This is a genomic window from Sphingobium sp. L-44 (assembly GCF_056859495.1).
Map to the genome: position 1 here is coordinate 1 of NZ_JBSXOQ010000098.1, position 56,542 is coordinate 56,542.

44 protein-coding genes and 1 pseudogene are annotated in these 56,542 nt (G+C 62.0%); 16 read left to right on the top strand and 29 right to left on the bottom strand.

Annotated features, from left to right (window positions below):
• Nucleotides 1–309: 309 nt before the first annotated feature.
• Nucleotides 310–729 carry an HD domain-containing protein gene (locus AC13EK_RS15780; RefSeq protein ID WP_202968880.1) on the top strand — a complete coding sequence of 140 codons (420 nt, stop codon included), beginning with the start codon at nucleotides 310–312 and terminating at the stop codon, nucleotides 727–729.
• Between the two features lie 126 nt (nucleotides 730–855).
• Here AC13EK_RS15780 and AC13EK_RS15785 read toward each other — a convergent pair whose 3' ends face one another.
• The 12 genes from AC13EK_RS15785 to AC13EK_RS15840 all read right to left on the bottom strand — a co-directional run bounded on the left by AC13EK_RS15785 (nucleotide 856) and on the right by AC13EK_RS15840 (nucleotide 16,951).
• A complete protein-coding gene (locus AC13EK_RS15785) occupies nucleotides 856–2,868 on the bottom strand; it encodes a hybrid sensor histidine kinase/response regulator (RefSeq protein ID WP_483022269.1) in 2,013 nt (670 codons plus the stop codon).
• A gap of 67 nt (nucleotides 2,869–2,935) precedes the next feature.
• Nucleotides 2,936–4,438: an ATPase domain-containing protein gene (locus AC13EK_RS15790; protein ID WP_069335645.1), complete on the bottom strand. Its 1,503-nt coding sequence runs from the start codon at nucleotides 4,436–4,438 to the stop codon at nucleotides 2,936–2,938.
• Between the two features lie 411 nt (nucleotides 4,439–4,849).
• Nucleotides 4,850–5,596, bottom strand: coding sequence for an arsenical resistance protein ArsH (arsH, locus tag AC13EK_RS15795; protein WP_037523027.1), 747 nt, complete (start codon nucleotides 5,594–5,596; stop codon nucleotides 4,850–4,852).
• Entirely contained in the window at nucleotides 5,593–6,621 is a 1,029-nt protein-coding gene (gene arsB, locus AC13EK_RS15800) for an ACR3 family arsenite efflux transporter (protein WP_037523025.1), read from the bottom strand. The genes arsH and arsB overlap by 4 nt, the downstream gene beginning before the upstream one ends.
• 5 nt (nucleotides 6,622–6,626) lie before the next feature.
• Nucleotides 6,627–7,163, bottom strand: a complete 537-nt coding sequence (locus tag AC13EK_RS15805) for a GNAT family N-acetyltransferase (protein WP_037523024.1) — start codon at nucleotides 7,161–7,163, stop codon at nucleotides 6,627–6,629.
• Nucleotides 7,160–7,573 (bottom strand): arsenate reductase (glutaredoxin), encoded by a 414-nt coding sequence (gene arsC / locus AC13EK_RS15810; protein ID WP_069335646.1) that lies wholly within the window; start codon nucleotides 7,571–7,573, stop codon nucleotides 7,160–7,162. Before arsC ends, AC13EK_RS15805 begins: the two co-directional genes overlap by 4 nt.
• Nucleotides 7,574–7,583: 10 nt before the next feature.
• Nucleotides 7,584–7,913, bottom strand: coding sequence for an ArsR/SmtB family transcription factor (locus AC13EK_RS15815; RefSeq protein WP_048938527.1), 330 nt, complete (start codon nucleotides 7,911–7,913; stop codon nucleotides 7,584–7,586).
• A gap of 223 nt (nucleotides 7,914–8,136) precedes the next feature.
• Nucleotides 8,137–8,376 carry a helix-turn-helix domain-containing protein gene (locus AC13EK_RS15820; RefSeq protein WP_069335647.1) on the bottom strand — a complete coding sequence of 80 codons (240 nt, stop codon included), beginning with the start codon at nucleotides 8,374–8,376 and terminating at the stop codon, nucleotides 8,137–8,139.
• Between the two features lie 84 nt (nucleotides 8,377–8,460).
• A complete protein-coding gene (locus AC13EK_RS15825) occupies nucleotides 8,461–10,743 on the bottom strand; it encodes a heavy metal translocating P-type ATPase (RefSeq protein WP_268801821.1) in 2,283 nt (760 codons plus the stop codon).
• 333 nt (nucleotides 10,744–11,076) lie between these two features.
• Nucleotides 11,077–12,603: a S10 family peptidase gene (locus AC13EK_RS15830; protein WP_069335648.1), complete on the bottom strand. Its 1,527-nt coding sequence runs from the start codon at nucleotides 12,601–12,603 to the stop codon at nucleotides 11,077–11,079.
• Complete coding sequence (locus tag AC13EK_RS15835; RefSeq protein ID WP_026109422.1) at nucleotides 12,603–14,144, bottom strand: S10 family peptidase; 1,542 nt, start codon at nucleotides 14,142–14,144, stop codon at nucleotides 12,603–12,605. The genes AC13EK_RS15830 and AC13EK_RS15835 overlap by 1 nt, the downstream gene beginning before the upstream one ends.
• Nucleotides 14,145–14,155: 11 nt before the next feature.
• Entirely contained in the window at nucleotides 14,156–16,951 is a 2,796-nt protein-coding gene (locus AC13EK_RS15840) for a TonB-dependent receptor (RefSeq protein ID WP_069335649.1), read from the bottom strand.
• 104 nt (nucleotides 16,952–17,055) lie between these two features.
• On the opposite strand from AC13EK_RS15840, the gene AC13EK_RS15845 reads away from it, so the two are divergent.
• The 6 genes from AC13EK_RS15845 (at nucleotide 17,056) to AC13EK_RS15870 (ending at nucleotide 24,047) form a co-directional block, all read left to right on the top strand.
• Nucleotides 17,056–17,766 carry an RNA polymerase sigma factor gene (locus AC13EK_RS15845; RefSeq protein WP_081331577.1) on the top strand — a complete coding sequence of 237 codons (711 nt, stop codon included), beginning with the start codon at nucleotides 17,056–17,058 and terminating at the stop codon, nucleotides 17,764–17,766.
• Complete coding sequence (locus AC13EK_RS15850; RefSeq protein ID WP_069335650.1) at nucleotides 17,750–18,700, top strand: FecR family protein; 951 nt, start codon at nucleotides 17,750–17,752, stop codon at nucleotides 18,698–18,700. The genes AC13EK_RS15845 and AC13EK_RS15850 overlap by 17 nt, the downstream gene beginning before the upstream one ends.
• Nucleotides 18,701–19,292: 592 nt before the next feature.
• Complete coding sequence (locus AC13EK_RS15855; RefSeq protein ID WP_069335651.1) at nucleotides 19,293–20,813, top strand: TolC family protein; 1,521 nt, start codon at nucleotides 19,293–19,295, stop codon at nucleotides 20,811–20,813.
• Complete coding sequence (locus AC13EK_RS15860; protein ID WP_017502347.1) at nucleotides 20,810–21,814, top strand: HlyD family secretion protein; 1,005 nt, start codon at nucleotides 20,810–20,812, stop codon at nucleotides 21,812–21,814. Before AC13EK_RS15855 ends, AC13EK_RS15860 begins: the two co-directional genes overlap by 4 nt.
• The gene (locus AC13EK_RS15865) at nucleotides 21,811–22,938 is read left to right on the top strand and encodes an ABC transporter permease (RefSeq protein WP_017502348.1); all 1,128 of its coding nucleotides are present in this window, start codon (nucleotides 21,811–21,813) and stop codon (nucleotides 22,936–22,938) included. The genes AC13EK_RS15860 and AC13EK_RS15865 overlap by 4 nt, the downstream gene beginning before the upstream one ends.
• The gene (locus tag AC13EK_RS15870) at nucleotides 22,935–24,047 is read left to right on the top strand and encodes an ABC transporter permease (protein ID WP_017502349.1); all 1,113 of its coding nucleotides are present in this window, start codon (nucleotides 22,935–22,937) and stop codon (nucleotides 24,045–24,047) included. The genes AC13EK_RS15865 and AC13EK_RS15870 overlap by 4 nt, the downstream gene beginning before the upstream one ends.
• A 377-nt stretch (nucleotides 24,048–24,424) precedes the next feature.
• Here AC13EK_RS15870 and AC13EK_RS15875 read toward each other — a convergent pair whose 3' ends face one another.
• The 3 genes from AC13EK_RS15875 to AC13EK_RS15885 all read right to left on the bottom strand — a co-directional run bounded on the left by AC13EK_RS15875 (nucleotide 24,425) and on the right by AC13EK_RS15885 (nucleotide 28,880).
• Nucleotides 24,425–25,990, bottom strand: coding sequence for an IS630 family transposase (locus tag AC13EK_RS15875; RefSeq protein WP_125999167.1), 1,566 nt, complete (start codon nucleotides 25,988–25,990; stop codon nucleotides 24,425–24,427).
• Nucleotides 25,991–26,590: 600 nt separating this feature from the next.
• Nucleotides 26,591–27,664, bottom strand: a complete 1,074-nt coding sequence (locus tag AC13EK_RS15880) for an alpha/beta hydrolase (RefSeq protein ID WP_069335652.1) — start codon at nucleotides 27,662–27,664, stop codon at nucleotides 26,591–26,593.
• A gap of 16 nt (nucleotides 27,665–27,680) precedes the next feature.
• Nucleotides 27,681–28,880: an MFS transporter gene (locus AC13EK_RS15885; RefSeq protein WP_069335653.1), complete on the bottom strand. Its 1,200-nt coding sequence runs from the start codon at nucleotides 28,878–28,880 to the stop codon at nucleotides 27,681–27,683.
• A 107-nt stretch (nucleotides 28,881–28,987) separates the two neighbouring features.
• On the opposite strand from AC13EK_RS15885, the gene AC13EK_RS15890 reads away from it, so the two are divergent.
• Nucleotides 28,988–29,911, top strand: coding sequence for a LysR family transcriptional regulator (locus AC13EK_RS15890; RefSeq protein ID WP_017502354.1), 924 nt, complete (start codon nucleotides 28,988–28,990; stop codon nucleotides 29,909–29,911).
• Between the two features lie 198 nt (nucleotides 29,912–30,109).
• Here AC13EK_RS15890 and AC13EK_RS15895 read toward each other — a convergent pair whose 3' ends face one another.
• From AC13EK_RS15895 to AC13EK_RS15905, 3 genes are read right to left on the bottom strand one after another with little or no spacing between them, the layout of a single operon-like run.
• A complete protein-coding gene (locus AC13EK_RS15895; protein ID WP_069335654.1) occupies nucleotides 30,110–31,225 on the bottom strand; it encodes an NADH:flavin oxidoreductase/NADH oxidase in 1,116 nt (371 codons plus the stop codon).
• A gap of 29 nt (nucleotides 31,226–31,254) precedes the next feature.
• Nucleotides 31,255–31,938: a type 1 glutamine amidotransferase domain-containing protein gene (locus AC13EK_RS15900; protein ID WP_069335655.1), complete on the bottom strand. Its 684-nt coding sequence runs from the start codon at nucleotides 31,936–31,938 to the stop codon at nucleotides 31,255–31,257.
• A gap of 5 nt (nucleotides 31,939–31,943) precedes the next feature.
• On the bottom strand, nucleotides 31,944–32,456 hold the full coding sequence (locus AC13EK_RS15905; RefSeq protein WP_202968882.1) for an SRPBCC family protein: 513 nt from the start codon (nucleotides 32,454–32,456) through the stop codon (nucleotides 31,944–31,946).
• Nucleotides 32,457–32,554: 98 nt separating this feature from the next.
• On the opposite strand from AC13EK_RS15905, the gene AC13EK_RS15910 reads away from it, so the two are divergent.
• From AC13EK_RS15910 to AC13EK_RS15925, 4 genes are all read left to right on the top strand, one after another.
• Complete coding sequence (locus tag AC13EK_RS15910) at nucleotides 32,555–33,508, top strand: LysR family transcriptional regulator (RefSeq protein ID WP_017502358.1); 954 nt, start codon at nucleotides 32,555–32,557, stop codon at nucleotides 33,506–33,508.
• 448 nt (nucleotides 33,509–33,956) lie between these two features.
• Nucleotides 33,957–35,558, top strand: coding sequence for a glycoside hydrolase family 43 protein (locus AC13EK_RS15915; RefSeq protein ID WP_234791912.1), 1,602 nt, complete (start codon nucleotides 33,957–33,959; stop codon nucleotides 35,556–35,558).
• Between the two features lie 23 nt (nucleotides 35,559–35,581).
• Nucleotides 35,582–37,150 carry an MGH1-like glycoside hydrolase domain-containing protein gene (locus AC13EK_RS15920; protein ID WP_069335658.1) on the top strand — a complete coding sequence of 523 codons (1,569 nt, stop codon included), beginning with the start codon at nucleotides 35,582–35,584 and terminating at the stop codon, nucleotides 37,148–37,150.
• Nucleotides 37,147–38,268, top strand: a complete 1,122-nt coding sequence (locus AC13EK_RS15925; protein ID WP_069335659.1) for an endo-1,4-beta-xylanase — start codon at nucleotides 37,147–37,149, stop codon at nucleotides 38,266–38,268. The genes AC13EK_RS15920 and AC13EK_RS15925 overlap by 4 nt, the downstream gene beginning before the upstream one ends.
• Here AC13EK_RS15925 and AC13EK_RS15930 read toward each other — a convergent pair.
• Together AC13EK_RS15930 and AC13EK_RS15935 are read right to left on the bottom strand one after the other, a co-directional pair.
• Nucleotides 38,265–39,854: a rhamnogalacturonidase gene (locus AC13EK_RS15930; RefSeq protein ID WP_069335660.1), complete on the bottom strand. Its 1,590-nt coding sequence runs from the start codon at nucleotides 39,852–39,854 to the stop codon at nucleotides 38,265–38,267. The two genes, AC13EK_RS15925 and AC13EK_RS15930, sit on opposite strands and share 4 nt — an antisense overlap.
• A gap of 65 nt (nucleotides 39,855–39,919) precedes the next feature.
• Nucleotides 39,920–42,952 (bottom strand): TonB-dependent receptor domain-containing protein, encoded by a 3,033-nt coding sequence (locus tag AC13EK_RS15935; protein WP_125999171.1) that lies wholly within the window; start codon nucleotides 42,950–42,952, stop codon nucleotides 39,920–39,922.
• A 259-nt stretch (nucleotides 42,953–43,211) separates the two neighbouring features.
• Here AC13EK_RS15935 and AC13EK_RS15940 point away from each other — a divergent pair, with 259 nt between their 5' ends.
• The gene (locus AC13EK_RS15940) at nucleotides 43,212–44,276 is read left to right on the top strand and encodes a LacI family DNA-binding transcriptional regulator (RefSeq protein WP_069335662.1); all 1,065 of its coding nucleotides are present in this window, start codon (nucleotides 43,212–43,214) and stop codon (nucleotides 44,274–44,276) included.
• A gap of 100 nt (nucleotides 44,277–44,376) precedes the next feature.
• Here the strand turns inward: AC13EK_RS15940 and AC13EK_RS15945 are convergent, their stop codons facing one another.
• From AC13EK_RS15945 to AC13EK_RS15970, 6 genes are all read right to left on the bottom strand, one after another.
• The gene (locus tag AC13EK_RS15945) at nucleotides 44,377–45,495 is read right to left on the bottom strand and encodes a hypothetical protein (protein WP_081331581.1); all 1,119 of its coding nucleotides are present in this window, start codon (nucleotides 45,493–45,495) and stop codon (nucleotides 44,377–44,379) included.
• Between the two features lie 10 nt (nucleotides 45,496–45,505).
• The gene (locus tag AC13EK_RS15950; RefSeq protein WP_069335663.1) at nucleotides 45,506–47,137 is read right to left on the bottom strand and encodes an alkaline phosphatase D family protein; all 1,632 of its coding nucleotides are present in this window, start codon (nucleotides 47,135–47,137) and stop codon (nucleotides 45,506–45,508) included.
• 70 nt (nucleotides 47,138–47,207) lie between these two features.
• A complete protein-coding gene (locus AC13EK_RS15955) occupies nucleotides 47,208–50,375 on the bottom strand; it encodes a carboxypeptidase regulatory-like domain-containing protein (RefSeq protein ID WP_202968884.1) in 3,168 nt (1,055 codons plus the stop codon).
• Nucleotides 50,376–50,507: 132 nt separating this feature from the next.
• Complete coding sequence (locus tag AC13EK_RS15960) at nucleotides 50,508–51,530, bottom strand: FecR family protein (protein WP_069335665.1); 1,023 nt, start codon at nucleotides 51,528–51,530, stop codon at nucleotides 50,508–50,510.
• The gene (locus AC13EK_RS15965) at nucleotides 51,499–52,101 is read right to left on the bottom strand and encodes an RNA polymerase sigma factor (RefSeq protein ID WP_069335666.1); all 603 of its coding nucleotides are present in this window, start codon (nucleotides 52,099–52,101) and stop codon (nucleotides 51,499–51,501) included. Before AC13EK_RS15965 ends, AC13EK_RS15960 begins: the two co-directional genes overlap by 32 nt.
• A 504-nt stretch (nucleotides 52,102–52,605) precedes the next feature.
• The gene (locus AC13EK_RS15970) at nucleotides 52,606–53,280 is read right to left on the bottom strand and encodes a GNAT family N-acetyltransferase (RefSeq protein ID WP_069335667.1); all 675 of its coding nucleotides are present in this window, start codon (nucleotides 53,278–53,280) and stop codon (nucleotides 52,606–52,608) included.
• A 125-nt stretch (nucleotides 53,281–53,405) separates the two neighbouring features.
• On the opposite strand from AC13EK_RS15970, the gene AC13EK_RS15975 reads away from it, so the two are divergent.
• Complete coding sequence (locus AC13EK_RS15975; protein ID WP_037522378.1) at nucleotides 53,406–53,933, top strand: LysR family transcriptional regulator; 528 nt, start codon at nucleotides 53,406–53,408, stop codon at nucleotides 53,931–53,933.
• Here AC13EK_RS15975 and AC13EK_RS15980 read toward each other — a convergent pair.
• Both AC13EK_RS15980 and AC13EK_RS15985 read right to left on the bottom strand, forming a co-directional pair.
• Entirely contained in the window at nucleotides 53,896–54,249 is a 354-nt protein-coding gene (locus AC13EK_RS15980) for a LysR substrate-binding domain-containing protein (protein ID WP_234791909.1), read from the bottom strand. The genes AC13EK_RS15975 and AC13EK_RS15980 overlap by 38 nt on opposite strands.
• Nucleotides 54,241–54,324: pseudogene (locus AC13EK_RS15985) on the bottom strand (helix-turn-helix domain-containing protein); the annotation flags it as partial. The gene AC13EK_RS15980 and the pseudogene AC13EK_RS15985, both read right to left, overlap by 9 nt.
• Nucleotides 54,325–54,878: 554 nt before the next feature.
• Between AC13EK_RS15985 and AC13EK_RS15990 the strand changes: the two are divergent.
• Complete coding sequence (locus AC13EK_RS15990; RefSeq protein ID WP_017502885.1) at nucleotides 54,879–55,124, top strand: BrnT family toxin; 246 nt, start codon at nucleotides 54,879–54,881, stop codon at nucleotides 55,122–55,124.
• A complete protein-coding gene (locus AC13EK_RS15995) occupies nucleotides 55,121–55,408 on the top strand; it encodes a BrnA antitoxin family protein (RefSeq protein ID WP_017502886.1) in 288 nt (95 codons plus the stop codon). The genes AC13EK_RS15990 and AC13EK_RS15995 overlap by 4 nt, the downstream gene beginning before the upstream one ends.
• A gap of 290 nt (nucleotides 55,409–55,698) precedes the next feature.
• Here the strand turns inward: AC13EK_RS15995 and AC13EK_RS16000 are convergent, their stop codons facing one another.
• A complete protein-coding gene (locus AC13EK_RS16000) occupies nucleotides 55,699–56,205 on the bottom strand; it encodes a MarR family winged helix-turn-helix transcriptional regulator (RefSeq protein ID WP_483022270.1) in 507 nt (168 codons plus the stop codon).
• Between the last annotated feature and the right edge of the window lie 337 nt (nucleotides 56,206–56,542).

A 56,542-nucleotide genomic window follows, 5' to 3' on the forward strand; every position in this document is an offset into this window, starting at 1 on the left:
CGCCTCTGCTGTCGAGGCTCCCTGCGCCAGAACAATCTCAACTTCACGCAGCTTGCCGATAATTTCTTCCGGCTTGTGCTTCTTGCTCGGCATTCATCGTCCCTTTCGTGGTCCAGACTATCATAGTCTCTGGGCCACTCAACGGGGGGCAGATCACAAGCGCCCCAGAAAACCCATGACCCATCCCTTCAGAGTGTGTGGTCATGGCGTATCGAGGTTTATAGCGAGTTAAGTAATCTCGACATTACCGTAACATAGATCAATAAATGCCAATTTTGCGTAATTTTCTCGCGTAAATTTGGCCATATTATGATGGAGATTGTCCGAAGGATCCCGCACACCGACGAAATGTTGGCTGCGGCGTTGTTGCACGATACGATTGAGGATACTGCAACAACCCGAGAGGACATCGCGCGCGAGTTTGGAGAGCCTGTTGCTGCTCTGGTGATGGAACTGACCGATCAGTGCCATGACGGCAACCGCGCTACACGCAAAGCAGCGGAAGCAAAACGTCTCGGTACCATCTCGCCCAATGCGCAAACCGTAAAACTCGCCGATTTCATCAGCAACACGCAATCGATCGTTGCGGGAAGTCCTGGGTTCGCCAAGGTTTATCTACGCGAAAAGCTGCAGGTCTTCTCCGTCATGACCGGTGGGGATCCTAACCTGTATCGTCAGGCCATGGCACTGATTGAAGATGCAAAGACGAGCATAGGCTTCCGCGCTTAAATTGATCTGCTCTGCCTGCAGTGTTTCGAACTACGCAGCTACGCCAGACTTCCCACCGATTGTGAACGTCCTAAATATCGGCAGATGGGTCGATATGCCTTCAGCCACATCCCCGACTAGTGCCATTCAGTTAAGCATCTCGCGGATCTTTGCCGACAGGATCTCGATCTGGAACGGCTTGGTGATCATAGCCATGTTCGTGCCAAGGAATCCGGCACGCATGGCGGCATTCTCGGCATAGCCGGTGACAAACAGGATCGGCAGCAAGGGCAGATGGTCGCGAGCGACTTCCGCAAGCTGACGGCCGTTCATGCCAGGCAGGCCGACATCGGTGATCATAAGATCGAACGGCCGGCCGGCCTCCAGAAGTCGGATCGCCTCGCTGGGCTCGGCGGCCTCTGCAATCTTGTAGCCAAGCTCGCGCAGCACTTCGCCGATCAGCAAGCGCACCGAAGGATCGTCCTCGACCAGAAGGACCGTCTGACCATCGCCTTCGAAAACAGTGTCGATACCGCCTGTTTCATCGGCGGCGCTCGTGGGATCCGCTATCGGCAAATAGAGCGTGATGGACGTTCCAAGTCCGGGCGTCGAATGGATGCGAACCTGGCCATTCGATTGCTTGGCAAAACCATAGACCATCGAGAGCCCGAGCCCGGTTCCTTGTCCCACCGGCTTGGTGGTGAAGAAGGGCTCGAACACCTTTTCTATCGTGGCAGCGTCCATCCCGACGCCGGTATCGGACACTGCCACCGTAACATACTTTCCTACCCCAATATCAGGTCGGGTCGCGGCGTAGCTCTCATCAACCGTCGCGACGCCGCTTTCTATCGTAAGGCGGCCGCCGTCAGGCATGGCATCGCGTGCGTTGATGGCAAGGTTGAGAATAGCGTTTTCAAGCTGGTTGGCGTCTACGAGTCCAGGCGGTAGCCCTTCAACCGTCACGATTCCGACCTCGATATTCTCTCCCATTGTCCGCCGAAGCAAATCTTCGAGCGATAGGACGAGTGCGTTGACGTCTGTCGCCTTGCTGTCGAGTGACTGACGGCGTGAGAAGGCGAGGAGGCGGGCGGTCAGCCCGGCTGCGCGTTGCGCGGACGTGGACGCCGCATCCATGAAACGATCCAGATCATCGAGGCGGCCTGACGCCATGCGCCGCTTCATGATGTCGAGGGCACCGATGACGCCGGTCAGCATGTTATTGAAGTCGTGCGCGATCCCGCCGGTGAGTTGACCGACCGCCTCCATCTTCTGCGACTGCCGGAGTGCATTTTCGGCGCGCTCGCGCTCTGCGGCTTCCGCTTGCAGCCTGTCGAGCGCGTTCTGCAAGTCCTGTGTTCTAGCCTGCACTTCGCGCTCCAGCTTCTGGGCTGCCTCGGCCAGCTCAAGCTGTGCGCGCTTCTGCGCGTCTATGTCGACGATCACGGAAATCGAGCCAGTGACGGCGCCGTCGGGGCCTTTCAGCGGCACGCCACTGACTCGCGTCCAGACGTCATCCCCCTGCAGGGGATGGAAGAGAAACTCTGATCCCTCCACTGTTTCGCCGCGTAGTGCCCGGACGGTGACGAACTGGTCCCGTTTGATACGGTCGCCAGTATGGTCATAACCGATCCACCGTTCCTCGCCGTCTGGAAGCTGCGAAGGCACAGCACCAGTGGGCGTGAAGCGCCGAAAAGCAGGATTTGAAACAAGAGTTTTATGATCCGTATCGACGAAGGCCACGCCGACGGGGAGATGCTCGAGGAGGACGCGCATCTGCGCATGCTGGGCATCGAGTTCAAGGATCCGATCCCTGATCTCGAACTGCTTCTGTCGCGCACGCATTGCGGAGTCGATCGCGCTGACCAGCGACTCTGAACTCAAAGGCCGTTCAAGCAGGACGACATTGTTGACCCGGTCCGGCAGCCGCCGTCGGATGGTATCGCCCGAACGGGCGATGCCCGCCTGTCGGCCCGCAAGGAGCACAAGCGGGATGTCCGACCAAGTAGGTTGCGCCAGTAGCGCCTCGCTCAGCGGCGCGAGATCGGTCGCCAGCGCTTCTTCCGTCAGGAGAATGACGCCAACATGCTCGTCAAGACGACCGGCGACGTCAGTGAGCCTTTGACAGATATGGGCGTCATAGCCCTGTCGCTTCAAAAGCAATGCGACGCTGTCCGCATCCCTCCCGTAGGGCGCCGAAATGAGGACGCGGTGACCTTCTGATGCGTTTCTATGCACGGGTGCCGCGATCTTCCATCAGCGGCGACTGCGTCCCGACATATTCTGGCGTGCCGCTTAAAACCCCACGAAACTCGGCCAGTGGATTGCCGACGCGGATGCCCTGAGTGTCAATCCGTAGTTCGCGGATCGTGTCCTCATGCGCGCCGCTCCTGTTCTTGACGATCGAGATCGCTTTACGGATGCGGCCTTGCGCCTCGAAGAAGCGAAGCAGGATGACGACGTCCGCGACATAGGAGACGTCGAGACCATTGGTCTGCATCGATCCGAAAAAGCCCTGCTGGGGATTGATGAGAAAGGTGACGACACCTGCCTGGTTGAGATAGGACAAGAGCTCATGTAGCTGCAGGATGAGCTGCTGCTCCTGCGGCATCGCCGCGACGTAGCCGTTGAGGCTGTCGATGATGATGATCCGCGCTTCGCGTTTTTCGACCTCTTCACGAACCATCGAGGCGAACTCGCCAGGCGCAACTTCGGCGGCATCAAGCTGACGGATCACCAGGCAGCCACCTTCGATGAAGCTAGCCAGATCAATGCCCAGCGCTTTAGCGCGGGCAATAAGCGTGCCGATACGCTCGTCAAATTCATAAATGACGCAGTTCTCACCGCGACGGCAGGCCGCCGCCAGATATTGCAGGGCGAGCGTGCTCTTGCCCGCGCCCGATGGACCGGTAATGAGTGTGCAGGTGCCGCGGGCCGGTCCGCCGCCCAGTAGCGCATCAAGCTCGGGAATCTCGCTCGCCACTCCCTCGTCGTTGAAATCGCTATGGTGGTCGGCGGCGATCAACCGGGGGTAGACTTCAAGACCGCCCTTGCGGATCGTGAAGTCATGGTAGCCGGCAATGAAATTGACGCCGCGCAGCTTTTGAACCTGGAGTCGGCGCCGAGCTGCGCCGAAATCGAGGGTCAGCCGTTCGAGTGTGATGACCCCGTGGCAGAGGCTGTGAAGATGATTATCGCGTTCCCCACTGTAACTCGTAAGGTCGTCGACCAGGATGACCGTGGTATTCAGGCCAGCAAAGAACTGTTTGAGTAACAGGAGCTGACGCCGATAGCGAAGCGGATCCTGAGCCAGCAGGCGCATTTCGGACAGACTGTCGAACACCACACGCTTCGGCTTGATACGCTCGACCTCGGCCTTGATGAGGTTAATTGTCTCACCGAGCTCCATCTCGAAGCTATGGAGGATCGACTGGTCGCGACCAGCTCCGAGCACTTCATCGGCCGATGCCAGTTCAAACAGGGCAATGCCGTCGAGATCCCAGCCATGCGACTTCGCAACGACGGATAGTTCCTCGCTGGTTTCCGAGAGCGTGATGTAGAGCGCTGGCTCTCCCTTATCGCGACCATCCAGCAGGAACTTGAGCGCAAGGGTGGTTTTGCCCGATCCCGGCATGCCCTCACAGAGATAGAGGCGATTGGCCGGCAGGCCTCCGCGCAGGATGACGTCCAAGCCTGGATTCCCGACGGAAACCGTGGCGGGTTCTTCACTCATGGATCGACGCCCCTTGTTCTATTTATTGCGACAACGCATCGACATGCCCTGAGCCAAGGGCCGTTCGAAAAGACACTGGAAGCGGCCCCTCCATCAGACGTTCGATCGTTCCCAGGCTCTCGGCTCGGATGGCACTTTCGTCCTTAGCGGCTAACGGATGGCAGAACGAGACTAAAACCCAGCGCTTTGATCTTGATTAAGGCATTTTATGCTCGTGGAAGAAGGGCAAGTGGAAGAAGAGTTCGACTGACGTTTATTGGCTGGAAATGACCGACTGTGGACGACAGCCACCGAAAAAGTGGAATGTCCGCTGCTGAGGATCAAAATTTGGGCGCTAAGCGTCCGGCATGGGTCGACAGCGGAGATGGCCGCTACGCGCTCTTTCCAGTCATTCGATGGTCAGGGCGAAAATCAGGATTGAGGCATGATTGCAATTGCGGAGTGGTCCGCTGCGTTATCAACCGGGAGCCCAGCCTCCTTCCGTTCGGAGTATCGGTCAACGAGCTGCACCCCGTGCGGCCTCATCAGCACGGTGAAGCGGACCAGTTCCTCCATCACATCGACGATGCGCTCGTAGTAGCTCGATGCCCGCATCCGGCCGTCTTCGTCGAACTCCTTGTAGGCCATCGCCACTGACGACTGATTCGGAATCGTGAACATCCGCATCCAGCGGCCCAGCAAGCGCAGCGAATTGACGGCATTGAACGATTGCGAACCGCCGGACACCTGCATGACCGCAAGCGTTCTTCCCTGCGTCGGCCGCATCCCGCGCATCTGAAGTGGCAGATGATCGATCTGCGTCTTCATGATGCCGCTGATCTGGCCGTGCCGCTCAGGACTGCACCAGACCATGCCCTCCGACCATAGCGCGTGCTCCCGCAGTTCATGCACCGCCGGGTGATCATCTCCCGCTATCTGATCGGGCAGCGGCAGGTCGCTAGGATCGAAGATCCGCGTCTCGGCGCCGAAGAACTTTAGCAGGCGCGCCGCCTCTTCCACGGCGAGGCGCGAAAACGAGCGTTCCCGCAGAGAGCCGTAGAGCAGCAGAATACGCGGAGGCGGTTGATCCGGGCCAAGGCCGCTGGCGGGACGAGCCAACGCAAAAGCTTTGTCTAGCGCAGGAAGGTGATCGGGGGCGGCGAGTTCGCGCAGTCTCATGCGGAAATACCTTTCTCGTACCAGGGACGGGTCCGCTTCACCAAGGCGACGATCGATAGCATCACCGGCACTTCGACCAGCACGCCCACGACCGTTGCCAGCGCGGCGCCGGAACTGAGGCCAAAAAGGCTGATGGCGGCGGCCACAGCCAGTTCAAAGAAATTGGAGGCACCGATCAGCGCCGAAGGGCCAGCGACGCACCATGCCACGCCAAAACGGCGGCTGAGCCAATAGGCGATGCCGGCATTAAGATAGACCTGAAACAGGATCGGCACGGCAATCAGCGCGATTACCAGCGGTTGCCGGATGATCTGCTCGCCCTGAAAGCCGAACAGCAGCACCAGTGTCAGCAGCAGGCTGGCAAGGCTGATCGGGCCAATGGCGGACAGGAAATGCTGGAGCCGCTTCTCGCCCCCGCGAAGTAGGACTCGGCGGAGCAGTTGCGAGATGACCACCGGGACGACGATGTAGAGTCCCACCGACAGCGCCAACGTGCTCCACGGCACGGTAATCGATGCCACGCCCAGCAGCAATCCTACGAGCGGCGCGAAGGCAAGGACCATGATCAGGTCGTTCAGTGCCACCTGGCTCAAGGTGTAGTTCGGCTCACCATCGACGAGGTTGGACCAGACGAAGACCATCGCCGTGCAAGGCGCAGCAGCCAGCAGGATCAGCCCGGCAATGTAGGACGACGATACGCCTTCAGGCAGCATCGGCGCGAACAGGTGGCCGAGGAAGAAGGTGCCGAGCAATGCCATGGAGAATGGCTTGATCGCCCAGTTCACTACGAGGGTAATGCCGATACCACGCCAGTGCTGCCGAAGGCTATGGAGGGCGCCGAAATCGACCCGTAGCAGCATCGGGATGATCATGAGCCAGATCAGGCCCGCCACCACGAGGTTGACGTTGGCGATCTCCAGCGCTGCGATCGCCTCGAAGGCGCCGGGAAGCAAATGGCCGAGACCGATCCCGACTACGATGCACATGGCCACCCACAGCGAGAGATAGCGTTCGAACAGCGAAATGATCGTCAGTCCTTCCCGGAAGCGATAGGCGCGGTCGCGGTGCCGCCACCCAAGGCGATCTGCATGTAAACTGTGTCGAGCCAGCGACCGGCCTTCCAGCCCATGCCGGTCAGGCAGCCGACCTGCTCAAAGCCGCAAGAGCCGTGCAGTGCGACGGAGGCCGGTTCACCGCCACCGATGACAGCGACCATCTGCCGGAAGCCATAGGCATCGGCGGCCTCCAGCAAGGCCTTGAGCAACAGCTTGCCGATGCCGCCACCGCGCCGGTCGTGCGCTACGTAGATGCTGTTCTCGCAAGCATAGGCATAGGCCGGTCTATCCCGGAACTGCGTGGCGTAGGCATAGCCCACCAGCTCAGATCCATCGCAGGCGACAAGGAACGGCCAACTCCGCCCGGTGATCATCAAGATCTTCTCGACGGTCTCGTCCGCGGTCGGCGGCACGACTTCGTAGGTTGCCGTGCCGTGAAGAACATGATGCGCATAAATGGTGGCAATGGCGTCCGCGTCGTCGACCTCAGCCCGGCGAACCGAAAGACTCATCGCCGGGTCGCTTCCACGACTTCGCCGTCTTCCTTGACGAAAGTTCTGCGCTGCTCGGCCGGCAGCAGGTCTAGCACTGCTTCGGAAGGCCGGCAGAGCTTCACGCCCAGTTGCGACACGACCAGCGGCCGGTTGATGAGGATAGGATGCTCCATCATCGCGTCGACGAGGGCCTCGTCCGTCAAGGTCTCGTCGCGGAGGCCCAGTTCGGCATAAGGCGTCCCCTTCTCGCGCAGCAGAGCGCGCGGGGTGATGCCGGCGCGGTCGATGAGTTCCAGGAGCAGCGCACGGCTCGGCGGCGTCTTCAGGTACTCGATAACATGAGGCTCTATACCCGCATTGCGGATCATGGCCAGGGCATTACGAGAGGTCCCGCAAAGCGGGTTATGGTAGATCACGATATCGGTCATTGTTGCCTCTTCAGCAGCAGGTAAGTTCGGCCAGAAGCGGCTCGCACAGTTCGGCGCGCCCCTGGCAGCAATCCTTGGCCAGATAGACCATGAGGCCGCGCAGCGCGTCGAGGTTGGCGCGCTGGATCTGTTGGCGACCACGCTTCTCGGACAGCACCAGGCCGGCCTTCACCATCACGGCCAGATGCGTCGAAAATGTGCTCTGGGTCAGCCCCGACGCTTCGACCAGTTCGCCGGTCGACAAGCCATCCGGCTCATGTCGGATCAGCAGCCGAAACGCATCGAGCCGCGTGGGATGGCCAAGGGTGGAGAGAATGGCAAGGGCGTCATCGGTGTCCATGCATCGAAATTATCCGATGCGATATGGCCCGTCAATGAGATATCGGATATTCCCGATTCTTTATTCGTCAGTCAGGCTTGAGGGCAGCTTGGGACCAATTGCTAGATGGAAGCTGGCATTCCGAGATCGGCTCGACGCGCGGTTGGAAGGGAAAACCTGACCGTCTGCTCCTGGGGATCAAAAATCGCCCCTTGAACGGCAAATTTGGGTCGGATTTGACCGATTAGAAGTCGCTGGGTTCAGTGGTCAGATTGTCAGAAATCGTACCTGCAGCCGCGTTGGCGTCCGCAGCGAGGTCGCGCAATGCCTTCGCGGTGTCTTGCAATAGGTTGTCACTGATGGGGCGCTCGCCATTGATGAACCGCCGGATAGCCCGCTCATCGATCCTGAGACGCCGAGCAAATGCTGTCGTTCCACCAAGCAGCTGAACACAGTAGGCGAATTGGTCCTGTCGATCTTGCATGTACCGAACATAGCCCGTCTGACGCGGGAGGCAATGTAATCGGATGCGAGAGTAGAGACGTCTGGGCGACGCAGGCGGAATAGCTCACAGGGTTCGTGTCCTCAGCCGAAGGGCATTTGTCACGACGCTGACGGATGACAATGCCATCGCCGCGGCGGCCAGCATCGGAGACAGCAGAATGCCGAACAGCGGATAGAGCAGCCCTGCGGCCACTGGGACGCCCGCCGCATTGTAGATGAAGGCAAAAAGGAGGTTCTGGCGGATATTGGACATCGTCGCCTGGCTGAGCCGCCGCGCGCTCACGATGCCGTTCAAATCGCCCCGCAGCAACGTTACGCCCGCGCTTTCCATGGCAACGTCGGTGCCTGAACCCATGGCAATACCCACATTGGCGGCGGCCAGCGCAGGCGCATCATTGACCCCGTCACCCGCCATCGCAACGACGCGGCCTGCGGCAATAAGGCGGTTGACCACTGCGCTCTTCTGATCAGGCAGGACTTCGGCTTCGACCTCGTCGATGCCAAGCTTGTCGGCAATGGCTTGCGCCGTCTTGCGGTTGTCGCCCGTCAGCATCACGATGCGGACCCCCTCTTGCCGCAAGGCGCCAAGGGCCTCTGCCGTGGTTGCTTTGATCGGATCGGCAATCGCGATGATCCCTCCGACCTGACCGTCCAGGCCCACGAAAATCGCGGTGGCGCCATCGCGGCGCAGGTCGTCGGCAGCGGGCGCCACTTCGATACTGTCTATGCCCTGATCGAGGAGGAATGGTGCATTACCAAGGACAACGCGCTTGCCCTCGACTGTTCCCACCGCACCGCGTCCCGTTGGGGAATCGAACTGGGATACCGGTGGCAGCACGAGATCGCGGGACCTGGCCATGTCGACGATTGCGAGCGCCAGGGGATGCTCGGATGCCTGCTCGACGGCGGCGGCGAGACGGAGGACCTCCGCTTCGGTGTGGCCGGACGCCGGTATGATGGCGGTAACCGCCGGATGGCCCAGTGTCAGCGTGCCGGTCTTGTCGACGACCAGCGTATCTACCTTCTCCATCTGCTCGAGCGCCTCGGCATTCTTGATCAGGACGCCAAGCCTTGCACCACGGCCCACGCCCACCATGATGGACATGGGCGTGGCGAGACCAAGTGCGCAGGGACATGCGATGATGAGGACCGCGACAGCGGCGATCAGGCCATGAGCGAAGCGCGGCTCCGGTCCCCATAGACTCCATCCGACAAAGGCCAATATCGCAACAAGGATCACGGCGGGCACGAACCAGCCAGCGACACGATCGGCCATGCGCTGAATGGGCGCGCGCGAGCGCTGGGCCTGCGCCACCATCTGGACGATCCGGGCGAGCATCGTGTCTCGCCCCACTCTGGTCGCCGCGATGACAAGCGCACCGGTCTGGTTGAGCGTGCCGCCAATGACCGTGCCATCAATCTTTTTGGTCACCGGCATGGATTCGCCGGTAACCATGGATTCATCGACCGACGATCCGCCGTCTATTACGGTGCCGTCCACCGGCACCTTCTCACCGGGGCGAACGCGCAACTGGTCGCCGACGCCGATCAAGTCGAGGCTGACCTCCTCCTCATCGCCATTCCACAAGAGCCGACGCGCGGTCTTTGGCGACAGGTCGAGCAGCGCCTTGATTGCGCCCGACGTCTGCTCGCGCGCACGCAACTCGAGGACCTGTCCCAGAAGCACCAGCACGGTGATAACGGCTGCCGCTTCGAAATAGACCGCGACGCTGCCATCGGCATTACGAAAGGCTGGCGGAAAGAGGCCGGGAGCGAGCGCCGCGATCATGCTGTAAGCCCAGGAAACGCCCGTGCCCATCGCGATCAGCGTGAACATGTTGAGGTGGCGTGTCGCGAGCGAACGCCATCCGCGCACGAAGAATGGCCAGCCCGCCCAGAGTACGACCGGCGTGGCGAGAGCGATCTGGATCCAGATCGACAATCTCGCCGGCACCAGATGATGCAGAGCGGGAACGAGATGCCCGCCCATTTCCAGAACGAAGACGGGCAAGGCGAGCAGGAACCCCACCTTAAGGCGCCACGTCATGTCGAGCAGCTCGGCGCTTGGTCCGCTCTGCGCGCTCGCCACTTCGGGCTCGAGCGCCATGCCACATATCGGGCAAGGTCCTGGATGATCCTGCTGGATCTCAGGATGCATGGGGCAGGTCCAGACAGTCCCGGAGACGATAGCGGGCTGCTCCCGCGCGGAGAGATAAAGCACGGGGTCAGCGACGAACTTGGCGCGACAGCCGTTGCTGCAGAAATAATATCGATGACCATCATGTTCAGCGCGATGGGGCGTCAGTTCGGGGTCGACTTCCATCCCGCAGACGGGATCGTGAACCATTGCCTTCTGGCCATGATGGTCATGATCGTCCTTGTCGTGATGTCCATATGCATGCGGGGGCATGTTTTGCATCGACGGCTCCCTGTTGTGCGCAGCTCAAGTCCGTCCGGCTTCGCCTGGCAGATGGGCTACCCCGGAAAGTACCACAGGATCTTGATCCCAAGCAAAATTTGGTAGCCGCCTTCAGCAAGGCTTCTGACGAACGTCGCTCATTGCTTAGCCGGCGCACACCCTAGCCGCCCATCCTCGACTGTTGAGCGATAAGCCGACGGTCGGCATTTCGGAAGGCAAGAACAAGCGCTGAACGACTGAGAAGGGTCGGTATTACCCCGCCTAATCCGACTTTGCCTGAATGAAGCCACGGACATCGCGCGTCACATCATTGAAGGTCTTGCCGTCGAGATACAACATATGGCCCGAAGCATAATGGCGGCTAATGAGGTTCGGCCTGAGTGCGGGCGGCAGGTAAAGATGGGCGAGATCAAATTCGGTCGCGAAAAAGGGCGTAGACAGGTCGTAGTAGCCGCTCAGCGACAGGACCCGCATCTGCGGTGCGCGACGCATGGCAGCGCCCAGATCGATGGCGACATTGGCCATCGCATTTTGGCGCGGGCCGCCCGGCGGCATATGGCTCCAGTCCCAGACCGGAAAGAGCGTAGGCGTGTTCACCACATAGTCGCCGTCCGGCGCATAGCCCAGGTCATGGGCGAGGTAGGCGGAGAAATTGGCGATGATCGCGCCTGAGATTGCATCGTCGGCCGGATCGCTCTGCGCCATATCTGCCGCATTGTCCCCTTCGCTGCCGGTAAAGCGAGTGTCGAACCCGCCCGTAACGGCCCCGCGATCCCGCAGCAGTTCTTTGCGGAAGCGGTCGGGCGACACATGCAGGTCGGCCTCGCGCAGATAATCGGGGCTGAGGCCCGTCAGCGACGCCATCTGCGCAATCACGCTTTCGTGCTCCTGCGCACCGATATCCTGCCCTTTGGCCAGTGCTGCCGCATAAGGGCCTTGCGCGAACTGGCGCGCACGGGCGACATGCGCCTCCAGCCCTGTGCCCCGATCTACCTTGCCATGATACCAGGCGGTGGCGGCATAGCTCGGCAGATAATTGATATCCATCCGGTCGAGGCCGGGCGCGCGCTGGGCAAAATTGAGGATGGAGGACATGAGGATCACACCATCTACCGGCATGCCGCTGTCGATCAGCCGGTAGGAAACCATCGCCGACCGGGTGGTGCCATAGGATTCGCCAAACAGATATTTGGGCGAAAGCCAGCGATTGTTGATCTCGACATAGCGCCGGATCGCCTGTGTGAAGGCAGCAGCATCCTGGTCATTGCCCCAGTAAAGCTTCCCTCCCTGTGGATCGAGCCCGCGCGAATAGCCCGTACCCACGGCGTCGAGGAAAACCATGTCGGTAGTATCCAGCAGGCTGTCGGGATTGGGCGCGAGGCGCGGCATGCGGCCGCCCCCTTCCCTGCCCTGCGCCTCGACATCGACCGGCACCCGCACCGGCGCAAAGGAGGCCATGTGTAGCCAGATGCTGGAGGATCCAGGGCCGCCATTGTAAAAGAAGGTGACGGGTCGCCGCTCCCCTGCCTTTGGCGCGACCGTGTAGGCGACATAGAAAAGGCTCGCCCCCGGCTTTCCCTGCTTGTCCTTGAGCAGCAAGGTGCCTGCGGTCGCGGTGTAAGGCAGCTTCGCCCCGTTGGCCGTTGTCAGGATATGGTTGGTGATCACCCGCTTTTCTGCAGCCGGTTCTGACGCTTGTGTCTGCGCCGGTTTGTCGGCGGCGCAGAGCGAAGCCGTGGGCGACGCGAGTGTGATTGCCGCGATGGACGCGCTAAGCAGGCTACGCATCAGCGGGTCGTCGCATCATAGAAGCGGTCGAGATCGACCTTGAGCTTTCGCGATGCGGCCTCATCCACATAGGTCATATGGCCGGACTCATAATAGGAGAAGCTGATATTCTGGCGCAGATTGGGCGTCAGATAGAGATGCGAGACATCGAATTCCGCGCCGGCAAACGGCGTTGCCAGATCATAGAGCCCCGCAATCACCATCACATTGAGATTGGGGTTGCGCTGCATGGCGCCGGCGAGGTCAAGCGCGGTGTTGGGAACCGGAATGGGCTCATCGATCCCTGGCGCCTTGTGATGATTGTCCCAGGCCGGCGCGATCACGCCATTATAAAGTGGCCGATATTGCAGGTCCGGCTTGTAACCGATGTCACGCGCCAGATGATCCTGGAAGGTGGAAAGATGGGCACTGTTGACGCCTGCAGTCGCGGCGTCATTGGTCGCCGGGTCATAGGAGCCGTCGCCGCTCACATAGGAGGCCGGCGCGGTGAAGCGGGTATCGAACCGGCCGATGATCAATCCCTGATCAGCCATCAGCGCGCCGCGATATTGTTCCATGCCGACGCGCAGCTTGTTCTTCTTGAGGAAGTCGACCGACAGGCCGATATAGCCGCTGAGCGTGCGAGCCACGGCGTCCATTTCCTCGGCCGACAGCCGGTCCCCCTTGAGCAGCGCGGAGGCATAGGGGCCAAGGGCGAAGGCGCGGACCTCGTCGAGATAGGCCATCAGGTCGGCCGGGTGGGTCGCCGATTTGCCATGATACCAGGCCGTCGCCGCGAAGGAGGGTACTCGCCCGATATCCTCCAGGTCGACGCCGGGAAGGCCGGTGCCCGAATTGAGGATGGTCGACATCAGCACGACGCCGTTGAAATCCATCCCCTGATTCTGGAGCTTATAGACAAGCCCCGCCGACCGGGTGGTGCCATAGGATTCCCCGAACAGGTAGCGCGGGCTGTTCCACCGGTCGTTCTTGGTGATGTAGCGGTTGATGGCGCGAGCGAAGGAATCGATGTCCGCGTCGACGCCCCAGAAGGTCTTGCCCTTGGTATCGCCAATCGGCCGGGAATAACCGGTCCCGATCGCATCGATGAAGATGAGATCGGACTTGTCGAGCAGCGAATAGGGATTGTCCTGCACCACATAGGGGGCCGGCAGGGTCGCCTTGGGGGTCAGCGTCGGTGGGCGCTTTGGCCCGAACCCGCCTACATTGAGCCAGAGGCTGGCCGAGCCGGGACCGCCATTGTTGAAGAAGGTCAATGGCCGGGGCTTGCCCGCACTCGTCCCCTGGGCGGTATACGCGGTGTAGAAGATCCTGCCGCGCGGGACGCCATCATCATCGGTGATGATCAGCGTGCCGGCGCTCGCGTTGTAGGCAATGGTCTTGCCGTTGATCACCATCTTGTGATCGCGGCTGGCCAGTTCCTCCCTCGGTCCCACCTCTTTCTGCCCCTCGGCCGGTGGCTCACTGGCGCGCGCCACCGGTCCCTCGACGACAAGCGCCATCGCGGCGCCCAGCGCCAGCATCGATACAAAAGCCTTCATGGTGGGGAGCCTCATTTGCGCAGGGTCAGCGTCGCGCCGATCGTGCGCGGGCGGAAGGTCACATATTGATAGGGCAGCGTGTAATTCTCGTAGGTGGTGCAGGCCGCGCCCTCACCCGTGGCGCAGCCGGTCCGGCCACCCTCATTGCCCAGCACATCCTTGGAGTTGAGCAGATTGTCGGCGAAGATCGAGAATTCCCAGCCATCGCGGCGCAGGCCGATCCGCGCCGTCATATAGTCAGTCGCCTCCGACATATAGGTATCGGGCGTGAAGCTGCCCGTGCCGGGACCAAAGCTGTTCTGGTAGCGGGAGGCATGTTGCCAGTCTGCCCGCAGATAGGCGCCATAGCTGCCGATATCGAACCGATATTCGCCCGCGATGTTGAAGGCCCATTTGGGTACCGGCAGGCGATCGCCATCGCGGATATAGAGGGTGGACGAAGGGGCCGGGCCAACGACAGCCTGCGTATATTGCGCATCGGTATAGGCGACGAGGCCGCTCAGCGTGAAGCCATAGATCGGCTCCACCGAGGCTTCCAGGTCAAAGCCCTTGGATACGGCCTTGCCGCCGTTGACGACATAGCCAAAGCCGCAGGTCGGCAGGCCATAGCTTGCCTGGATATTGCTCCAGTCGATGTAGAAAGCGCTGGAGTTGAGGCTGAGCTTGCGATCGGACGAGCGCAGCTTCGCACCGACTTCATAGCTCCACAGCGAGTCTGCCTTGTAGGTCCCCGGCGTCGATGTGATACCCAACGCCGTAAGATCCGCCCCGCAGCGCGAGGCCGGCGGTGGCTGGTTGACGCCGCCCACGCGGAATCCCTTGGCTGCCGTCGCATAGAGCATGTTGGCGCTGTCCAGCTGATATTGCAGACCGAATTTGGGGGTGACGGGCGTTTCCTTGACCTTGCCGTCAGTGAGGCCGCCATTGGCGGTGGTCGGGGTCAGGAAGCCGGCAAAGGTTCCGGCCGTGACCTGATGATAGCTGAATTTTTCCCGACTGACGCGCGCGCCGCCGATCAGCTTCAATTTGTCGGTGATCGCGAAATTGGCCTCGCCAAAGACCGCCAGCGACTTTTCCTTCAGGTCCTGATCGCGATGATAGGTGATATTGCCGGGCTCGACCGGCACGCCGAAAATGGCCTGCGCCGGGGCGCCAAACACGGCCTGGGTTAGATCGTCCAGATTGGCGACGATATGATAGTTGGAATTATTCTTGTAGGTGGCGAAGAAGCCGCCCACCACCCAGTTGAAGCGGCTATTGCCGTCATTGGCGAAGCGGACTTCCTGGGTGAAACCGGTGCGCTTGTTCTCGTAGATCGGGGTCGAGCGATAGCTTTCGATATCGGCGACGAGGGGAAAACCGCCCTGGAAATTGCCCGGCTCGATATAGCTATAGTCGGACCGGCCATGGGTGCGGTCGCTGATATAGCTGGAGACCGAGGTCAGCGTGGTGCTGCCGATGTCCAGCTCTGCCTTGAGCGACGGCAGGAAGATGCGCGAGGTGCGCGGCTGCCTGGCGACACAGCGCGGCGTGCTGGCGGCATAATTATCACCCACATTGCAGTTGGCGCCCGTCTGATAATCGCCATAGACGGCAGCGGGATATGTGAAACCATTGAGCGTGGTTTCCGGCACGGTCTGCCAGGCTGTATCGGCATCATGCTGCTCACTCAGCGCATAATAGACCGAAGGCGTCAGGCTGAAATTCTCGGTCGGCTTGAAGAGCAGCGCGCCGCGCAGCGCCCAGTCGTCCGAACTGTTCGTGTCCTTTGCAAGCGTGTCGCCGGTGAAGCGATCGACATGATCGATATAGCCCGCCGTGCGGCGTTGCCACATGCTGACGCGGATACCAAGCCGGTCCTCGATCAGCGGGCCACCGAGCGCAATGCCCAGATCATGATTGACGCCGCCATCCTGGACGAAACCGACTTCCGCACGGGCATAGGCAGACATTTTCTCGAGGCTGGGTTCAGGCGTGATGAAGCGGATCGTCCCGCCGAGCGACGATCCGCCATAAAGCGTGCCCTGCGGGCCGCGCAGCACTTCGACCCGTTCCAGATCGAACAGCGCCGGAACCGGCGTGCCACTGCCCGAAATGCCGATCGCGTTGCGTTTCTGGAGCGGGGCATCATCGAGATAAACGCCGGTCGTCTGCGCGCCGGTTGAAGACGCCACGCCGCGGATCGAGATGCTCGGCACGCGATCGGCCGTGGTCGACGTCTGCATCGAGAGCGCTGGAACCGTGCGGACGATATCGGACACGCTGCGGATGCTGCGACGATCGAGCTGCTCCTGCGGCATCGCCTGCATGCTGATCGGCACACGGTTGAGAGTGGTTGCCGTCTTGGTGGCGGTCACGATGATTTCGCCTCCGGTGCCGGGCTCTGCCTGGGCTGTCGATGCATCGGCCGCCTGAAAGGCGCGAGGCGCGGTCCAGCTGCTGGTTGCGCGGGCCGATTGGAGGGAGCGCAAGGCGACCGGCGTCGTGACGGCACGGGCGCGCGGCTTCAAAGTGATGGCCGCCCCATTATCGGCAACGATTTCGAGGTTAGCGTCGGCAATCAGGCGGCGCAGTGCCGCCCGGGTATCAAAGACACCCATGATGGCTGGCGACCGGACACCGGCGAGCTGATCGGCCGGCGCGATGATCTGGATGCCGCTCTGCCGGGCGAACATCGGCAGCGTCATGTTGATATTGCCGGCAGGCACATTGAACTTGCGGTCCTGCGCCTGCGCGCTGCTGGCTACGATAGCCGTGGTTAGGCTGGCACCGATTAACAGGCTCTTGATCGTCATCGAACGGTTCATTGTCTGGCCCCCAGCCGCTCCCCGGACGCGGCGAATGGATCGGGCCTTTCAGACCGGTTTTCGCATCCTCCCTGTTCCCGTTCCCCCGGGGTTTTGCGCCCTAGATGCACGAGCGCGATTTTTCCCCCAGTGTCGGATTGCACTTTTTTGACATTGCGATCGGACATGGCATTTTTTGGATGCATGCATGGCGTGTCTGCGCGGTTCGCTCGTCATGGGGCTTGCCGAACATGACCGATTTTTCCGACGATCGCGCCTTCTGGCTGTCACGGCAGATCCTGCCGCATGAGGGTAGCCTGCGCGCCTGGCTAAGCCGGCGTGTCCATATCGGCTTCGACATCGATGATGTGATCCAGGAAGCCTATTCCCGGCTCGTCATGCTCGAGACGGTGAGCCAGATCACCAATCCGCGTGCCTATCTGTTCCAGACTGCCCACTCGATCATCCTCCAGGATTTGCGGCGATCCCGGATCGTGCCGATCGGCTCGATCCACGAGATTGGCGCGCTCGAACTGGAGGCGTCCGAGCCCCTCCCCGACCAGTTGGTCGACGAACGCATGGAACTCGAGCAGGTGGCAGCTGCCATTGAAGCACTGCCCCATCGCTGCCGCGAGGTCTTCATGCTGCGCAAAGTGCAGGGCTTGTCCCAGCGCGATGTAGCCAACCGTCTTGGCCTGTCGGAAAGCACGGTTGAAAAGCATGTCGCCAACGGTATTGGCAAATTATTGGATTTCTTCGCGCATAGCGGAAAATGGAGCGCTCGTGCATCAAGGGCACGTAAACGAGACAGCCGGCGCCATGAAAAGAGACAGTAGCGCACATATTGGCGACGCAGCAGCGCGATGGGCTTCGCGCATTGATCGCGCACCTCTGGAGCCCCATGAACAGGCGGAGCTTGACGCCTGGCTGGCGAGCGACACACGCTGTCCGGGCGCCTTCATGCGCGCCCGCGCTGCCTTGCTGCGCATGGACGCAGCCCAAGCCCTGGGCCCGGATTTCACGCCGCAAGCGCCGCGCCTGCACTTGTCCCGCCGCAATGTTCTTGCCGGATCAGGCGGCCTCCTCGCAGCATCGTTCGGCGCATTCCTGTTCTGGCCTAGATCGCAGGTCTATCGCACCGAAACAGGCGAAGTCCGATTGATCCCGCTCGATGACGGATCGATCGCAACGCTCAATACGCAGAGCGAGATGGAAGTCCTATTTACCCGGGAAAAGCGCCTGGTGCGCCTGATACGCGGAGAAGGCTATTTCGAAGTCGCCAAGGACAAGGCGCGACCTTTCATCGTCACTGCCATGGGCGCGCAAGTCCGTGCGGTCGGCACTGCATTTACCGTCCGAACACTGCCCGGCCGTGCCGTGGATGTGCGTGTCCAAGAAGGGATCGTCGAAGTCGGGAAGCCTGCACGCGCCAATCAAGCCGTCAGGATGGCCGCGAATATGGAAGCGAGGATCGGAGACGACGCTGATCGCATTGCTCCCGTTGCCATCACCCCGGACAATGTCCAGCGCGACCTTCTATGGCGGGAGGGACGCCTGAGCTTCGAAAGCGAGACGCTCGCGAACGCTGTCGCTGAGTTCAACCGCTATAATCGCACCGCCATCATCCTCGCCGGCGAGGGCATCGGCAAAAGGCATGTGACGGGCCTTTTCTCGGCAACCGATCCGCAGGGCTTTGCTCAGGCCATCGCCCTAAGCATGGACCTCAGCGCTCGTTCGAACGAAAAACAGATCGTGATTGAGAGCCGCTGAGCAGTCCACGATCCAGCATATCCTCGGACACTGCTCAGTTGAGCTAGCGCGGAAAACCCAACCCACGATCTCCCCGTCGACGGCCAACATCGAGAAAATCCTAATGATAACGGACGGTCCGTTTGTGAGAGGCGCGAAGTGGCGGCTGAAAGGCCGCAAAGGGTCGCGAGTTGCCTAAGCGTCGAACACCTTGGGCAGGGACTTTGCTGCCGTTCGCCTGCGGCCTGTCGAACGGCGCCTCTCGTCAGAAGCCGACATTCAACGTTCGCCCGACCGGCCTCTGGTTATGTCAGAAGCTTGGCCGTTATACCAAGGATCATAGATGATGACTCCCCGCGCCAATGCCGAGGCGATCAAGGCGGCGGGCATTTTCCAGCGCTTTTATGTCTCGACCGGCATCGGCCATGAGTTCCTGACCTAGGGGCCAAACCTGTACGAAATGGCGCCGTTGCTGTTTCGCGACCGCACGGGGGCGGGGCATCCGAGGAATTCAATTGCGCGCGTGTTTCATTGCAAATATGCGTAATCGAAGATCACGCCGTCGCGGGAGCGACCCTCGGCGGCGTGGCAGGCAAAACAGGGGCGGAGCAGGGTGCGCAGCACGAAGCGGCAGGATCTACACGTCGCGCACCGTCGCTGCAGCGGGCCTGCCGCGCTCGCCCTACTGCTCGCCTCTACCGGCACCGCAGTAGCGCAGGAGGCGCCGCCGCCCCCGCTCAGTTTTCAGGCAGCGCTCGCCAGGCTCGACAAAGCCTCACCGGGGCTCACCGGCGACGACCATGCCGTCCGCGCCAGCGAGGAAATCGCCGCCGCCACCCGAACGCTGCGCCGCCCGGTGGTCACCGCCTCGGCGAGCGTGATCGAATATCAGAAGACGCTCTCGGTCGACCTGTCCGAGCCCAAGGCCGATGCGCTGAGCGCCACCAACGGCTTTCTAGACCAGCTTGGCGGGCAATTCTCCGGCGCGAGCGCGCAGATTGTGGCGCAGGTGACCCAGCGGATCGGCGCGGCCCTGCCCCGGCTGTTTGGCGCGATTCCCAACACGCTGGAGTTCCAGACGCGCGACACCGTGTTCCGTCCGGCGATCACCGCGGCGATGCCGCTCTATACCGGCGGCGCGATTCCCGCCGTCCAGAAGGGCGCGGACGCAGCGGTAGGCATCGCCCGGGCCAAGCAGGCGGGCGGGCAGGATCTCTCCCGCGTCAATCTGGTGCGCGCCTATTTCGGCCAGAAGGTCGCGAGTCAGCTGACCGTATCAACCCGCGAACAGCTCGAAGCCTTCGACCGGCACCTCTCGGACGCGCGCAAGCTGGAAGCGGAAGGCGTGCTCGCCCATGCCCGGGTGCTGGAGGTGGAGGTCGCGCGCAACACCGCCCAGCGCGCCTTCGAGCATGCCCGCAGCGAGGAGGCGATCGCCACCGATACGCTGGCGCGGCTGCTCGATCAGCCGCTGGGCGTCACCGCCTCCACTCCGCTGTTCGTCCATTCGGAGCCGCTGCCGCCGCTCCAGCGCTTCCTCGACGGCATCGACCAGTCGCCGCGCGCGCAGGGTGCGGATGCCGCCAAGAGCGCAGCGCAGGCCGGGGTGGATCTCGCCAAATCGCGTTATCGCCCCCAGGCCTTCGCCTTCGGCAGCTACAACGCCAATCGCAACAACGCGCTGCCGACCGAGCCCGACTGGATCGCCGGCGTCTCGCTGCGCATGACCCTGCTCTCCAACTTCGATCGCCAGAAGGCGCTCTCGGCCGCCCGCGAGAACCAGGCCGCCGCCGCCGATGCCGCCGCGCAAGCGCGCCGCGACGTCGCCGGTGAGATCGTTCGCGCCTGGAACATCGCCGAAGCGGCGCGCCGCTCCTTCCTGCTGCTCGATGCCAACCTCGCCGCCGCGCAGGAAAATCTGCGCGTGCAGCAGCTTTCCTTCCGCGAAGGCGAGGTCGCCTCATCGGCGCTGATCGATGCCGAGGCGGCGCTGTCGACAGTCCGCACCCAGCGGCTCGCCGCCGCCTATGAATATGACCTGGGGTTGATGGCGCTGCTCGCCGCCAGCCACCGCGTCGACGACTATAGCGACTTCATGGCGCGTGCCGACCGGCACGTGGAGGACCAGCAATGACCGACGAGACCGCGGCTCCGCCGCGCCGCAAGCCGCCCATCCTCGCGATCGTGCTCGGCATCGCGGTGCTGGTGCTGATCGTCGGCGGGCTGTGGCTCGCCAACCGGCCCGCACCCGAGCAGCTGCAGGGCATGGTCGATGCCGACGAGGTCAATGTCGCCACCAAGGCGCTCGCCCGCGTCGAGACTCTGGTGGCCGAGGAAGGCCAGCGCGTCCGCGCCGGCACGCTGCTCGCGACGCTGTCGAGCCCGGAGATCGCCGGCGGCAAGGCGCAAGCGCAGGGCGCGGTGGACGCCGCCCGCGCGATCGCCTCGGAAACCAATGAGGGCGTGCGGCAGGAGGACATCGCCTCGTTGCGCTCCACTTGGCAGGCGGCGCAGGCGGCAGCCGACCTCGCCGCGGTGACCAGCCGGCGCACCGCGAACCTTTATGCGCAGGGCGTGGTCGCGGCGCAGCGGCGCGACGAGGCGGCGGCAGCGCGCGACGCCAGCGCCAAGCAGGCCGAGGCCGCGCGGCAACAGTATCTCAAAGCGCTCGCCGGCGCACGCCCGCAGAACAAGCAGGCGGCCAACGCCCAGGTCCGCATCGCCGAGGCGGCGCTGCAGACCGCCACCGCGCTCGGCAGCGAGACCCAGCTGGTCTCGCCGATCAACGGCGAGGTTTCGCGCAAGCTTGTGCAGCCCGGCGAAGTCGTCAGCCCGGTGATCCCCGCCTATCAGGTGCTCGACATCGACCATAGCTGGGTAGCGCTCACCGTGCGCGAGGATCGCTTCAAGTGGATCGCGATGGGCAAGCGGCTGCACGGCCACATCCCCGCGCTCGGCCGCGACGGCGATTTCGCGGTCTATCATATCGCCCCGCGCGGCGACTTCGCGACGTGGCGCGCAACGCGGCAGGCTTCGGGCTATGACGTCCGCGCCTTCGAGGTGAAGCTGCGCCCGGTTACGGCGATCCCCGGCCTGCGCCCCGGCATGAGTGTGCTGTTCGACTGGCCGCAATGAGCGCCTTCGGCCACGCCTTGGGGGCGGAGCTGCGCCATCTGGCGCGGGACCGCTGGGACCTGGCCGGGCTGACGCTGATCCCCGCGCTTCTGCTGTTTCTGATCGGTGCGATGTTCTGGCAGGGATCGATGCGGCGGCTGCCGATCGTGGTGATTGACGACGATCGCAGCTCGGCGAGCCGCGATATCCTGCGCGCGATCGACGCGGCGCCGCTGGTCCATATCGTCGCGATGCGCGCCACCGAGGCGGAGGCAGTGGAGGAAGTGCGGCGCGGCCATGCCAATGGCTTCGTCCACCTGCCCAAGGATCTCGGCGCGGGGCTTGCCCGCCACCGCACGCCGGTAATCCGCATCCTATACAATGCCAGCTTCCTATCTTCCGGCTCGCAGGCGGCGAGCGGTGCGGAGAGCGCGGTGCAGGCCGCCGCCGCGTCGCTGGTGGTGGACCAGCTTTCCGGCCACGCCCTGCCCCCGGATCCGACGCGGCGCTTCGCCGTCGAGGCGGTGCCGCTCAACAACGCCGCGTCGAGCTTCGAGTGGTTCCTCGGCACGCTGATCTATCCGGCGGTGCTGCATCTGGTCGCGGCGGTCACCTCCGCGATGGCGCTGGGCCGGGAACTGGAGGGGCGGTCGCTCGGCGGCTGGGCGGCGCGCAGCGGCACGATCGTGCCCGCACTGTTCGGCAAGCTGCTGCCGTATGTCGGAGCCGCAAGCCTGTGGGGCATCGCCTGGCTGCTGTTCGTGACGCTGGGGCGCGGCTGGCGGGTGGAGGGCAGCGTAGCGGCGATCGTCGCGGGGCAGACGCTCTTCTATCTCGGCACCGCCGCGATTTCCGCGCTGCTCGTCGCAGCCACGCGCGAAACCGCCACGGCGCTGTCGGTCTGCGCGGTCTATGCGGGTTCGGCGTTAGCCTATGCGGGCGCCACCCTGCCGCTCAACGGCGGCAGCGGCTTCGCGCGCTTCTGGAGTGAGGTGCTGCCCCTCACCCATTACCTCGCGCTCCAAACCGGGCAGCTGGGCGGACAGGATGTCGCCACCATCTTCCCGCCGATTCTGGCACTGCTCGCCTATGTGCTGGTGCCGGGCGCGCTCGCCTGGCTGCTGATCCGGCGGCAGGCGCGATGAGTTTCGCCGCCGCCTTCCGCGCCACCTGGGCGACGGTGCTGACCTCCCGCACCCTGCTCAGCACGATGCTGCTCGCGGTGGTGCTCTATGCCTTCTACTATCCGGCGCCCTACAGCCAGGAAGTCGCTCAGCAACTGCCGGTGGTGCTGGTCGATGAGGACGGCAGCGCGCTCAGCCGCGAGCTGGTCCGCAACCTCGAAGCCACGCGCGCCGTGATCGTGGCCGAACATGCACCGAGCGTAGCCGAGGCTCAGGCGCAGCTCCGCGCGGGCAAGGTGGACGGCGTGGTGCTGATCGCCCGCGGACTGCAACGCCAGCTGCGTACCGGCGCGCCGGGGGCCGGGATCGCGGTATGGGTCAATGCCTCGTACCTCCTGCGCGCCAGCACGATCGGCGAGGCGGTGACCGAGGTGCTGCGCGATCTCGCCGTCGAGAAGCTGGACGTGCTGGGCCAGGCCGTGCGCACCGGGCCGCCGGTCACCATCGTCCGCGAGCCGATGTTCAACCCGACCGCGGGCTACAAGGGCTATGTCTTCCCCGCCGTGACCATCGTCATCATCCAGCAGACCCTGCTGTTCGGCGTCGCTACCTTCGTCGGCGGGCGGCGGCGCGATGGGCGCTGGCGGATGGGGCATGGCGAATATCTCGGCACGTGGGCAGCGTTCACATCGGTTGGGCTGCTGACCTGCCTGTTCCTGTTCGGCTTCATCTTCTGGGTGCAGGGCATCCCGCACGACGAGAATGTCGCGGGCATGCTGCTCGCCGCGCCGTTGTTGGCGGCCTCGGTCGCCGGGCTGGGGCTGTGGCTGGGCAGCTATTTCGACCGGTCTGAGCGGGCGATGATGATCCTCGCGCCCACCTCCGCGCCCTTCTTCTTCCTCTCGGGCACTGCCTGGCCGCTCGACCAGATGCCGGGCTTCGTCCGCGCGGTGGCTAAGCTGATCCCCTCGACCAGCGGCGTGCAAGTATTCGTGCCGCTCAACCAGATGCACGCCAGCCTCGCCGACGTGGCGCCGGGGGTGCTCACGCTCCTCGGCCTTGCGCTCCTCTATGGCGGGCTAGGCTGGTGGCGGATCACCGGGCTGCGTCAGAAGCTGAAGCTGAGCTAGCCGGCGACGAAGTCCGAACTCGCATAGCCTGCCTTGGCCGACGCCGGCCCAGCGGCGAGATGCTCGTAGCGGCCGGTCAGCGACAGCCGCGGGGTGAGTGACCAAACCTCCTGCAGCCGAGGGACATCGGAGGTCCGAGTGTGGCGGACTTCACTCTTTATACCGAAGGCGATCAACCACGATGCGGAAGGCTGTGGTTGCCTAGGGCCGCTTTCGGCCCGAGCGGTCGTTCAAAGTGACTGGTGGGAACGGCTTGAGCTGGTCGACTGACGCCGCCCCCTCCTGACGTGTCGGAAGGCACTTTCGGGAAATGCTGTTCGTCCGCCCCCGGAAGGTTGAGCATGCCAAAATTCAAAAGCGCCCACTCGAGCGGATTATTATCTCCAACGCGGATCCTTGCAATTATTGCTATCTGAGAAGGTGGCCTCGCTACGCTCCTCACCCCAGATGCGCTTGCCAGCCCGCTTGGGATGCTCGCGAAAGTGCTGGTTGCGCTCGGCGAAATAGCTGTTGATGGCTGCCCGTGCTTCGTCGACCGACTCATAATTGCTATTGTGGATGATTGCCCGAGCCATCCCGCTGAAGATTGATTCAATGACGTTCAAGAACTGAGCGCCCGCTGGCAGTGGAGCCGTTTCGACGCGCGGGCGTCTAGCCACCTCGGCGATCGCATTGTGATCCTGGATCCGTTGGTGCAGCTTTTTCGACATGTGCCAAGACGCGGCATCCCATGACAGATAGAGAGTGCGTCGATCGGCATATTGCTCGATCAGCACTTCCATCATGCGTATCATCTCGGCTGTATTCTTTCGCTCACTGTAGAAGTGCGTGACTTGGTTTCCGCTTAACTCCAGCGCCGCCGTCATGATCATGCAGCCCTTTGATCGCTGCCATTGTGGGACCACACGGTGTGGGCCAGGAGGATCGAGCTTGACTCCGGACTTCATTTTGACTGCGAAGGGGCCGAACTCGTCGATCGAGAAGAAGGCCTCATCTGACGCCAGTTTACCCAATATGGTCTGCACAGCCGCCAGTTTCTCCCGGTAGGCAGGGTCTTGGGATGTCAGCACGATCCTCGCCTTGCGCCATTTCCAGCCGGCATCCTTGACGATCTGCCGCACAACGTGAAGGCACGCCGGATGCCCCACCGAGGTTAACACCATCCGGAGATCGCGCATGGTCCAAGACGTACGATTGATGCCATGATCTTTTGGCGGCTCATGGAGAATGCGGAAAACGGCGGCCTTCAGATCCTCTTGCTGAGCCTTCAGCACTCCCCTGCTTATTGGGGCAAGCAATTGCTCGACGCCGCCAGCTTGGAACGCTCGAATATGGCGTCTGCAACTATTCCGGCTTAGCCCGAGGCACGCAGAGATGCGCCGGATCGGGAAGCCCTGCGCATAGGCTAGGACAGTGATGGCCCGATTGCGCCGCCGGCTGCTGGGATCATGGACGCAAGGCAGAAGCTTTGAAGCGACCTCGGCTGACACACGTAACGGGGTTCCAAGGTGGTTTCCCCTAAGCTCATTGATCCAATGCGCCACCTCAAGCCCCTGCTCGGCACGGCGGTCGCGCTCCAGACTGAGAGCGATGGTCGAGCCCGCAGCCGCTGCGTCAGCCTTGAGCCGATAGGCTCGGGACCCTTGAGCGAAAGCCACGCATGCGCCTGATGCGTCAAAGCCAAACGGTCGAACCGCGATTTTCACATACGAAGACTGGGCTTTCCGGCATTGCCTGCGGACGGCATCATAACTGCCAAGGCTGCCATGCTGATCTCGCAGCGACTCGTAAATCGCCTTCATCGTGCGGCGCTCCCGCTGCGGCTTCGCTTCATCCTCGATAAGCATTGAGGTGATAGTGGGCACATACGGGGCGATTGCTGGCGGGCGGCTCGGACGGCGATATTTGGCGGGCTGCTCCTGCGCGAGCATCTTGCGGACCACGGCTCGGCTAAGCCGTTGCGATCGGGCAACTCCTCTGATCGACTGCCCGTCGATCAAGACGAGTTTACGAATGCGGGCCCATTGGACAGGATCTGTATGCATCGCCGGGGACCTCCCAGCTGACATCATGCCGGATATGAGTTAATGCCTGTCGAACTCCGGCTGTGACCGAATCTCTAGCGCCCATTCTGCACTCATTGCCCTCGGCATAGATCTCAGCTCTCGTCAAAATAGCGTGAAGCCTGATGCCCTCGTCTCAAAACCGCTTGTGCCCCCCTATCTATTCGACTCCTATCAACGTCGCGACAGACCGGTTTCGACGTGACCGGACATTCATATTGCCGCGTAGGAAAGGCGAGATTTGGTCGCGACCTGCCGGTTACCGGACAGTCCGGACCTGGGGATGCGAAATTGGTGCCTGAATGGCGACAAAGGGTCGGCAGCGACCCCGCGTTAATCCCTGCCGCCGCTTTGAACGGGAGCCCTTCTCAAAGCCAGCCATTTTCGCAAGTCTGGCATCTGCCAGACAGAATGGCACTGGCAATGAGAATGAATCCCTTTGACAGCATAGTAGGTGGGCATGACGCCCACCCACTTGTTTCAGGCCGCGAGGTGGTCGTTGAAGAATGTCGTGAGCTTGTCGAACGGGATGATGTCAACCTGATCGTAGAGGTCCGTGTGCGTGGCGCCAGGAATGATCATCAACTCCTTGGGTTCAACCGCTGCCGCATAGGCCGTCTCGCTGAAATAGCGCGAATGTGCCTTCTCGCCATGGATGAGCAGCACCGGTCGGGGAGCGATCTCCGCGATATAGGTTAGGATCGGCAGATTGAAGAACGGCAGCGGCGTGGTGAGCGACCATGCGGCGTTCGAGTTGATCGCGCGGGGATGGAAGCCGCGCTTCGTCTTGTAATAGGCCGCATATTGCACGACGAACTCGGGTTCGCCGCCCTTCAGCTCCAGGGAGACCGGGCCATAGGCCGGAGTGCCCTTCTCGGCGTCCGTCCAGCGCTGGCGGCTCATCTGCTCCAACGCCTCGGTGCGCTGCTGCGGGGGCGTGCTGTCATTATAGCCCTTCGACATGACGCGGGTCATGTCGTACGTGGTGCTGGCGACGACCGCCTTGATCCGCTTGTCGATGGCGGTGGTGCTGAGCGCCATGCCGCCCCAGCCGCAGATGCCGATGACACCGATGCGCTCGCGGTCGATCTCCGGCCGCAGCCCGATGAAGTCGACGGCCGCGCTGAAATCCTCGGTGTTGATGTCCGGCGATGCGACGTTGCGCGGCTCACCGCCGCTCTCGCCGGTATAGGACGGATCGAAGGCGAGCGTTGCGAAGCCGCGCTCGGCCATGGTCTGAGCATAAAGGCCCGAAGACTGCTCCTTGATCGCCCCGAACGGACCGCTGACCACGATCGCCGGGAGCTTCTCGGTGCCGCGCTCCCTGGGGAGATACAGATCGGCTGCAAGCGTGATGCCGTAGCGGTTCTTGAACGAGACCTTCTGGTGATCGACGGCGTTGCTGCGCGGGAATGTCTTGTCCCAATCTTGTGTCATATCTGGAGCCTTTGCTGGGGAAATGGAAGGGATCGAAAGCACGCCAAGGGTGACGAGACCGGCTGCGCCAGCCCTGAGCACGCCGCGGCGCTCGAATGAGGAGGATCGGTCGGTCATGGCTGGGCTCTCCTTGTCAGGCCAATTGTTCGGCGAAGATCGGCATGGTGCGGATGCGCGACGTGACGACCGCCAGCAGCGACGCGATAACGAGTAGGGCGGCTGCGACGCTGAACGGGCCGCGATAGCCCCAAGCATCGAACAATGTGCCGCCGACCATCGCGCCGAGCATGATCGCAAGCTGGATGATCGCGACCATCAAGCCGCCACCGGCTTCCGCCTCATGTGGCATAGTCTTGCTGAGCCAGGTCCACCATCCAACCGGCGCGGCGGTGGCGAGCAGGCCCCAAAGGGTGAGGAGCAGGCCGGCGGTCAGGGGCGTGCCGTCAACTTCGACCAGCGTGATGGCAATGACTGCCAGCATGGCCGGGATGGTGATCAGCAGGCTGTAGAGGTGTGTCTTGAGCAGCCAGCCAATCATGATCGTGCCAACAAAGCCAGCAATGCCCAGCGCCAGAAGTATGGCCGAGATCAGCGGCGCGTCGTTCCCCGTCACCAGGTCAAGGAACGGACGCAGATAAGTGAGCAGCGTGAACTGACCGAAGAAGAACAGAGAAACGGCAATCATGCCGATGGCGAACTGCCGATGTTTCAGCAGAGCGAACACGTCGCGTGCGCGGATCGTCGCTTTTTCGGGTGGCAGGGCCGGAAGGCTGCGCCACTGCCAAACGAACGCGATGACGGCGAGCGGCACCACGCAGAAGAAGGCGCCGCGCCAGCCGATCAGGCCGCCGAGGAAGCTGCCGATGGGGGCGCCCAATGTGGTCGCGACCGCATTCCCGCCATTGAGGATCGCCAATGCCTTAGGCACGGACTCCTCGGGCACGAGGCGCATAACGACTGCTGCCGATATTGACCAGAATCCGCCGATCGCGACCCCGAGCAATGCGCGCCCTGCCATCAGCAGCGGGGCATTGGGCGCGAGTGCGACCATCACGCCGGACACGACCATCAATGCGGTGAAGATTAGCACGACGCGACGCCTGTCAGAAACGCCGATGATCGCCGAGATGAACAGGCTAGTGATGAGCGCGAAGAGGCCGGAGATGGCAATCGACTGGCCAGCATGCCCCTCAGTGATCGCCAAATCGCGCGCGATCGGGCTCAACAGGCTGACCGGCATGAATTCCGATGATATCAGTATCGTGGCGCACAGCGCCATTGCTATCACCGCGCCCCAGGCAGGCGCTGTCGCGATTTTGCCGGATGCCGGCATGGTCTACCTCGTAGTTCTCGGATGAATTTCTCCTCCACTATCTAGCCCGCGCGTCGATCCATAATTAGAGGTCTAAATCTTCTGATAATCAGTAGGGATTTTAATTAATGGCGCGGGACACGCTGAGCGACATCACCGCCTTCGTCCATGTGGCGCGCGAGCGCGGTTTCACCAAAGCAGCCGGTAAGCTCGGGCTTTCCCAGTCCGCGATCAGTCAGATCGTCAAGAAACTGGAGGACCGGCTCGGGGTCCAGTTGCTCGTCCGCACAACCCGCAGCGTGGCGCCGACAGAAATCGGCGAGAGGCTGCTCCAGAAGGTCAGTCCCTATCTGGACGGGATCGAGGCGGAACTGGCCGCGGTCAACGAAGTGCGAGACAGGCCTACGGGCAAGATCCGTATCAGCGCATCGGACCACGCCATCAACGAACTTCTGCTGCCCAAGCTGACCGCTTTCATGAGGGACTATCCTGACGTCAGTGTCGAGATGATCACCGACTATGGTCTGATCGACATTATCAGCGAGCGCTATGATGCGGGCGTGCGCTACGGCGAAACTCTGGCGAAGGACATGATCGCCGTCCGCATCGGGCCGGACGCCCGCATGGTCGCCGTCGGCTCGCCAGACTACTTCGAGCGTTATGGTCGGCCTGAAAGCCCGTCCGATCTCCAGTCGCACAATTGTATCGGGCTGCGCCAGACCTCCGGACGGCTCTACGCCTGGGAATTGCAGCGGGAGGGCGAGACGGAGATCAAGGTGCAAGTCGGCGGGCAGCTAATCTTCAATAACAGCTATTCCTGCCTCGGCGCAGCCGTTGCAGGACTGGGTCTCGCCTTCATCCCGCAGGATCTGGCGGAAGCACATCTGCAAGCCGGCAGGCTGGAAATCGTACTCGACGAGTGGAGCCTGCCATTCCCCGGCTTCTATCTCTATTATCCGACGGTCACGCAGCCATCGCTCGCCTTCTCGCTGCTAGTCGAGGCCTTGCGGTATCAATGGCCGGAACGGACCATAAGATTGGGCGGCAAGTAATCGTGGAGCTGCGCGTTGCAGGGCGACCAAGGAAAGCAGACTGACCGCATCTGGGCATCGGAAATCGACGGCTGAGCGACCGCAAAGGGTCGAAATTTCACGCCGGTCCATCCGGGGCCGAGATTGCCATTTCGCCAGCATGACCGCCGCCCACGGCCGCTACGATAATCGCGAACCTCGACCTCCCCGGCGGTCAGATCATTGCGCAGCCGCCTTGCCAATGCCGCGATAGCGCGACAGCCAGTGGGCATAGGGTGCGGGAAGCACCCAAGCCGGCTTCTCAACGCCGAGTGCCTGCGCAGCAACATAGGGATAATGCGGATCGGCCAGGTGCGCACGCGCGATCATGACGAGATCGAGTTCGCCCTTTTCGACCGCCGCATTGGCGACCTCGGGCCCGTCGATGCACCAGGCGGTGGCGACCGGCAGGCCGGTTTCCCGCCGCAGGCGGCCGGCATAGGGCGCCATGAAGCCCTCTGCCCATGGCGTCTTGCCCTCGATCGTCGAGAAACCGATGCTGACATTGAGCATGTCGAGCCCGCGTGCCTTGAATTCATTCACCAGCGCAATCGATTCCACCAGCGTCTCCTCGTCGCGGCCGTCAAACTCGATGACGCCGAAGCGCGCAGTCAGCGGCAGATGCTCCGGCCACACCTTGCGGACCTCCTCCAGCGTTTCGATGAGGAAGCGGCCACGCCCGCGCCAGTCGCCGCCATATTGGTCAGTGCGCTGGTTGGCATGGACCGAGAAGAAGCTCTGCGCGAGATAGCCGTGCGCGAAATGCAGTTCGAGCCATTCGAAACCGGCGGCCAGTGCGCGCTTTGCAGCGGCGACGAAATCGGCCTTCACCCGCTCGATATCGGCAAGAGTCATCTCGCGCGGCACGCGGGGCAGGCCACCGCCGAACGGAATCGCGGACGGCGAGATCGGCTCCCAGCCGCGCGGATCGCCGGCAGGGATATGATCGTCGCCCTCCCAAGGCAGGTTTGCGCTCGCCTTGCGGCCGGCATGGCCGATCTGGATGCCGGCTACGGCGCCTTCCGCTTTGATCTCGGCGGCGATGCGGGCCATGCCCTCGATCTGGCCGTCATGCCACAGGCCGGTACAGCCCGGCGTGATCCGGCCATCGGCCGACACGCCGGTCGCCTCGACGATCACCAGCCCTGCGCCGCCACGCGCGATCGAGGGATAATGGATCCAGTGCCAGCGGTTGGTGACACCATCGATGGCGCTATACTGGCACATCGGCGGCACGGCGATGCGATTGCGCAGGGTGACGCCCTTCAGTTTGAACGGCTCGAACAATGCGGACATGAAAGCTCCTTGGCGGGCAAAAAAGGGGATCAGCCGCGCACGGCTGCGAGGACGAGGTGCGCGACTTCCTCCGACGATTGCGGGTTCTGGCCGGTAACCAGCTTGCCATCACGGCGCGCGAAGGGCTGGAAGGCCGGGCCGCTTTCATAATGCGCACTGAGATTGCGGATCCGGGTTTCGAGCAGGAAGGGCACCTGCTGCGTCAGGCCGGCCATCTCCTCTTCCTCGTTGGAGAAGGCGGACACAGTGCGTCCGGAGACGAGCGGCTTGCCGGCTTGATCCTTCGCGCTGACGAGGCCGGCCGGGCCGTGGCAGACGGCAGCGACGACCTTGCCTTTCGCCCAGGCATCGGACAATAGCGCGCCGAGCGTGGCATTGTCCGGCATGTCCCACATCGTGCCGTGGCCTCCAGGCAAGAACACGGCGTCATAGTCGTCCGCGCGCACATTCGCGATGGCCGGGGAGGATTTGATCTTTGCCATTGCAGCAGCATCGGCGAGGAAGCGATCGACGCTGACAGGGTTCTTGCCGGCTTCCTCGATCGAATGGGGATCGACCGGCACCTGGCCGCCCGCGACAGAGGCGATGTCCACCTCGGCACCGGCATCGCGGAACACATAATAAGGCGTGGTCAGTTCTTCGAACCAGAGGCCAGTCTTGCGGTCGCTGGCGCCGATCCGGTCATGCGAGGTGAGAATGATGAGGATTTTCATGGAGTTCAGCCTTTCGTGCTGCGGGCGGCGACAATGAGGCCGTCGAGCCAGTCCTGATGACCATTGATCATGGGATTGGGTTTCGTTGTTGCCAACGCCTTCGCCGGCGCGCCGTTCTGCGTTTCCTGGGTGAGGATGCGGACGCGGCCACCGGGGAGATTCTCGACCAGCCAGGCATGGTGGACATCAAGGCGGCTATCGCCTTCGCCAGCCCAGCCGTGCCAGGCGACACGGCCCGGTGCGTTGTCTGACGGCGCGACATATTCCACCACCTCGGCCTCGACCGGGAAACCGAAGGTCTCGAAATAGAAGCGCGTTCCGCTGGCCAGTTCAGGGCCGCCACCATCATAAAAGCGAATGTTGGCACTGTTGGCGTAATAATCCGGCCAGCGGGGTGCCTCGGCCAGCAGCGGCCAGATATCAGCGGCATTCAGCCCCGCCACGATCACCTCGTTCGAGGCGAAATTGTCGCTGAAGCCGGGGAGAAAGCCCTCGGGCCAGTGGATTGCGTTCATCATGATGTCGCCCTCGATAATATGGATCGGTTGCCGCTTTCCTCGAAATGGGCATCGTGCAATGATAAGGCAAATAAGCTCCATCTATCAGGGCTATCATCGTGCGTGATATCAGAACGATCGATCTCAACCTGCTGCGCGCGCTCGATGCGCTGCTCGACGAACGCAACGTCAGCAAGGCGGCGGAGCGGCTCGGCGTCACCCAACCCGCTGTCAGCGGCATGTTGACGCGACTGCGCGAGAGTTTCGACGACAGCTTGTTCGTGCGCTCGCAGCGCGGTGTGCAGCCCACATTGCGCGCCCTCGCGCTGGCCGAACCGCTCAAGCAGATCCTCGCCAATGTCGAAGCCCTGCTGCGGCCGGCAGCCTTTGATCCGGCGACGGCATCCTTGACGCTGACTTTGGCAGCCACCGACTATGCCCTTCAGGCGGTGGTGGTGCCGTTCGTGATGAAGCTGTGCCGTTACGCACCCGGAATCCGGGTCGCGACACGACCGATCGACAATGACAGGATCGCCCAGCAGTTCGAACGGGGTGAACTGGATCTGGCGCTGATGACACCGGAATCCGCCCCGCTCGACCTCCATTCGCGGCGCCTGTTCGACGAAACCTATGTCTGCGCATTGCGGGCCGGCCATCCCGATGCCGGCGGCACGACGATTTCGATCGAGCGTTTCTGCGCGCTCGATCACGCGCTGGTGTCCTTCTCAGGTGGCTCGTTCCACGGCGTCACGGACGAAGCACTGGCCCGTGAAGGGCGGGAAAGGCATGTGGCGCTGTCATTCCACAGTTTCCTCGCTCTGGCGGAGGTGCTGCGAGCCACCGATCTCATCGCGGTCGTGCCACGGCGGCTGGCGGCTGCCTCCGATGGTCTAGCACTGATCGAGCCACCGGTCGCCGTTCCGGGCTTCACCAAGCTTGCCGTGTGGCATGGACGCACACACAATGACGCAGGACATCGCTGGGTGCGTGCACTTCTTTTCGAGACATGCGGCGCGGTCGATGCGCTCAGCAGCGAGTTCCTGCGATGCTGCAGCCTAGATCAGACGGGTTGATCGCACTCGGGCCTTCGCCGCAATGGTCTGGTCAAGGGCAGGCCTCTGGCGCTTGGCCAACTCCCTTCCCGCGATGAGCAAAGCCTTGGAGCCGTCTATTTGTGCCGGTGGTCGAGCATTTCTAATGCCCAGCGGAGCCTAACGGTAGCAAATCCTTGCTGATAAGGGGCAGCCGAAACTGGCAAGTCTCGGGCATCCGGAAAGGAAAAGCGGACGGGCTGCACGTGGGAAAGAAAAATTGGTGGTTGAACGGCCGGGAAGGGGCGAAACTGGCAGCATATCAACATCGAACAAATGATCGTGGTGAAAACGTACCTAGACAATGGTAGCGCTATCTAAAAATGGTTGCGTTACGGCACTCTTCCAAGCACAATCAGTCCATCAACGAGCAAAGCCCATTCTAAAGCCTTGCCGACAGGAGGGATATCTGATGCCGCTTCAAGGCGGAATGCTGGCAAGACTGTTATGCGCTGCATCTCTGATTTGCGCCACTGGTGCCGGGGCGGAGGCGTCACCCTCCGCATCGACATACGTCAACCCCATCCTCTACGCCGATTATTCCGACCCCGACGTCATTCGCGTCGGACAGGATTATTATATGGTGGCATCGAGCTTCCATTTCTCGCCCGGCATCCCGATCCTCCATTCCCGCGACCTGGTCCACTGGTCGATCCTTGGCCATGTCTTGCCGCGCCTGCCGTTCGCGCCCGAATATGACATGCCCGGCCCCCACAGCCTGACCGACGCGATTTCCAAGCCGATCGGCGGCACGCGCTATGCCGGCGGCGTCTGGGCGCCGTCGATCCGCCATCATGCCGGCCTGTTCTACGTCTATTGGGCGACGCCGGACGAGGGCATCTTCATGGCCACCGCCAGCAAGGCGGAAGGCCCCTGGAGCGCGCCGGTCAAGGTGATCGACCAGCCGATGCTGGAAGACCCCTGTCCCTTCTGGGACGATGATGCCCAGGCCTGGCTGGTCCATTCCCGCCATGGCGCCGGGCCATTGATCCTCCATCGTATGAGCGCGGACGGCAAGAGCGTGCTCGATGGGGGAACGGTGATCGTCGAGGACAAGCAGAAGCTGCCGATCCTGGAAGGCCCCAAATTCTACAAACGCAACGGCTATTATTATATCTTCGCGCCCTATGGCGGCGTGGAGAAGGGCGCGCAGGCCGCTCTGCGCGCGCGCGACATTCGCGGCCCCTATGAAGCGAAAACCGTGCTGGCCCAGGGCAGCAGCGCTCTGCAAGGGCCACATCAGGGTGGCTGGGTCGAAACGCCGTCGGGCCAGGGCTGGTTCATCCATTTCAACAGCAGCGGCGCCTTTGGCCGCATCACCTATCTGGAACCGCTCAAATGGGTCGATGACTGGCCGGTGATCGGCGACCTGCGCCCTGGCAGTGATGTCGGCCAGCCGGTCGAGCGTCATGCCATGCCGTACACGGGATCGCCCCTAACGAAGGATCGGCTCCAGGACACGGACGCATTCGGCAGCGCGAAACTGGGGCCACAATGGGAATGGAACCATAATCCGGACAACCGTGCCTGGAGCCTTACCGCACGCCCCGGTTTCCTGCGTCTCCAAGCCCTGCCCGCCGACCATCTGGTGACTGCCCGCAACACGCTGACCCAGATATTGCAGGGACCGAGCAGCCGGATCACGACCCGGATCGAGATCGGCCGGATGACCGATGGCCAGCGGGCGGGGCTTACCCTGTTCGGCGTAAAGCCAAGCTGGATCGGCATCGTCCGGCAGGATGGGCAGTCGCATCTGACTCTGGCGTCAGCCGGGGACGAAACCACCGGCCCAGCCCTCACCGGCTCCTCCGTCGAATTGCGGGCGGAGGTCAGCGAAGACCAGATGGTCCGTTACAGCTACAGTCTCGACGGCCGCGCATTCCAGCCGTTCGGCGACGCCATCGCCCTCGCGCGCTTTTCCTGGTGGAAGGGATCCCGACCGGGGCTGTTCACCTTCACGCGCGGCAAGCCCGACGGTTCTATCGACGTTGACTGGGTCCGGGTCGATCATCCCGCGCCTGCCGCGCCATAACGCCAGTTTCCAGGGGAAATTAAATGGATCGACGTTCCTTCCTGCTCACCGCCACGAGCGCCCTTGCCAGCGCTGGCACAAGTCGTATGGCCTATGCGGGGCCTGCCGCCGACACGCCGCGCTTCAGCACCGCCAACCGTCTTTGGCAGGCGGCCTATGACAAGGCGCTGGAAGTACTGGCCGCCAACGTTCAGGTCATGCCCTATGTTAGCAAGCCGGTGCTGATCGAAGGCGCCGTCTATCAGGGCATCTGGCAGGAATGCGGACCGCACGAGGCACTGGTCTATCGCAAGTTCCGGCCGGACGTGGCCCGTAACAGCCATATGACCTTTTTCGAATTGCAGCGGGCGGACGGCCAGTTGCCCGCCAACAACAAGATTGTCGAAACCGGCTTTGGCCAGATCCAGATGGTCGTGCCGATCGCTGCCACCGCCTGGGAACTGGCGCGGGCGACCGGCGACAGCGCGCTGCTGGAGGCCAGCTACCGCGCCTGTTCGGCCTGGGATGGCTGGCTGATGCGCTATCGCAATATACGCGGCACCGGACTGGTCGAAGGATTTTGCACCTATGACACCGGCCATGACAACAGCCCGCGCTGGGCCGGCATGCCCAACCAGTGCCCGAACAAGGATGCCCGCACCCATCACCCCATCGCCACCCTGCCCCGTCTGTGCCCGGACCTGTCCGCAACCGTTTATGGCGGGCGCAGGGCCTTGGCCGAAATGGCAAAGGAGCTCGGCAAGACCAGCGAGGCCGACCGCTGGGCAGCGCAGGCCGAGCATATTCGCGGCCTGATCCTTTCCAAACTCTATGTGCCGGAAGATGCGGCCTTCTACGATCTGGATGCCAAGGGCGATTTCGTGCGCGTGCGTTCCGACATTCTCTCGCGCGTCTGCGGCGAACATGTGCCCGACCAGGCGCTGTTCGACATGCTCTGGACCCGGCAACTGCATAATCCGGCAGCCTTCTGGGCACCCTATCCGCTGACGTCGGTGGCAATGGACGACCCTGCCTTTGTCGGATCAATCCCGGCCAACAGCTGGGGCGGCGCCACCCAGGCGCTGACGGCATTGCGCGCCGGCCGCTGGTTCGACCATTATGGCCGCACCGCCGAGTTCAGCCAGATGATGAATCCCTGGTGCGCAGCGCTGATCCGCGACATGACCTTCCGCCAGCAGATGGATCCGCGTACCGGCGCCTTCACCCATGCCGAGGCCGCCGGCTACTCCCCCGCCGCGCTGGTGATGGTCGATTATAGCTGGCGGCTTGTCGGCGTCTGCGAGGAAGCCGACGACCTGCACTGGAATGTCCGCCCCGGCCATGAAGCGGCGCAGGCCACCCGCCTGTCGATGCCGACCGATGCAGGGCGCAGTGCCGCCATGGCCTATCGTGCCGGCGGCGCCGACCTTAACCTTGCGGGCGCAGAAATCGGCCGGATCGAAGGCGGGGCCGCGCGCCTCGTCACCGACAAGCAGGGCAAGCCGCGCCATCTGATCGGTATCGAGCCACAGGCCCAGACGATCCGCCTGCGCCTGACGGGACAGTCTGTCCGCCAACTGACCCTGCACGCCAATGAACGGGTGACGCTGTGAACCGGGTGATCGACCGCCGCAGCCTGATCGCGGGCGCCGCTGCCCTGGCCCTGCCGATTCCTGCCTCGGCACGATCGGCAAACTCCCTCGCTGCGCTGGGCGCCGCCAAGGGCATCCGCTTCGGCAGCACGGTCGGCAAGGATAATTTCGCCGACCCCGGCTATCGCGCGCTCAATGCCGCGCAATGCGCGCTGGTCGTGCCGGAAAATGAAATGAAATGGTCGATCACGCGTCCCGATGCGCAGCATTTCGACTTTCGCGCCGCCGACCGGATCGTCGATTGGGCTGGTGCCAACGGCCTTGGCGTGCGCGGCCACACCTTGTTGTGGCACAGCGAGCGATGGATGCCGCAATGGGTGGCGGAGCATGATTATGGCCCCAATCCCAGAGCAGAAGCGGAACGGCTGCTGACCGACCATGTCGCCACGGTCGCCGGCCGCTATGCCGACCGGATCGACAGCTTCGATGTCGTCAACGAAGCGATCGATTCCGAAACCGGGGCGCTGCGCGACACCGCTTTGTCCCGGCATATCGGCGCGTTCGAGACTATCGACATCGCCTTTCGCACCGCGCGCGCGGCAGCGCCCAAGGCCCAATTGGTCTATAATGACTATATGGGCTGGCGCGCAGACGAGGGCGTGCATCGGGATGCGGTGCTGCGCCTGCTGGAACAGATGCGCAAGCGTGGCACGCCCGTCGATGCTCTCGGCATACAAAGCCATCTCGGCAGCAAGTTCAGCGATACGCCGACGGGGCTAGGGTCGTTGGATGAGCCCGCCTTCCGCCGCTTCCTGGATCAGGTCACCGGCATGGGCCTTGGCCTGCTCGTCACGGAAATGGACGTGCATGACAATCCGCTGCCCGGCGCCATCCGTCCGCGCGACGCGCAGGTCGCTGCCCATGCCAAGGCCTATCTCGACCTGATGCTATCCTACCCCCAGACGAAGACGGTGATGTGCTGGGGCCTGTCCGACCGCTATAGCTGGCTCAGCGGCATGCGGCTGCGGCCCGACGGCATGGCCAAGCGGCCCTGCCCCTTCGATGCCGATTTTCACCCCAAGCCGTTCCGCGATGCGATCGCGGCGGCTTTCGCCGCCGCACCAGACCGCAGAAGTTAAAAATCGCCGGACAGCGGGCCGTCGCTCCGGCGGTCCCCAATCCAGCGCGCACCGCTGCTGCGGAAGCCAGTGACCCGGTCAAGCGACCAGGTCGTGCCGCGTGGTGCGCGCAGGCCGACAAAGTCGGCATCCTGCACATCCTCCAGCCGGAAGGCCGCACGCGGATCGGGCGCGGCCACCGCCACCTCGACATTGCTGAAACGGATATTGCGCGCATGGCGGACAAAGAAGCCAGTGGCGGGCAGATCGCCGAACATCGTCGCTTCGGGATAGGCCAATTCGGCTTCGGGCGGGCGCACCTTGGCCATCGCCGCCGGCGCACCACCGACATGCTGGAAATGACAGTCGGCAATCGAGACATCCTCGATCGGGTGATCGATCAGCCCCGCAATCACCGACGGCAGCATATTGGCGCCCGAACTCACCACATTCTGGATGAGGATGCGCTTCATCGTGCCAATCGGCACGCCCGCAGGCCCACGCATCCGCTTGCCCAGCCGCAGGAACAGCGGCGCGTCGATGATACCCCGCATCGTGATATTGCTGACCGTCACATCCTCGACCACCGCCCCGTCGACCGTCTCGAACGCCAGCCCCCGGCTATCCTCGAAGATGCAGTTGCTGATCGTGATGTTGCGGAAGCCGCCATTGGATTCGGTGCCGAACTTGATCCGGCCGTGGATCTTGGGCGCGAAGGATGGCGGCATCTTGCGCCAGCTACCATCCAGCACCGACCCGACTTCATAATTGCCGGTCACGAAACAGTCGGAAATGGTGAGATTTTCGGTAATGCGGGGATGGCCCAGCGCATAGCTGCTCTTGGGACAGATGCCGTCATCCCACGGGGAATTGACGGTGCAATTGCTGATCCGCACATTGCGGCAGCAATCAATGTCGAACCCGTCGCGGTTGGTGTCTACCAGCACATTGTCGATGGTGAGATTATCGACCCCCGTGGCAAGCAATGCGAACCAGCCGCCCTCCAATATCCTGATGTCGCGCAACAGAACGTTGCGACAATTTTTGAGCGCGATCGCCTTGTTGCCGGTACCGGGACCGGTCGGATCCTTGAGCCAATTATCCTTGCCGTCCCCCCGGCCCAGCCCCTTGCCCCAGATCAGCCCCGGACCAAGGATCGCGATGTCGTTCAGCCCCTCGCCCCAGATCAAGCTGTTGCGCCAATGGCTGTGCCCGAAATCCTGATAGGCCCCCCACTCCCCGATCGGTTCGGCATGGTCATAGCCTTGCGTGTCGGTCGGCGCGGCGGCCAGCAGGACAGCGCCGTCCGCCAGGAACAGCGTGACCCGGCTCTTCATCCGGATCGTATAGCTGGCATAGGAGCCGGCCGGGAAATAGACGGTCCCGCCGCCCAGCCCTGCGACATGATCGATCGCCTTGTTGATCGCGCCGCTATCGATCGCCGTGCCGTCGCCCTTGGCGCCGAACTGGCGGACATCGACGATCCCGCCAACGGCCCCGGCAGCCGATCCCAGGCCCGCACCGGACGCGGCAAAAGCCGGTTGCGCGATCCCGGCCATGCCTGCCAATGCGCCGCCCTGCAGGAAGCTCCGCCGGTCAAAACCCATCATCCATCCCCTTGTCATGATGAAGGCGGGAATAGTCCAACTGTCCCCGCCCTCCTGTCTCATCCTCAGAATTTCAGCGATGCGCCGATGAAGAACTCGGTCCCCAGCACATCATAGGTCGCCGAGAAGGTGTTCGCATTCGGCCCCTGGGTGGTAACCGGCGGCTTGTTGTTGAACATGTTGTTCGCGCCGCCGAAAATCTCCATCCCCTCACGCAGCTTGTAGTTGAACGACAGGTCGAAATAATTCTGATCGTTCAGCACCGGATAGGCAAAGCTGTCGAGGCTCGGCGCGTTCGCCGCCCCCTGACGATGCGGTACGACATAACGGTCGGTCGTGACCTTGCCGATATAGCGATGCCGCAGGCTGAGGCTCAGATCCTCAACATTCCAGGTGATGCGCGACGTCGCCCGCCAGCGCGGCAGCGGCTGCCCGCAGGTCGGGCCATAGGCACCGGCACATTCATTCTTGATGTCGGGCAACGCCGCGACCGGCGTGGACGTGAACTCGTCCAGATAGGTCAGGTTGCTGCTGATATCGAACGAGCTGGTGCTGCCCAGACCCGGAAAGCCGAAACCGACGTCGAAAGAATAGCGCATCGCAAAGTCGATGCCCGACGTCTTGAGCTTGCCGGTATTGGCGTTGCGGATTTGCGCCACATAGGGATCGTTGATCTCGCCCGTATTGGGATTGCGCACGATCGCCCGGCAGAACTCGCTATTGGCGTCCTGAATGACGGTATAGCAGAGGTTGAGCGTGTTCTGCAGACCACCGCCCAACGACGAGATCGCGCCGTCCAGCGAGATATTGAAATAATCGACGCTGAAATAGAGTTTGGGCGCGAAGCTGGGCGTGAACACGGCGCCGACGGTGAACGTGTCGGACTTTTCCGCGCCCAGATTGACGTTGCCGCCAAAGTCCGCCGGCATGATGTTGTTGGGCTGGACCGCATCGGTGAAGACCGCGCCAGCTGGAACGCCCGTCGCGATGCAGACCGCGCGGACGGCATCGGTCCGCTGCGCCGCCGAAGCGCGCGAGGAACAAGGATCGGTCGCGACACCGACCACGCGGGTCACACCACCATAAAGTTCGTTCACATTGGGCGCACGGATCGCCCGCTGATACTGGCCGCGGAAGGCCAGATCGCGGTTCACCCGCCAGTCGAGCCCGCCCAGATAGGTCCACTGACCGCCAATGCCGGACAGGCTATAGTCGGAATAGCGGAAGCCGCCATTGGCAACCAGGCTCTCCATGAACGGCGTATCGTGGATCAACGGCACGCGCAATTCGCCGAAAATCTCGTTCACCGACACGCTGCCCTTCGTCGGCAGGCCGGGATTGAAACCGGCGACGTCGCCCGAGGCCAGGAAGGAGTCCGGCGTGAAAGTTGCACTGGTCTTGCGCCATTCATAGCCGCTGGAGAAACCGACTGGACCGGCGGGGAGCTGGAACAAGGTGCCGGTCACGCTCGCCTGCGCGACCTGCTGGGTGGCGATGGTCGAGTTGGTGGCGTTGATGCGGATCGCACTCGCGCAGGCTTCGGAAATATTCTGGCCGAAGATGTTGCAGACCGGAGCAGCGCCATTGACCGACAACAATGCCGCCTGCAGCCGGCTACGCGAAATCGCGTTCTGCAGCAGCAGCGTGTCTTCGCTGCGGGCATAGGTATAATAGGCGTCGAACTTGAGATCGGTCAGGACATTGTCCGACACGCTGCCCAGATTACCCTTGAAGCCCCAGGCGCCACGGAACACGTTGCGCCGTTCGCTGGCCAATCGCGGCCCCACCTCGCGATAGCGCCGGCCGGCGGTCAGGACCGCCAGGCCGTCCCCTGCGGTCGTCGTCCGCGTCGCGGTACCGCTGGTGACGGTGGTCGTCCCGGTTTCGGCCAGGTCAAGCTGACGGAGCACTTCCTGCAACTGCGGCGTCAGATAGGGATTATTGACGTCGAACAAGGTGGGCGACCCGACATTGGTCGGCGCCAGCCGGGCATTCACCACATTGCCGCTATAGTGAAGCTCCATATAGCCGGTGATATCATCGGTGAAATCATAATGGCCGAAGCTGTTGATCATCCAGCGCTTCTGCGGCTGGATCAGATAATTGTCGGGCCCCAGATTGAAATCATCCTGCGGCGTGATCTGTGGCCGGGCGGCCGTGCCTTCATCGTTGAAGGTGAAGCCGCGCGACGTCATCGCCGAAAGGCCGGCATTGGCATAGGCGGCATTGAGCGCCGCATTGGAGCCCCCCGCCGCCGGGATACCGGAAAAGCGTCCATTGGGGATATCGCCGCTGCCGCCGGCGACGAAGCCAAGCTCGCCGCCGCCCGCGACACAGCCCAGGCCGGAGGCCGGCGTGAAGGGCGTGCCGGCCCGGTCATGGCCGCCGCTGCCCGGCACGATGCATCCATCGTTGAGCGAGTCATAGGCAAAGCTGCCGCGCTGCCCGCGCGTAATCGAGTTGCGCTTGAGATAGTTGCCCGACACAACCAGATTGCCACGCCCGTCGGCAAAATTGCCGCCCATCGTCAGGTCGACGGTGTAGACGGGCGTGCCGGTGGGGCGATCCATGTTAAGCTGGGCGCGCGCTTCCACGCCTTCGAAATCGTCGCGCATGATGAAGTTGACGACGCCGGTGATGGCATCGGAGCCGTAGACGGCCGACGAACCACCCGTCACGATTTCCGTGCGCGCAATCAGGCTCGACGGGATCGTGTTGAGATCGGTAACCTGCTCCGGACCATAAATGGCATAGCGCCGCCCATTGACCAGCACCAGATTGCGGGTCGAACCAAAGCCACGCAGGTTGACGTCGGCAAAGCCGCCGGGAACGGTATTCGAGGTCGCGCTACCCAATTGCGAGCCGACCACCTGCGGCAACTGCGCCAGCGTCTTTTCGACGTTCACATTGCCCGAGAGCTTGATGTCTTCGGAGCCGACCACGCTGACCGGGGTCGAGGCATCGAAGCCATTGCGTGCGATGCGCGATCCGGTGACGACGATGTCTGCGGTTGCGCTATCCGAACCGCCCTGCGGCTGCTCGGCAGCAGTGACAGCCGGCGTTTCGGCGGAATTTTGCTGCTGTGCCAGCGCTGGCACAATCGGACAAAAAATAAGCGCGGCTCCCGTCAGGAAACGCACGCGCAACGATTGTATCTGCTTCATTCGATCCTCCCCTTCTTTCTTGCAATGACCAGTTGGAGCCTTGACCTGCTCCGCCGTAAATTGCTCGACACGCTTTCGTTAGCGCTATCATTGATGGCCGTGGATTATGCCTCTCCAACCCGCACGTCAAGCCAAATAGATGGGCGTGATGGTAGCGCGTGACAGAAGCAACCAGTCAGCATAGCGTCCGACCATGAATAGCAATGCTTCGTTCAATAATGGCCATGAGCCAACCATTTCTGACGTCGCGGATCGCGCCGGCGTTTCGATCCGCACGGTTTCGCGCGTCCTCAACAATTCGCCGCGGGTCAGTGACGACACCCGCGGACGCATTGAACAGGCTATTGCTGCGCTGAACTTCAGGCCGAGCCTGCGCGCAAGAGCCTTGGCCAAGGGCCGCTCCTTCCTGATCGGCATCGTCCATAATGATCGCAACGCTCTGGTCCTGGACACCGTGCAACGCGGCGTCGGACGAGAAGCGACACGGCGTGGCTATGAGGTCATCTGCCATTCCACGCCGCTGGAAGAAGAAGGCGCGATCGAGGATGTGCTTGCCTTCGCCCGCAGGTCTCGCATCGATGGCCTGATCGTGCTGCCGCCCGTGTCCGGCATCATTGGCTTGCCCCAGGCCTTGCAAGCCGAACAGGTTGCCGCCGTGGCGCTCTCAGCCGTGCCGATCGATGGCTATGGCAGCGTCATATTGTCCCGCGAAGCCGATGCGGCCGGTGCTGTCGCGGATTATCTGGTTGCCCTCGGCCACCAGCGGATCGCGATGGTCACTGGCCCCCAGACCATGATATCCGCCATCGAACGGCGTCGTGGCTTCATCGAAGCACTCGACCGGAATGGGGTTGCCTTCCTCCATGAAATCGAGGGGGATTACAGCTTGGCCTCCGGCGTGGCAGCAGCCGAGCAGCTCCTGTCCCTATCGCCGCTACCCACGGCCATTTTCGCCGCCAATGACATCATGGCCGCAGGCATATTGAAGGTTGCGTCGGAACGCCGCATTTCAGTGCCCTGCCCGCTTTCCGTTGTCGGATTTGACGGCAGCCTGGTCGCAGAATTATTGACGCCGGCGCTGACCACCGTGGCAAGACCATTTGGCGAGATGGCCGAGATAGCGACCCATCAACTCGTCGATCTTGTCGAGGGGCAGCCATTGCCTCATGCAACGCCACCCCCGCTCCGGTTAGTGATCGCTCAGTCAACTGCTGCCGCTCCTATAGGAGACCGTCAGCAGTTCGGAATGACAAATTAAAAGCAGAGCGTCCACAAAGGGTCGTTGTCGTCCTTGGCAAGCATACAAGATATCGGCGCGCGGTAAGGGTACTTCCATCAAACGCCAGTGGGTGAGCACGTCATCGATCGGCCATTGGTATTGTCTCAAAGGGCTTGGAAGAGGCGCCCGTCCAATGCATCAACCGCGTAACGGCGGACTGCGCGCCGCGCACACCGTCGTTCTGGACGAGATAGTATAGGCCATCTCCCAAGGGCTGTATTCCGACATTGGCCTTCTGATACCACCCCCGCACACCCGTCTTCACATCATGAATCCCATCCTGAGCGAGTGGCAGTAGCAGGCCCTTTTCTGGATTCATGCCTTGAGGAGAAGCCAGGCCTTGCAAGGCCTGGCGACGTGGCCGGCTGCGGGCATCGAGCGCGAACAGCAGATAATTGGGCCAGTCGGGTTTGGCACCCTGATAGACGCCCATGAACCAGCGTTGCAGGCTTGAATCATAGGCGAGGTTCTGGACGCCATAGCGGGTGTTGCCGGTAAGGACGAAATATTTGCCCCGAGGGGTAGTCGGGCCAGAATGGTGCAATGCCTGTTCGTCAATCGGCTGCGCCTCTCGGCCCCAGTCCGTCGCGTCATATTGCAGGAGGACCTGATGATCATTGTCGCTGCGGGCGACGTCGCCATAAATGCCGTAAGCGACGGTCAGGTAGAGCGGGCCGTCGCTCCGGCCGAAGGCGGGGCCAAAAGCGACGCCATCGATGCCTGAACAGCCATAGCGATGATCCGCCTTGCCGTCGCCATCGAGATCGGCGGCATAGTCGCGCGTCACTTCGGGCAGATAGACGGCGCGCAGCAGGTCGGTGCCGGCAACCGTCATGCCGACCCGATCGATCCGTGCCCCGTCGATCATCGCGATATAGAAGGCGTCCTGCTTGCCATATTCCAGCGAGCCATAGACCCGTCCGTCGACCGGGTTGAAGTCCAGGTCGCCCAGATGCCCCGACCAGCCGGTCAGTGTGCCGACGAGCCGGCCTTCAAAGTCATATTTGGCGAGCATGTCGGTGAAGGAATAATAGATGAAGCCGCCCTTGCGATCGACCGCGATACCCTGAACATGGCCCGAGGCGAAAGGGCCCGCGACCTGTTCGCGCGGCAGGTCGGCAGGCGGAAACGGCGTCGCCGAGTGAGCAGGCAGGCCAGAACCAAGCAGCAGTAGCGCAACGATCGCGAACCGCATCATAATCTCCTGATCAGGCGCTAAAGACACGGCGGCCGCGCTCGACCGACATGCGATGGGTGCTGGCGATCCGCGTGCTGCGCGCCTTGATCGTATCGAGGAACAGCCATTCCCCGGTCACCCGATCGGGGCTGATGTCTATCATCATATAGCCTCGCTGATGCGTGTTGGCCCATTTGAGTTCGGGATTGGCAGCGACGAAGCCACGCGCCACCGCCTTCGGATCGCCGTGCAGGTCACCCTCCATGCCACCCGACGTGACCGCCTGTCCGGCAAATTCGACGCCTGCGGGCTGGCCGTCCTCCACCAAGCCATAGGCCCAGGCATTGTGGCTGTCGCCCGCCAGCATGATGAGGTCGGCGTCGGCCGCCTGTGCCGCCCGGAGCAGGCGCGAGCGGGCGGCGGGATAGCCGTCCCACCGGTCCATCCACATCGGCAGGCCATTTTGCGCCATGCGCACGCTGTTGCGATAGCGTTGGACCAGCTTGGCGTTAGCGTCGGGACGGAGCCAGTCGGTGACATTGGCCGGCATCACCGTACGGCCGATGATCGTCCCCATGCCGACCATCTGCCAGGCGGTGGTGCGGGCGTTCGCCCGGAACGCGTGGGCCAGCCAGCTTTCCTGGGTGCTGCCCAACATGGTGGCCGATGGATCCTGCCACATGCCATCATGAAAGGCTTTTAGCGCGGCGTCCGCGTCGAGCGCGCTGGCTGCGACGGTGATGTCGGCCGGGCGCGTACGGGCGAGCAGGCGGGATTCTGTGCGGTAGAGCGTCGCCAATGTACCGATATCATAGGCCTTCCACGGCTCGTCCGACACCGGCATCCATTCGCGATAGACCTGCATTGCGGCGGCGCGGCGGATGTTCCAGTCGCCTTCCTTGTCGGCCTGATGGTTCTGGGCGCCGCCTTCCCAGCTGTCATTGGCCGATTCATGATCGTCCCACAGTGCAACCATCGGCGCCATCTGGTGCAGCCGTTGGAGGTCGGGGTCAGCCCGATAGGTAGCGTAACGCAGGCGATAGTCGGCGATCGCCAGAATTTCCGTGTCGGGCATCAGTGTGCGCCCCACGATGCCCTGACCGGGCCGTACCGACGCATTGCCATATTCGTAGATATAGTCGCCGACATGCAGCCACAGGTCGAGATCGTCGCGCGCCGCAGCATGGGCATAGGCGTTGAACCAGCCATAGGGCAGGTTGGAACAGGAAAAGACGCCCAGGCCAAAGCGCTGCACGTCGCCTTGCGGCAACGTCCGGGTGCGGCCGACCGGCGATTTGCTGCCATCCGGCGTGACGAAGCGATACCAGTAGGTCGTGCCCGGCTGAAGCCCGTCAATTGTCACTTTCGCTGTCCAGTCGCGATAGCCGCCGGTGCGCACCGTGCCGCCGCCGACGGTCCGGGCGAAGTCGGGATCGATCGCGACTTCGACGTCGAGGCGCACGCTCTCGACATCGCTCGCAGGAACATAGCGGGTCCATAGCAGCATCGAATCCGCCCCCGGCTCGCCGCTGGCTACCGCATGGGTGAAGCCGCGCGCGCCGATCAGTTCGGCTGCCAGCGCCCGGCCGGCAGGCAGCGCCAGCGCCCCAACGCCCCAGGCGCCGCCCAGGATCATGCTGCGGCGGTCGATTTGCATTACCATTATGATGCCTTTTCGATGGGATTGGAAAGGGACGGAGCTGCCCAAGGCCGCTCCGTCCAGTGGGGGAGGATCAGAAGCTGCCCTTGATGCCGATGTTCCACATCGAGCCGTAGATGCTGTACTGGCGCACCCGGCTTTCGAGGTTGGAATAGATGACGTCGGGCGCATTGAAGATATTGCGGCCGGCGACGTTCAGCTCGAAATTGGGGCTCAGCTTGTAGCTGAAGCTCACATTCCAGAGCTGGCGATCGGTATGATAAAGGACGCCATTGTTGGCGGTGGTCGGCGTGGCGCTCAATGCACTCACCCGATATCGCGACTGCCAGTTGCCCGTCAGCTGGAAGTCGAACGGCCCATAGCTGTAGCGTAGGCCCCAGTTGGCCGATTTTTCCGGCGTGTTCACACGCTCGGCATCGGGGAAGAGACGGGTGAAGGAACCGCGCAGACCCAGCCCCTTGAGGATGCCCGGCAGAAAGGTCAGCTGCTGGTCATATTCGAAGATGAGCCCCTCATTGGTGCTGGTCCCCGGCAGATTCTGCGCGCTTCGGAATGTGTAGCCGGCATACTCATCAGGATCGAAGCCGACGGCGGCGGGATCGACCTCGATTCCGGTGACCTGCATGTCCTTCATGTCGAGGCGATAATAGGACAGGCCGATGATGCCCGACGGCTCCAGATAATATTGAAGGCTGGCGAAATATTTGGTCGAATGTTCGGGCTTTAGCAGGGGATTGGGTACATTGACGATCTGTGTATCGTCATTGACCGACACCACGCCGCCCAGATTGCCATAGTCGGGCCTCAGGATCGACTGGCTGAAGGCGATTTGGCCGATCAGACGGCGGCTGAAATCATATTTCATGCCCCCGCTCAGGAACCAGTCGTCATATTCGCCATGGCGGGTTGAATAGGTACCGCCATTATATTGGTAGAGCAGCCCCTCGATCGTGTTGGTCTTGTAGCCTGCCGCCTCGACCTCGCTGGTCGGACGGATATTGGCGACCAGCGCGCCAGTCCTGGTCTTCTCGTAGCGCAGGCCGAGGTCAAAGGTCGCCTTGCCAACGCGCGCCTCCGCCTCGACATAGGCGGCGTAGATATCTTCCTTGACCCGCTTGTTGTTGTCGAGGTCGCGCTTCAGATTGCCGACCGTATCGGCAACGAAATATTCCGGATGCGCCTTGTAGATGTCGTACATCGCGTAATTATTGTCGGCGCGCCAATTCTGGTCGTTGAGGTTACCGGCGTTGAAGCCGATGATCTCGAACTGGTAGCGATTGGTCCAGGGAATGACCGCGGCCGGGTCCTTTTGGCTCAGATCGCCGTTCGGGCCGACATATTGGAACTGGTCATAAGACCCCTCATTTGTGCGCCAGTCATTCACCCGCGCGCCGGCCCCCGCCATCAGCGTCAGCGGCACGTCGCCGACGAACAGCTTGCGCTTGATGTCCAGATTGCCGCCATACATTTCATTGCGGGCGTCCGATTCAGCCGTGCGGATATTGTTGCCGATGTCGTCGTCGCGGTTGAAGCTGGTCGGGTCGCTCCAGGACCGACCGGCAGTCTGCTGCAGCGTCCAGGCATTCGAGCTATCCGACTCCCGGTCTAGCGTAAAGCCGATCCGCGTCAGCCAGCTGTCGGTGCGCTGGAAGAAGCCTTTGGAATTGTCACGAAAATTGAATTCCGAGCTGGAATAGCTGCCGCGCAGCGCGACTTCCCAATCGTCATTCTTATATTCGAGCTTGGGTGCCAGCAGCATTGCCGGGGTGCCGGCATAGCGATGCGAATATTGGGTGTGCAGCCGCGTGTTGGTGCCATTGGGATTGACGACGATATGGGTACCGGTCGAATCCGGCGTGGCATAGGATTTGGTCGAAGTGCCGAAAATCAGATAGGTATATTGATTGAAATATTCGACCTCGTAGAGGGAATAGCTGCCCCGCAACGACAGCGCGAGTTCGTCGGAGAATTTATAGTCGACCGATAGGTTGGCGGCGGTGCGGCTGGTCTTCTTCGGGCCAGGACGCCACATGACCTGATAGGGGATGACCCGGCCATCGGCGAGATAGGACCAGTCGGTCTGGACGCGATCCTGCTGGACATAATTGGCATTGTAGCTTGCGCTCAGCGCGACGCCGAGCCGCCCCTCCAGAAACACGTCGCCATAGTTGAGGCTGGCCGACGGATAGATGCGGGCATGCTTGTCATTGTCGGGCAAATAGATTTCGCCGATCCCGGCATCCGAGGTGCCGACCCCGCCGACCTGGAAGCGCAGTTGGCGCTTCTTCAGCTGAAACGCATATTTGCTGCGCAGGTTGATCGCGCCGCCAGGCGCGTCGGCATCCATGCGGGCGGTCAGCGTATTGTTCAGTTCGATCGACTCGATGCCGGTGATCGACATCTGCTCGAAACTGTTTTGACGGCCATTATTGTTGTTGGACGTCGCCGTCGCCATGCGGGCGCCGTCGGTGGTGAAGGTCGAATATTTGGGGTCGAGACCACCAATGCGGACCGCCGTGGCATCAACCTCGGTATAGTCGAGCGAGATGCCCGGCATCTGCTTCATGAATTCGCCGACATCGCCCATGGTCAGCAGGCCGTAATTGTCGGCGGCCACCACGGTCTTGGCATTGGTGGCAGCGCGGCGTTCCATGATCGCGGCCGCCTGCCCCTCCCGCCGGGCGGTGACGGTGATGGCCGAGCCGTCGTCGGCGGAAGAGCCCGCAAAGGTCGGTGCGCGCAACGCCACGTCCAGCGTCGCGACTTCACGCGGGCTGACAGTGGCGATCAGTCTTTCGGTCTGGAGGCCGGTATATTTGACGACGATCGTCGCTTCACCGGCCGGAATGTTGGACAAACGAAATTCGCCATTATCCTCCGAATAGACGGTGATCGGCGTGCCTTCGACGCGAATTTCCGCGTTGCGCAGATATTCGCCGGTGACCGTGTTGAACACACGGCCGCGCACCATGCCATTGCCAACGCTGGCTTCCGGGCGCGCCGAGCGCAGGGTGATGACATTGCCGTCGTCCGATCCAACCCGCAGCGGCGTGTCTGCGATCAGGCGGCGCAACGCTTCGCGCACGTCCATCCGCCCCTTGATTGCGGGCGTGTTGATGCCGGCCAGATCACGGGCCGGGGCTACGATCTGCACTTGTGCCTGTCGGGCCAGTTCGGGAATGGCACGGACGGCGGGCTGGGCGGGTATGTCGAAGAGTCGTTCCTGCGCATGGGCCGGCACGGCGACGGCAAACGCAACGACAGAAGCCCCACAAGTGAGGAGAGAATGACGCGAATACATTAGCTGGTAGCCCCCTGCTGGCCGCGCTCTGCACGGCGTTCGACCCTAAGAGGTGGGAGGCCGGCAGTTCCGCTAATACGGGGTCAATTTTTTTTTCGACTGCGCTGTGCGGCTCAGGATGAGGTCATGGTCCTGCCGGACCAGGCGAGCATCGAAGATGGTCGAAATGGCGCGACTGAAGCCAGCGGGATCATTGGCTGTAAACAGACCCGTTACAGGTTCGCGCGCCAGTGCCGCGTCCGGTATAAGGATGCGGGTTTCGCTGTAACGGGCAAAGGCATTGGCCGCCTGCTGCAAGGTCTCGCCCTCGAAGGCCAGTTTCCCGTCGCGCCAGGCCAGCTCCCGGTTGATGCGCTCGGGCGAGATCGGTTCGGGCCGTTCCGCGACGAACAGGCTGGTTGCCGCATTGGCCATGACCATGTGGGTATTGCCAGCCAGGGCAACGACCTGACCGCTCATGGGATTGACCGCAGGCAGTTCGACCAGTCCCTGATGCACCAGTATGTCGACAGGCGCCTTGGCCAGCTTGCGGACGCGAAAGCCGGCCTGCGCTGTGCGCAATCGGCGACCGCCGACCTCGACAATGAATGGGCGCCGCTCGTCGCGTGCGACCGAGAAATAGACTTCGCCATCCAGTAGCGAGACCAGACGTTCCTTTTCACCATAGAGGATCCGGATGCGGCTGTCAGTATTCAGCAGCGCGGTCGACCCGTCCTCCAGCGGCACCAGCCGCATCTCGCCGCGACCGGTGCGGATTTCCGCACCCGATGCTGGCATGCCGACGGTCAATGCCGCCATGCCCGCCATGGCGGCCAGCGCACCACCGCCGATGCCGAGCAAATGTCGTCGCGACAGGCCGCGCTGTTTTTTCGGCTCGAACAGACGAGGGTCGAAATCTGGGCCCAGCGCCTGCGCGGACTCACTCATCAACGACAATGCCTGGGCACGCAGCAGGGCACCCTTATGGCGCGGATCGGCGGCCAGCCATTGCTTGAGTTCGGCATCCTGCGCCGCAGACAGCGCGCCACGATCCAGCCGCGCCGCCCAATCGGACGCGGTTTGGTCAATGCTGCGACTGTCTTCTTGTCCGGCCATCAACTGCGCGCGTCTCCGTTGTCACATCCCTAGAGGTTTGGGGCAGCGTCTTTCCACCACGACCGAACCAGTCAATCAAAAATCGGATGCCGCGCGAAATATGCGTCTCGACCGTATTTTCCGATATACCCATCTGCGCGGCGATTGCGCGCTGAGGCAGGCCCTCGACCCGGCGCAGGATGAACGCCTCACGCGTCTTGAGCGGCATGGCCGCGATCGCGCAGGCCAGCTGGCGCAATTCATCCCGGTCGATCGCCGTCTGCTCAGGTGATGCGGTATCGTCAGGATGGTCCAGATGGTCAAGATTGTCGACCGCGTGGATGGGAACGATCCGCGCACGACGGACATGGCGGGTTACCACAGACCGGGCTACCTGGAACAGATAGGCCCGGGGAAAGGCGATGGTGTCCACCCGATCCATCTCCGCGAAGATGCTGTAGGACTCCTGAATGATATCGTCGGGTTCCAGTCCGCCCAATGGCCGACGCGCCAGCCAGCCGCGCAAAGCAGGCTCATGCGGCAAGATATTACGCAGCAGCCAGCGCGCTCTTTCCCTGTCCGTTCCGCTCATCCCAGTTCCGCGACCGTTTATTATGACGAAGTGTCGATTCTGGGGGTGGCTAGAGGGGAAATGTGACAAACAGACTGCGGGATCGACATCTTCAAAACGCGCGACCCATCTTTTCGAGGGCGGTGCGTTCAAACTGCCAGCATGCTTGGGTGCCCCCTTTCAGCTTACACTGCGGGAGAAGCACGGCCTTAATCGAATCTAACAAGCAGGCTGTCAGCACTTAGCGATTGAAAATCGACCTCCGAACGGCAGCAATGGGTCGACAGCCGGGATGAATACTACGCGCCCATCCAAGCCATTCGCCCGCAAAATTACTATGCTTGGAAACGGACCGTCAATTTTTAAGGACAAATCCCTCCCCGGGTGCCCGGCTGTCTGTCCGGTACGCGCTCGACCAGTTCGACACGACAATGCGCAGCAAAGCACATCACGACGCTGGCGACAGCCGCAGCCACACCTCATGATCTTGTGGGAACACCGGGCGCAGAATCAAGGCCTGCCCCTTCACGCCGCGTTACCCTGGAACTCTTCGAGGCGACGGCCCTGACCGCCTTCGTCATCAAAGTTGGCAGGGTCGAGCCACGCCTGCAACCCTGCCGACACGCCGGGCCACTCGGTATCGGTAATCGCGAACCAGGCAGTGTCACGGTTCTCGCCCTTCACCACCATATGCTGACGGAAAACGCCCTCGAAGATGAACCCGAAACGCAGCGCCGCGCGCTTCGATGGTTGATTGCGATCGTCGCACTTCCATTCGAGCCGACGATAGCCGAGTTGATCAAAGGCGTAAGACGCGAACAGATAGAAGGCTTCCGTTGCTGCGCGTGTGCGGGCCAGCGCCGGCCCCCACAATATGTTGCCGATTTCGATGACGCCGTGAGTGGTGTCGATCCGCATCAAGGATTGTCGACCTTCCGCGCGTCCGGTTGCTTTGTCGACCACGGCAAAGAACAGGGGATCGGTGGAAGCGGCAGATCGCTCGATCCAGTCCGCAAACTCCTTCTCGTCGATGGGCGGTTGATCGAACAGATAACGAAACCGTTCTTCCGCCCCCGCTTCAAGCGCCGACCGGAGCAGATCCTTGCTATGCTTCGGTTCCAGCGGTTCAAGCCGTGCATAACGCCCGTCGAGAGCGACACTACGAGGACGTGGTGCGCCGTTCCAATCAGCCATACTCATATCGCTCTCCGCATCAGACGGGAGATACCCGTGTTGTTCGCCATAAAGTTCGTTGCCTACCGTGACCGAGCACTACGATCCAATCGACTGTTGGACGGTCTTATAAATCCAATTTATCAAGAGCCATGTCTCGGAATCATCCCCCATTGCTCGCAATCAGGGCGTTCGAAGCGATCTCTCGCTGCGGTACGTTCACTGCGGCGGCTCATGAGTTGGGGACCACGCAGGCCGCGATCAGCAATCAGATCAAGGTGCTGGAGGGGCGCCTGGGATTGCGGCTCTTTGAGCGTCATGGCCGACGGGCCATGTTGACAGATGACGCCCGGCGCGTAGCCGCTCGTCTCTGCAAGGCATTCGATGAGATCGAAGCGGCTTTCACGGAGCTGCGTGAAAGTGAAGAGGCGGTGTTGCGGATCACGGCCAGCAACACCTTCACCGAACGCCTGCTGGCGCGCCACATCGACAGCTTTCAGGCAGTGCACCCCGAACTTGAAATTCGACTCAATGTCGGCAACCGCTACGTCGACTTCGGCACCGAGCAAGTCGACGTGGCGATCCGCTGGGGTGGAGGCGTGTGGCCTGGCTTAGCATCCGATCACCTGCTTAAACTCGACTTTACGCCAATGTGCGCGCCAAGGATTGGGTTTCCGTGAACAGATGCCGCGCATGGGCAACGGATACATCCGGCTTGAACCCATGGATGATGAGGTCGAGCTTACCGGTCGCCAGTCTTTTGAACATATCGTCGGTGTAGCCGGATATTTCGACCTGACATCCCGGCGCGGTCTTGCCGATCGATGGCAGTATGGGAAAAAGGACCGACAGCATGCCATAGTCCGTCGCAGCGATGGAAAATCGGCGTTCCAGTGTTGCTGGATCGAAATCCGCGGGTTGCAACACAGCCGCCGTTATCGCCATCCACTCTTCGAGAGGTTTGGCTAATTCCATGCCGCGTTGAGTCAGCGCCATGCCTCGACTGGTCCGGACCAGAAGCGGATCGGATAGAAGCTTACGCAGCTCACTCAAAGCTCGGCTGACTGTCGGCTGGCTTAGCCCCGGCGCATGGCTGTCCGACTGACACTCTGCGTCTGAAGTAAAACAGAAAGAGTTGGCAACAAATTGATATCAAACGCCTTCATTGCTGACTCCGGCTTTGCGAATAAGCCGCGTTAGCGCTGAAAGGTTGGTGTTTCAATGGAGCGGAAGGGTGGCTGTACTGCACTATGTTCGACTTAAAATTGGAAACGGCATTTTCCACAATCATCCGCTCACGCCTGCTTGCCTTCTTGCTGCCGCTTCTGGCATCGAGTTATGGAAAGCAGACGGACCGCTCCTGGGACCCCAAATTTGGCGTCTGAGCGCCCGCAAAGGGGCGGGCGCAGAAGTGCCTCTACGTGCCGGCCGCGAGCGTGGCCGCCAGTCACCAAATTCGCCGTTCCATGTATGATCCGGTCAAAATGAGCCTACGGTCCGCTTTCCCCTCTGGAGCACGTTCGCCTGCGGCGCCCGGCGGATTCGAAGATCGATCACGACACCAACGGCATTTTGTAGTAACGATAAGCGATTGACTGCTAATCAAATCGTAACTACAAAATGCTATGATCATCGTATGGGATGAGCCGAAGCGGCAAGCGAACCTCGTCAAGCACGGGATCGACTTTGCCGATGTGGGCGAAGGGTTCTTCCTCTCCGCCCTGGTCATGCCTGCGAAGGATGGACGCTTTGCCGCCATCGGTGAGATGAACGGTAAGATCACGGTGATTTTCGCTGTGCTGGGCACCGAAGGCGTCTCGATCATCTCGGCCCGCCCGGCCAGCATTACGGAACGGAGGCTCTTGCCATGACCTACCCGAAAAACGCCGCTCTCGGTTACACCAAGGCCGATATGGATGCGGTCAGCAATAATCCTGAATGGACTGCTGAGGATTTCGCCAGGGCCAAGCCTTTCGCTGAGGCCTTCCCGGATCTCGCAAAGTCGATTCGTGCACGCGGTCCGCAGAAAGCCCCGAAAAAGGTTAGTACCACACTGCGCCTTTCGCCCGAGGTGATCGAGCATTTCAAATCCGGCGGCCCGGGTTGGCAGTCACGGATCGATGCAGCACTCAAGGATTGGGTGGCTGCACACTGAGGCCGACAGCGCCCATCCGCCCGGAAGGGCGAAGACAAGCTGCCGGACCGCTCCTGGAGAGCTGAGCACGACCGCTCACGTCGGTATAGGGTCGCTGTCAGGCGAAGAGCTTTGGGAAAAGCGTATCCTGGGTGTCACTCGAGAAACGAAGTGATACCGGCCCCTTCGGGGTATCGGACGCCAGCAGTCCAGCGTCGGTGAGTTCCTTTAGGCCTCCGTACATTATTCGGACACCGATTCACGGTAGCCGCTTCGCAAGCATAGGCCTGCAGCCATCAGACGGGATCAGGTCATTGGCGAGCATCGTACTCGCCAATCCTGACAGATAAGGACTTGTCGGAGAGGGCAGATTCCCAGACCGAGGTTCCATCGATCAAGTTCACGCCAGTTTCGGCCTCCAAAGCCGAGTAAGCAGCTGTGATCGCAGACTCGGCTGTGCGGATTTTGAGCACCTCCTGTCGCCCTGCCTCTGTGAGTGAGACGATCGTGCGCCTGCGATCAACTGGATCTGCAGCCGTTGTAATCAGGTCCAGCTTTTTCAGCTTTCCCACCCAATCTATGATGACCGGGTGGAATTGCTGAAGGGCTGAAGCGATGGCAGTGATACGTTGCGGCCCTTGATTTTCGATCAGGTAGAGTATCGACGTTGTTCGAGGCGGAGCGATGATTCCTGCCTCGCCAAACCAGCGCTCGCATTCGGTTACCAGCCCCTCAGAGAGGCGGCGCAAACGATGAGCGAGGAAGAATAATCCCCCCGCCTGGATAAAATCCTCAGCCTTTTCATCGCCTTTCACCACGCTTTGCCTTCGCTCTTTACAATTATGTAGGGCCATACATATTTTAAAGCCATATCGATGTCCATATTGGGTAGGTGCTGCATGAAGCCATGGCGCTGGGTTATCGCATTTTCGTTCCTGACTTCGGGAGTGACGGCTTCAGGAAGTCCATTAGCTCATTCCAGCGTTAGGCCAGATGGTAGCATCATGACCTGGTATGTTAGCGTCCGCGCTCGTGGTGTAATTTCCGGTGTAGATTGAGGTGATCGCATGGGGTTGGGCATGCCCAACCCCATGCGATTTCGAACTCGGTGGCCACCGGGCTCATCGGTAAGGTGGAGTTACCACACTTCACACG

Coding starts and splice junctions, on each gene's coding strand:
- AC13EK_RS15780 (WP_202968880.1), top strand. CDS start 310: ATGATGGAGATTGTCCGAAGGATCCCGCACACCGACGAAATGTTGGCT.
- AC13EK_RS15790 (WP_069335645.1), bottom strand. CDS start 4,438: ATGAGTGAAGAACCCGCCACGGTTTCCGTCGGGAATCCAGGCTTGGAC.
- arsH (WP_037523027.1), bottom strand. CDS start 5,596: ATGAGACTGCGCGAACTCGCCGCCCCCGATCACCTTCCTGCGCTAGAC.
- AC13EK_RS15805 (WP_037523024.1), bottom strand. CDS start 7,163: ATGAGTCTTTCGGTTCGCCGGGCTGAGGTCGACGACGCGGACGCCATT.
- arsC (WP_069335646.1), bottom strand. CDS start 7,573: ATGACCGATATCGTGATCTACCATAACCCGCTTTGCGGGACCTCTCGT.
- AC13EK_RS15815 (WP_048938527.1), bottom strand. CDS start 7,913: ATGGACACCGATGACGCCCTTGCCATTCTCTCCACCCTTGGCCATCCC.
- AC13EK_RS15820 (WP_069335647.1), bottom strand. CDS start 8,376: ATGCAAGATCGACAGGACCAATTCGCCTACTGTGTTCAGCTGCTTGGT.
- AC13EK_RS15825 (WP_268801821.1), bottom strand. CDS start 10,743: ATGGTTCACGATCCCGTCTGCGGGATGGAAGTCGACCCCGAACTGACG.
- AC13EK_RS15830 (WP_069335648.1), bottom strand. CDS start 12,603: ATGCGTAGCCTGCTTAGCGCGTCCATCGCGGCAATCACACTCGCGTCG.
- AC13EK_RS15835 (WP_026109422.1), bottom strand. CDS start 14,144: ATGAAGGCTTTTGTATCGATGCTGGCGCTGGGCGCCGCGATGGCGCTT.
- AC13EK_RS15840 (WP_069335649.1), bottom strand. CDS start 16,951: ATGAACCGTTCGATGACGATCAAGAGCCTGTTAATCGGTGCCAGCCTA.
- AC13EK_RS15845 (WP_081331577.1), top strand. CDS start 17,056: ATGCACGAGCGCGATTTTTCCCCCAGTGTCGGATTGCACTTTTTTGAC.
- AC13EK_RS15850 (WP_069335650.1), top strand. CDS start 17,750: ATGAAAAGAGACAGTAGCGCACATATTGGCGACGCAGCAGCGCGATGG.
- AC13EK_RS15860 (WP_017502347.1), top strand. CDS start 20,810: ATGACCGACGAGACCGCGGCTCCGCCGCGCCGCAAGCCGCCCATCCTC.
- AC13EK_RS15865 (WP_017502348.1), top strand. CDS start 21,811: ATGAGCGCCTTCGGCCACGCCTTGGGGGCGGAGCTGCGCCATCTGGCG.
- AC13EK_RS15870 (WP_017502349.1), top strand. CDS start 22,935: ATGAGTTTCGCCGCCGCCTTCCGCGCCACCTGGGCGACGGTGCTGACC.
- AC13EK_RS15880 (WP_069335652.1), bottom strand. CDS start 27,664: ATGACCGACCGATCCTCCTCATTCGAGCGCCGCGGCGTGCTCAGGGCT.
- AC13EK_RS15885 (WP_069335653.1), bottom strand. CDS start 28,880: ATGCCGGCATCCGGCAAAATCGCGACAGCGCCTGCCTGGGGCGCGGTG.
- AC13EK_RS15890 (WP_017502354.1), top strand. CDS start 28,988: ATGGCGCGGGACACGCTGAGCGACATCACCGCCTTCGTCCATGTGGCG.
- AC13EK_RS15895 (WP_069335654.1), bottom strand. CDS start 31,225: ATGTCCGCATTGTTCGAGCCGTTCAAACTGAAGGGCGTCACCCTGCGC.
- AC13EK_RS15900 (WP_069335655.1), bottom strand. CDS start 31,938: ATGAAAATCCTCATCATTCTCACCTCGCATGACCGGATCGGCGCCAGC.
- AC13EK_RS15905 (WP_202968882.1), bottom strand. CDS start 32,456: ATGATGAACGCAATCCACTGGCCCGAGGGCTTTCTCCCCGGCTTCAGC.
- AC13EK_RS15915 (WP_234791912.1), top strand. CDS start 33,957: ATGCTGGCAAGACTGTTATGCGCTGCATCTCTGATTTGCGCCACTGGT.
- AC13EK_RS15920 (WP_069335658.1), top strand. CDS start 35,582: ATGGATCGACGTTCCTTCCTGCTCACCGCCACGAGCGCCCTTGCCAGC.
- AC13EK_RS15930 (WP_069335660.1), bottom strand. CDS start 39,854: ATGGGTTTTGACCGGCGGAGCTTCCTGCAGGGCGGCGCATTGGCAGGC.
- AC13EK_RS15940 (WP_069335662.1), top strand. CDS start 43,212: ATGAATAGCAATGCTTCGTTCAATAATGGCCATGAGCCAACCATTTCT.
- AC13EK_RS15945 (WP_081331581.1), bottom strand. CDS start 45,495: ATGATGCGGTTCGCGATCGTTGCGCTACTGCTGCTTGGTTCTGGCCTG.
- AC13EK_RS15950 (WP_069335663.1), bottom strand. CDS start 47,137: ATGGTAATGCAAATCGACCGCCGCAGCATGATCCTGGGCGGCGCCTGG.
- AC13EK_RS15960 (WP_069335665.1), bottom strand. CDS start 51,530: ATGGCCGGACAAGAAGACAGTCGCAGCATTGACCAAACCGCGTCCGAT.
- AC13EK_RS15965 (WP_069335666.1), bottom strand. CDS start 52,101: ATGAGCGGAACGGACAGGGAAAGAGCGCGCTGGCTGCTGCGTAATATC.
- AC13EK_RS15970 (WP_069335667.1), bottom strand. CDS start 53,280: ATGAGTATGGCTGATTGGAACGGCGCACCACGTCCTCGTAGTGTCGCT.
- AC13EK_RS15975 (WP_037522378.1), top strand. CDS start 53,406: ATGTCTCGGAATCATCCCCCATTGCTCGCAATCAGGGCGTTCGAAGCG.
- AC13EK_RS15980 (WP_234791909.1), bottom strand. CDS start 54,249: ATGGCGCTGACTCAACGCGGCATGGAATTAGCCAAACCTCTCGAAGAG.
- AC13EK_RS15990 (WP_017502885.1), top strand. CDS start 54,879: ATGATCATCGTATGGGATGAGCCGAAGCGGCAAGCGAACCTCGTCAAG.
- AC13EK_RS15995 (WP_017502886.1), top strand. CDS start 55,121: ATGACCTACCCGAAAAACGCCGCTCTCGGTTACACCAAGGCCGATATG.